This window comes from Pseudomonas sp. UV AK001, assembly GCF_046097675.1.
GTDB classification, from domain to species: Bacteria; Pseudomonadota; Gammaproteobacteria; order Pseudomonadales; family Pseudomonadaceae; genus Aquipseudomonas; species Aquipseudomonas kribbensis.
On sequence record NZ_JBJUVZ010000007.1, the window covers coordinates 57,546 to 112,912 of the forward strand.

Sequence of the window (55,367 nt, forward strand, 5' to 3'; positions counted from 1 at the left end):
ATTTCTGTGCCGGCGGTGACATCAAGGACATGGCCAACGCCCGCGCCCAGGGCAGCGATGCCTATCGTGAGTTGAACCGGGCTTTCGGGTCTCTGCTGGAAGAAGCACAGCACACGCCGCAAGTGTTGATCACCGTACTGCAGGGCGCGGTGCTCGGTGGCGGTTTCGGGCTGGCGTGCGTGAGCGATATCGCGATGGCCGATCATCAGGCGCAATTCGGTCTGCCGGAAACCAGCCTCGGTTTGTTGCCGGCGCAGATCGCGCCGTTTGTGGTGCAGCGCATCGGCCTCACAGAGGCCCGCCGCCTGGCGCTGACCGCCGCCCGTTTCGATGGACATCAGGCTCGACGGCTGGGGCTGGTGCACTTTGTCGAACAGGATCCGCAGTCACTCGCCGAACGCCTGGATGAAGTGCTCGACCATGTCTTGTGTTGCGCCCCCGAAGCGAATGCCGTGACGAAAAGACTGCTGCTGGCCAGTGCCGGCCAGCCATCGAGCGAACTGCTGGATGAAGCGGCGCAGTGGTTCAGCGAAGCGGTGACCGGTGCCGAGGGCATCGAAGGCACGATGGCGTTCGTGCAAAAGCGCAAACCCGGATGGAGCACCTGACCCTGTGGGAGCGGGCTTGCCCGCGATGAGGCCCTTCAATCTACCGCCAACATTCAGGAAAAATCACCATGCCCGCCATCCACAAAATCCTGATCGCCAACCGCGGTGAAATCGCCTGCCGCATCCAGCGCACCGCCCAGGCCCTCGGCTATCGCACGGTCGCGGTGTTCAGCGACGCCGACGCCGATGCGTTGCATGTCCAGATGGCGGATGAGGCGGTGAACATCGGCCCCGCATCGGTGCAGCAGTCCTACCTGAACATCCCGGCCATCCTCGACGCCGCACGGCGCAGCGGCGCCGACGCGATTCATCCCGGTTATGGCTTCCTCTCGGAAAACGCCGGGTTCGCCCGAGCCTGCGAACAGGCCGGCCTGACCTTCATCGGCCCCAGCGTCGAAGCCATCGAGCTGATGGGCAGCAAACGCCAGTCGAAAATCGCCATGCTCGCCGCCGGTGTGCCATGCATCGCCGGCTATCAAGGCGCCGAGCAGGACGACACGACTCTGACACGGGAAGCCGAGCGCATCGGTTATCCGTTGATGATCAAGGCCAGCGCCGGCGGTGGCGGACGCGGCATGCGGCTGGTGCATCACGCATCTGAATTGGCGGCGCAATTGCGCACGGCTCGCTCGGAAGCCTTGAATGGATTCGGCAGCGACGAACTGATCCTCGAACAGGCGCTGACTGAACCGCGCCATGTCGAGATTCAGCTGTTCGGCGACCGGCACGGCAACCTGATCTACCTCGGCGAGCGGGACTGTTCGATCCAGCGTCGCCACCAGAAGGTCATCGAGGAAGCGCCGTGCCCGGTGATGACCGAAGAGTTGCGTCAGGCAATGGGCGAAGCGGCGCTCAAGGCCGGGCGTGCGGTGAACTATGTGGGCGCTGGCACCGTGGAGTTTCTGCTCGATGCCCGAGGCCAGTTCTTCTTTCTGGAGATGAACACCCGGCTGCAGGTCGAACACCCAGTAACGGAGTTGATTACCGGACTGGACCTGGTGGCCTGGCAACTTTTGGTTGCCGAAGGCCAGCCGCTGCCGTTGACCCAGGCGCAGGTCAAACTCGATGGCCACGCCATGGAAGTGCGACTCTATGCCGAAGACCCGGCCCAGGGATTCCTGCCGCAGACCGGGTGTGTCGAAGTCTGGGCACCGGCACTGGATCGGGGAGCGCGGGTTGATCATGGGCTGATCGAAGGTCAGTCGATCTCACCGTTCTACGACCCGATGCTCGGCAAACTGATTGCCCACGGTGCGACACGTGAAGAGGCCCGGCGCAAACTGTTGTGCGCGGTGCAGGACAGCGTGTTGCTGGGTGTGCAGAGCAATCAGCGGCTGCTGGCCAGTCTGTTGCAGCATCCGCAGTTCATCAGCGGCGAATTCAGTACCGGGTTTATCCCGCAACACTTCACCGACCATCCATGTCTGCATTCCCATTCACCGAGTGCCGAAGAGCTCGCAATCGCGGCGTTGCTGTTCTATCAATCTGCCGCTGGTTCGCATCGCGCACCGTTGGCCGGTTGGCGCAACAATGCCGGCGCGCCGCTGCACTATCGCCTGGGTCTTGATGATCAGGAATGGAGCGTGCAATTGCTGGCCGCCCCGGATGGCATCATTCGGGTTCAGGTCGCTGAACGCGCCTTCGAACTGAAGCTCATCGAACACGGCGAACGCTCGATTTCCCTGGATATCGAAGGCCTGCGTCAGCGCCACGCCTATCGTCTGCACGACGACCAGCTCTGGCTGTTCACCCGCCCCGGCAGCGTGCGTCTGGTGGATCGAACTCATGCCGTGATCGACAGTCAGACCAGCGTCAGCACCGGCACCTTGAAAGCCCCGATGGATGGCGCAATCATCGACGTGCTTGTCAGCGAAGGCAGCCCGGTCAGTAAAGGCCAGCTGCTGGTGGTGCTGGAGGCGATGAAAATGGAGCACCCGCTCAAGGCCGGCATCGACGGCGTGCTCAAGCGGGTGCAGGTCAAGGTCGGCGATCAGGTAAAAAATCGTCAGGTTCTGTTGCAGGTCGAGTGAGTGGTCAAACGTATCCGCAAGGTTTGACTACGCTCTGACTATCAGGACGCGGAAATCAGGAACCCTGCGATGCCCCATTGGCTGGTCATTGATCTGGAAGCCACCACCGATGAGGGTGGCTGGCCGGTTACGGAAATGGAGATCATCGAGATTGGCGCCACCTTGGTGGATCGTGCCGGTCGCGAGCAGGATCACTTTCAACGTTTCGTCAAACCGACGCGTCGGCCACTGCTGACGCCGTTCTGTCGTGAGCTGACACACATCACCCAGGCCAACATCGACGCGGCGCAGCCGCTGAACGAGGTCTGGCCGGCGTTCGAGCGCTGGCTCGCTCAGCACCAGGCACGCCTTGAAGGCTGGGCCAGCTGGGGCGACTACGACCGCAAGCAATTGCTTCAGGAATGGCAACGCCTGCAACTCGACAGCGCGCTGAGCCGTGTGCCGCACATGAACCTCAAACAGCGCTTTGCCAAGGCCCGACGCCTCGAACGGCCCCTGGGACTCAACGGCGCCCTGCAACTGGCGGGCATGCAGTTCACCGGTCAGCAGCACCGGGCGCTGGAAGATGCGCGCAATACCGCCCGATTATTGCCGCTGGTGCTGCCGCTCTAGCGCAGGTGACGGCGCCCTGAGCCTTGTGCATACTGGCCGACCTTTTTGACCCTTTTTAAGCCCTTTTCGAGAGGAATCGCCCATGTTTAAAGTCAACGAGTACTTCGACGGCACCGTCAAGTCGATCGCTTTTGGCACTGCCGAAGGCCCTGCGACCATCGGCGTCATGGCCCCGGGCGAATACGAATTCGGCACCAGCCAGCGTGAAATCATGCACGTGGTGTCCGGCGCACTGACCGTCAAACTGCCGGACAGCAGCGACTGGGAAACCTTCGCCGCCGGCAGCCAGTTCAACGTGCCCGCCAACAGCAAGTTCCAGCTGAAAGTGGCCGTCGACACCGCTTACCTGTGCGAATACCGCGGCTGAAACCCCGGTTTCCTGCGGCAATAAAAAATGCCCGTGTCCAAGGACACGGGCATTTTTCGTTTCGGGACGGTTATTCGAGGATTTCCACCGGCATGCCGACTTCAAGTCGACCGTTGCTGTCGTTGACCAGGTTCTGACCGAACATTGCACCGTCGGCCTGGGCACGGGTCTTCTGTAGGGTCGCCAGTGGCTCGCGGTCGGCGCTGCGCTCACCGGTTTTCGGGTCGATGGTGGTGAGAATGCAGCGCGAGCACGACTTGACCACGCGGAATTCGACATCGCCAATGCGGATGCGCTTCCAGCCATCCTCGGCATAGGCCTCGCTGCCCTCGATCACCAGATTCGGCCGGAACCGCAGCATTTCCAGCGGACGCCCGACTTCCTGCGACAAGTGTTGCAGCGACGCCTCACCAATCAACAGCAGCGGGAAACCGTCGGCGAAGGCCACCTGGTCGTCATCGTTGCCGTACCCGGCCTGGGTCGTGCGGGCGCGGTCCAGTGGCACTTGCACCAGTCGGGTCGGCTTGCCGATGAATTCGCTGACCCAGCGGGCCGCCTCTTCACCGGCATCCGGTACGCGCAAGGTGTCGCGCCAGATTGTCACGCCACGCAGCTCGGCTTCGTTGCCGGGCAAAGCGATATCAATCGCCGAATGTCCCGGCGCATCGAGGGTCAGGCCACCGTCGGTATTCCACAGTGCGGACAACTGGCTCATTTTCGCTTCGGCACGCTGAGTCAGGAAGCGCCCGCTGGCCTCGTCCACCAGCATCCAGCGTCGGTCGCCCTCAAGCCCCAGTTTGTCCAGGCCGATCCCTTGCAGGACCTCGGCCTTTCCGGATTTCAGCGGGTAACGATAAAGCGCGCTCAGACGCAGCATGGCCAGCTCCCTGGTGGGTGAAAAACGCCACCCTATACGAGCTTTGTCGCCGAATCAAAGGCTGACGCCGGGGCAGCCTCGACAAGTTGATCAGGCCGGCACTTCGTCGAGCATCAGACGCTGGCGCACCACATCGACCAGCTTGTCCGGCTGGAACTTGGAGAGGAAGTTGTCGCAGCCGACCTTCTTCACCATGGAGTCGTTGAAGCTGCCGGACAGCGAGGTGTGCAGCACCACGTACAGGCCGCGCAGACGCGGGTCGTTGCGGATTTCGGTGGTCAGGCGATAGCCGTCCATTTCCGGCATTTCCGCGTCGGTGAAGATCATCAACAACTTGTCGGTCATGTTGACCCCGGTGTCAGCCCAGGCCTTGAGCATGTTCAGGGCTTTCAGACCGTCGCTGGCGATGTGCATCTTCACGCCCAACTGGCCGAGGGTGTCGCGCAATTGCGACAGGGCCACATTGGAGTCGTCCACCAACAGCACTTCACGGCCGCGGGCACGTTCCAGGACCGGATCTTCCAGTTTGTCGCGGGACACCTTGGCGTTGTACGGGACGATTTCGGCGAGGACTTTCTCGACGTCGATGATTTCCACCAGTTGATCGTCGACCTTGCTGATGGCGGTCAGGTAGTGCTGGCGGCCGGCACTGGTCGGTGGCGGCAGGATGGCTTCCCAGTTCATGTTGACGATGCGATCTACACCACCGACGAGGAAGGCCTGCACCGAACGGTTGTACTCGGTGACGATAATCGTGCTGTTGGGGCCCGGCACCAGCGGGCGCATGCCGATCGCCTGGGACAGGTCGATCACCGGCAGGGTCTGGCCGCGCAGGTTGACCACACCGCAGACAAACGGGTGACGCTGAGGCATCAGAGTCAGCTTTGGCAGCTGCAGGACTTCCTGAACCTTGAACACGTTGATCGCGAACAATTGGCGCCCGGCCAATCGAAACATGAGAATTTCCAGGCGATTCTCACCCACCAGTTGCGTGCGTTGGTCTACCGTATCGAGAATGCCGGCCATCAATGACTCCTGGGCTTGTTCTGGTGAATTCATTAAAGGGGGTTATCGGCGGATTCGAGCCAATCTTGATCCCCATACAAATCACCTACAAAATGCCATGAGAAGGCATTGATGTCACATTAACATCATGCTTTACTGGCCCCGTGATTTCATCTGCTACATTCTCTGCGGCGCGACCACGGTTTGCGCGGCAGGTTCCCGTGCCTAAGGGATTCCCCTAGTAACAATCAGGCCCAACCTGATGTTCGCAATATCCAATAGCCATTAATGTGACGCCATTCTCATTGCATGAACGGAGTCAGGCTTTTGTGTGCGATCGCAGGTCAGTGGAAACTCACCCTCTCGAAACCCCTGTCAAAAGCCTCGGCACCGCAGGGCGCGATCTCACGACGGTTCATGATCGTCGACACACACGACATTCGCTCATCAGACATGACGTTGTGGAGATAAGCATGCCGAACGACCGTAAAGAGTGGGCGCAGCGGTTCCCCGAATTTCTTGTCGAGGCTGAAACGCTCCTGGCCAAGTCCGAAGAGTGCCTGAGTCATTTGCAACTGATCAGCAATGACAAGGACGCAATCGATTGCATGCTCAGCACCCTGCTCAAACTGGCGAACAGGGCCGATGCCCTGGCACTGGTGGCAGTCTCCGAGTTCTGCCTGCACCTGCATGGTTTGCTCACTCAGACGCAAGATCATGTCGACCTGCATGCCCAGGCGCTCGATGCCCTTAAAGATTGCTTCACCCTGATGGCCTGGCAACTTGAACTGGTCGACCCGAGCACCGGACAGCTAAGCCTGGACGAAAGCGAGCAGACGTCCCTCATCGAAGCGTTCGCCTTCCAGGTTGGACAGAGCCAGTTTCAACCGCCACTCAGTGCCAAACCCTTGTCCCTCGTGTCTTACTCGGAGCGACAAGCGTAATCGAGTGCACCCCGGGCGCGTTGGAGCCTGTTAGTTCTAGCCATCGAATGTCGCAATTGAATAACTCATGCCTGCCAGCGACATCTCCAAATAAATAATTACGCTTCAACATGCAGACTGCCTACCGTTGAAGTCAGGGTTTACCTGTGTATAAAAATTGAAGACTTTCCGTGTAATCGATAATTATCGACTCCAATAAATCAACTTTTTCCATTATGGAACTCGCGTCCAACATGGCGTTTTTCCTGACTCTTTGGACATATAGGGCGAACGCGACCAACGGTATGTTAAGTGGTATTATGCCGCGCGTTAGTTGCTTTCACTTAATGGCACAGTGACTTCAATGATCGTTCTGCTCCGAAGTTGGCAGTCAATTATCGATCACTGAACCGTATTGAAACCAACAACCTGAACCACAGATTTTCAGACAGAGACCGCCAGCCACTCTGACCGGTCTGCCCGCAGCGAACATCCATTGGCTCCATCCGCTATGTACGCCAGCCTCAAGTCAATCGCCACATGGCCACCCTCCCGAGAAAACGCGCGCAGGTTCACGCTCACGCTTTGCATTGGCGCAGCTTTGGGCAGTCTGCTGACTTATTGCCTGTCCGCACCGTTGTCGTTTGGCCTGCTGCTGCTCAACGTGGCAGCCGCCGCTTGCGTCTTTACCCAGCATCGCCTGTCGCGCAAGTCGATCAAGTTCCAGCCCCAGGAGCTGGCCGATCGATTGCTCGAAGTCCAGGAAAACGAACGCCATCGCCTCAGCCGCGAACTGCACGACGATATCGGCCAGTTGCTGACCGCCGCCAAGTTGCAGAGCGAATGGCTCAAACGGCGTCTGCCCGAGGATCTTCAGGAACAATGTTCGGCACTCTGTGACACCCTTGAGGAAACCCTCAATAAAGTCCGCGACGTTTCGGCCATTCTCAACCCACGGCAACTGACCAGCCTCGGGCTGGAAGCCAGTCTGCGCGCGCATTTGCTCAAGACACTGGCCAATACATCGGTTCACTGGAGCCTGGACTGTCAGCAGCGTCTGAACGGCATCCCCGAAGAAATGGCTGTCGCCGCCTTCCGCATCACTCAGGAAGCCGTGACCAACATCCTGCGACATGCGCAGGCCAAGAATCTGCTGATCCGCGTACAACGCCTTCCCCAAGGCTTGACCCTGCTGATCAGTGATGACGGTCTGGGGTTTGCCCCGGCCGCCAATCCCGGTCGTGAAGGACAACGAGGCATGGCCGGGATGGCCGAACGGATCGAGCAACTGGGCGGCAGCCTGAGCGTGACGAGCGAACCGGGCAAAGGCACTCAAATCGAAGCACTATTCCCCTGGGCGCCCCGTGCACTCGAGCGGGCCAGTACGAATAAGGTTATGCGTTGACTTGTAACTTACTTCTGGTGGATGACCACTCGCTGATCAGAGCCGGCGTGCGCGCTCTGGTGCTGGATATTCCCGGTTACGCGGTAATCGGCGAGGCCAATGACGGCTCGCAATTGCTCGAGATGGTCGAGCAACTGAACCCCGATATCGTCTTGCTGGATATTTCCATGAGAGAAACCGGCGGCCTGGAGGCGTTGCAGCGGCTCAGACGGGTTCGACCGCACAGCAAGGTGCTGATTCTGTCGATGCACACCGATCCTGCGCTGATCATGCAGGCACTGGAATCCGGTGCCCATGGCTATCTGCTCAAGGACACCACGGCCACTGAGCTCGAACACGCACTGGAAGCCTTGCGCAACAACGAGCGCTACCTGAGCCCTGCCATCGCCCACACGGTGATCAACCAGGCATTGACCCGCAATCAGAAGCTGCAACCGGAAGTCGCCGATTCACATAACCTGACGGCTCGCCAGCTGGAAATCCTGCGCCTGATCGTACGCGGCAAGTCCACCCGCGAGATCGCCAATGGTTTGGGTCTGAGCATCAAGACTGTTGAAACCCACCGCTCGCAGATCATGAAACGCCTGCAGATCTACGATGTGGCGGGGCTGGTATTGTTTGCCGTACGGGAGCAGATCATCAGTCTGGACGACTGACCCGCCGCGTTCTTCCCAACAGCGGCGAGTTCTCCGGCAAATGAACACGCAACGCCGCCGGACGCGCCGCAAACCGCAGACTGTCTCCTTCCAACGGCTCGCCATCAAGATTGATGCAGAGCCCTTCGGCAACCTTGATTTCGACCCACGGCAGACGTGTGCGGACAAACATGTTGTCGAGACCAAATCCGTCGCTGAGCAGGTTTTTCAGCGTGCCGACCAGCTCCTGTGGTGCCGGCAGAATACTGATATCCAGCAGGCCGTCATCCGCCAGTGCCTCCGGGCACAACACATGCCCTCCACCTGCCTGGCGGCCATTACCGATACCCAGCGCGAGCAGTTCACCGCTCCAGTGAAAGTCGGGCCCCTGCAATTCGCCATAGGCGGCGTGCAACTCACTGAATCGCGACAGGCCCGTAAACAGATAGGCCGCGCCGCCCAGCACCTTTTTCAGATCCTCCGAGGTATTGGCGGTGACCTGACTGCCAAAACCGCCCGTGGCCATGTTCAGGAATATCTGCCCGCCCACCTCCCCCAGATCGATTTCACAGGCTGGCGCGTCAAGCAAATCGAGTGCCTCATCCGGTTCCAGAGGAACACCCGCCGCGCGAGAAAAATCGTTGGCGGTTCCCAACGGCAACAGCACCAGACTGGCCTCTCCCGGGTGAGCGGCCAGGGCCTCGGCGATGTCGCGCAAGGTGCCATCGCCACCGCCGGCAATGATTGTCCCGTATCCGGCAGCCAGCGCTTCTTCCACCAGACGCTGGGCATCACCGGCCTCCCAGGTCAGACGTACCGCCAACTCCCACCCCTGCCCGCGCTTGCGTCCAACAGCGGCGCGAACCGCTTCGTTGAGTGCCTGTTTGCCATGCAGAATCAACAATGCCCTGCGTTCACTCATTTTTTGTCACTCCCGGAATTGAATCAGTTCGGGACATCTTGACCCTGACGACACGCAAAAGAGCCACCGCAATCCCAAGTATTTCCGGCTCCCCTTCAACTCGTCCTACAAGGCGGTATTTTTTCGTACGCAATGTAAGGAATCGGCTCAATTGACCCATCGTGGCCATTGGTACACCTTGTGTCGGTGGCAACAATCTTCAACCCGATAACACAAGGATGTGCAGTTAATGAGTCAATACACCAACAGGACTATCGATCACTCGAGCAGCAGATTCTGCCGGCAGAAACGCATGGCAACAGGTGGGCACTTCAATGCACGGCCATGAAGCAAGAATGCCAGTGAGTCCGGTTGCCCCCCTCTGTGACAGTCGTGCCAGTCAAAAAGCCGAATTCAACAGCTTTACCAAAAACACTGGAGAAACCGTTATGGAACCTCGTGTCACCGAGCTGGAAACCCACATCAAATACATCCGCCGTGACATGGACGAAGTAAAAGGAGACATCAAAGCCATCAAACACCGTCTCGCCTACTCCGCAGGTGCCACAGCAGTGATCCTTGGATTGTTGGGCTGGGTAGCCAATAGTCGCTTCGACCAGCTCATTGCGCTGATCAGTCGCTGACGGACTGAAATGCAGGCCCTCACCAAGCCTGCATTTCAATGATCAGCCGAGAAGTTCACTCAGGGGAATGAAGGGCACCATGTCTCCCTGGGTCAGGGTGCGCCCCTCCTGCACCTCTACCAATCCATCAGCCCAGGCGGCGCTACGCAGAACACCTGAACTCTGGTTTCGGTAGATTGTTGCCTGCCCCTGCTCCAGACGCCCCCGCAGGAATTCACGCCGATTGCCCGCCTGGGGCCAGACGAATCCAGCCTGGACTGGAAACTTGAGAGGCTCTACATCTTGCACACCCTGACGACGCAGCAGGTAAGGTTTGGTCAGCAAGGCAAAAGTCACCAGGGTCGACGCGGGGTTGCCGGGCAGACCGATGACCGGAACACCCCGGAAATGACCAACAGTCAAAGGCTTCCCGGGCTTGATCGCCAGCTTCCACAGCGTCAGCTCACCTTCTTCCCTCAGCGCGACGCCGAGGAAGTCCGCTTCGCCAACCGATACGCCTCCGGTCGACAGTATCAAGTCGGCCTCTTTGAGCTCCCCAAGTCGTGCACGAGTGGTGGGCAAGTCGTCCGGAAGAATCCCGGCATCCAGCACTTCACAGCCCAGACGCTGCAGCCAGCTGCACAGCACCACCCGGTTGCTGTTGTAAATCTGTCCTGGACCCAGTGCCGTTCCCGGTTCGACCAGCTCATCGCCGGTGGACAGCACTGCCACACGGGGTTTGCGGATCACATCAAGGCTGGCGCAGCCCAAAGACGCAGCCAACCCCAGCTCGATCGGACCGAGCCGGGTTCCCGCGGACAGGATCAATTCGCCCACCGTGGTTTCCTGCCCCTGCGGGCGGATGTTCTGCCCGGACACCATGGGTTCAGTGAACCGAACTCGTTCGTCGGCCTCGATCACGGCGTTTTCCTGCATTTCGACGCAATCGGCGCCCGGCGGAACGGGTGCCCCCGTGAAGATACGCGCGCAGGTTCCCGGTTCCAGATGTTCAGGCGCCTGGCCGGCAAAAATCTTCTGACTGACCGGCATCGGCTCACCAGCCCAGTCGGCCAGGTTCAAGGCATACCCGTCCATGGCACTGTTGGGCCAGGGCGGCAGATCCAGTGTCGAGACCAGATCCCGCGCCGACACCCGCCCCTCGAGCTGCGCCAATGGCAGATACTCGGACTCGACAATACGCGTGGCATCAGCCATTTCCAGCAGACGCGCCAAGGCCACCTCGACCGGCATCAGGCTGCCGGTCTTGCCAGGCTTACCCGCGGGATTCACAGGGAGCCGCCTGTTTCAGATGAGGGACGAAATTGCACGGGCGATGCCGCGAATCCAGTTGCTCGGCCAGGATGCCATCCCAACCGGTGCGCACCGCGTTGGTCGAACCTGGCAGGCAGCAAACCAGCGTACCGTTGGCCAGTCCAGCCAGTGCACGGGATTGCACAGTGGAAGTACCGATATCGGCCACCGAAATCTGCCGGAACAGTTCACCAAAACCATCCACCTGCTTGTCGAGCAGGCACGCAACGGCTTCGGGTGTACTGTCACGACCGGTGAAGCCTGTGCCCCCGGTGATCAGCACCACTTGCACGATGTCTTCGGCAATCCAGTGGGCAACTTGCGCGCGGATTTTGTACAGGTCATCTTTGAGCAATACCCGCTCCGCCAGGTTATGACCGGCTGCGGTCAAACGGTCGACGAAGACCTGGCCGGAGGTATCGGTTTCCAGAGTGCGGGTGTCACTGACTGTGAGTACCGCGATATTGAGCGGTGCGAAAGGTACATCAGCCTTGGCTTTCATAGGCTCATCCAGTTGTAGGAGAAACAGCCCGGTGTTATATCACAGCGCCCCATTTTTTCGCCGAACCTGCGGAGAGCTGCCATGACTTCGAATACGCAACTGCCCTCCTGCTCCATCCTGTTACTGGCCGGTGGACGTGGTCAACGCATGGGTGGCCAGGACAAAGGGCTGATTGAATGGCACGGGGAACCGCTGATCGCTCATTTGCAGCGCAAGGTTCGCCCACTGACCGACGATCTGATCATTTCCTGCAACCGCAATCGCGAACGCTATGCGCCCTTCGCCGATCAATTGGTGACAGACGACGAAGAAGACTTTCCCGGGCCATTGGCCGGTATCCGTGCCGGTTTGCGAGCCGCTCGCCATTCCCATCTGCTGGTGTTGCCGTGCGACGTACCGCGAATCGATCTTCCCCTGTTGCAGAGCATGTACGAGACCGCCAGCCTGCACCCTGAAAACCCATTGATGCTGCGTCACGACGAGCACTGGGAACCGCTGCTGTGCGTGATTCCCGTGGCGCTTCTGCCCGCATTCGATGAGGCCTGGCACAAAGGGGAACGCAGTCCTGGCCGGCTCATGCGCAGCCTTGGCGCACAGGCCCTGATTTGCCCGGACAACGACCCACGGCTGGCCAATCTCAATACCCCGGAACTGTTAAGCTCTCATAACACTGTGTCAGACTGACCGCATTCAAGGAACTCTCACGCCTTGCATACGTCTACAGCTCAGTAACCAAAAGAATTCCCTTCGGAGACAAACACATGACTCAACGGACTCTCGCCACTTTCATGCTCGCACTGGGCCTGGCCACCCTCGCCGGTTGCGCTTCGCCAACGGTGATCACCTTGAATGACGGTCGCGAAATCCAGGCCGTCGACTCGCCTAAATACGACAAGGATTCGGGCTTCTACGAATTCGAACAACTGGACGGCAAGCAGACTCGCATCAACAAGGATCAGGTTCGCACCGTTAAAGAACTGTAAGCGACGCCAGATACAGAAAAGCCCGCATTTGCGGGCTTTTTCGTGAGCGTCAGAAAGATGGTTTGCACTATTACTCACCAGTCCAGCGTGATCCGGCTTTCAAAATCACGCACCTGCCCCGTAACCGGATCGATGAACCGCAAACCCTGCGCCAGAAGCTTGAGCGGATTGGCGTAATCATCCTCGACGTCCTTCAGCACCTCCGGATAGAACGGATCGTTGCAGATGCTCGCACCCAGCGCCGTCATATGCACCCGCAACTGGTGTTTCTTGCCGGTCACCGGATACAGGCCGTAACGCCAGAGGTCGCCGTTCCGTTCCCGCACTTCCACTGCCGTTTCGGTGTTGCTGACACCGGGACCTTCCTGCATGCGGAAAAAAGGCTCGCCATCGACCATACGGCTCTTGTGCACCAACGGAAAATCCAGCCCCGGCAATGCAGCGGCGATGGCTTCGTAGCGTTTTTCGATTTGCCGTGTCGGGAACAATGATTGATACGCCGAACGCGTTTGCGGATTGGCCGAAAAAATCACCAACCCGGCGGTGTGCCGGTCGATTCGGTGCAATGGCACCAGGTGCGGGTTGTCCAGACGACGAATCAGCCGGCGCAGCAGCGTCTGTTCCACGTATTCCCCTGCTGGCGTCACCGGCAGGAAATGGGGTTTGTCTGCGACGACCAGATGTTCGTCCGCGTAGAGAATCGACTCGACCACCGGAATCGGCTTTTCATCCGGCACTTCGCGAAAGTAATGGATGCGCAGGCCTTCCTTGTACGGCAGGTCCAGCGCAATCGGCTGGCCTTCGCCATCCAGTACCCGTCCTCGGGCAATCCGGTCCAGCCACTGATCGCGTCCGATGGCACTGAAGTGATCACACAGACAATCGAACACCGTCCGCCAGTCGCCCGGGGGCAGGTAAAGCGTGCTGGCCTGATTCTGTGCGGCGGAAAATGTTGGTGTGCTGGACATACGGAGAACTCGAACCCTCAAAGCAGAGCGCCATTATCCAACACCGGACGCAGCAGACCTAGCCCAGAATCAGGCGGGGATCGATTTGAGGGCTGCGGCCTCGGTGAACTCCTTCAGCCAGCGCAGTACATCGACAGCCTCCCAGCGACCCGGGTCGTACAAGGCGTACAACAACCCCTGATAACCCACCACATCCAGTTGCTTGTGATAGCCGGCGCGCTGGAACAACGCCTCGATCTCGGCAAAACAGGTATTGAAATGCAGCTTGTTGAAAGGCGTCTTGCCCTCCGTGACCAGACCGTCCAGACGCAATTCGCGGACGGCGTCGTGCACCACATCAACCGACATCCGGTTCACGCTGCTTTTCAACTGTTCGACATTGACCACGGTTCATCCCTCTGACGTCCTGGTCGCCGTGCTCAATGCCCAAAAAAAACGCAGCACGACGAACCCACTCAATTACTGTATGAATATACAGTAACCGAATAAACCCGCAAGTGCCAAGGATCGATGAGCGTCGCGATGAATGGCCACGCCGGAACAACGTCGAGGGAAAGGCTAACGCAGAAATGCCACAACCTGATCGGCACTGAACGGCCAGCCCAGCTCCGCTCCGGTATCGGTGCGACGCAGCACAGGGATCCGCAGGCTGTAGGCCTCGAACCAGGACTCGTCGTCGGCAATGTCCACCAGTTCCACCAGCAGGCCATGCTCGACGAACGGCATCAGCTCGGCTTCAGCGACTTCACACAGATGGCACCCCAGGGTGCCGAACAACTGGCATTCAGGAAGCATGCGCGTTCAATCCGAAAATTTGATTGGCCATTTTAGGCCTGACCTGTAAACCCGTCGACCCATCAGAGCCCTCGAGCCATCGAGCGGTTCTGTCCTTGCAAAACCCTGACTCAAATCAGCCCGCACAAAGGCGTTTTACGCCATGCTCCAGTGTTTTTTGCCTCTACGCTTGAAAAGCCTGCCCCTGCCGCCGGAGTGTTTTGTGTTTGCCAATCTGTTGATCATTCTTGCCTCGTCCCTGGTGATGATTGCCCTGTTTCGCCGCCTGCGCCTGCCACCGGTGCTGGGCTATCTGTGCGTGGGGCTGATGGTCGGACCGAAGGCGTTCGACTGGATCAACGAGAGCGAGCATCTGCCGGACCTTGCCGAACTGGGTGTAGTGTTTCTGTTGTTTTCCCTGGGACTGGAATTCTCCCTGTCGAAAATGATTGCCCTGCGCCAGGTGGTTTTTCGTCTGGGCAGCCAACAGGTACTGGTCAGCACAGCGCTGCTGGGAAGCGTGCTGATGCTGCTGGGCATGCCTCTTACCCCGGCGTTGCTGCTCGGCGCGGGTCTTTCGCTTTCATCCACGGCGATCGTCACCAAGGAACTGGGCAGCCTCGGCGAAATATTCAGCAGCCACGGTCAGAACGCGGTAGGGGTTCTGTTGTTTCAGGATGTGGTGGCCGTGTTGTTGCTGACGCTGGTGCCCGTCTTCGCCGGCAGCAGCGATCAAGCCTGGTATTGGGCATTGCCACTGACGCTGCTCAAGACTGTCGTGCTCTTTATCGGCTTGCTGCTGGCCAGTCGCTGGCTGTTGCCACGCCTGTTTCAGGAGGTGGCGGCATCGCGCTCGGCCGAGCTGTTCGTACTGTTGGCGCTGGTGATCGTGTTGCTCACGGCATGGCTGACTCACTTGCTCGGCCTGTCCCCCGCCCTCGGTGCGTTTCTGGCCGGCATGCTGCTGGGGGAGAGTCACTATCGGCACCAGATCGAAGCCGATATCCGGCCGTTCCGCGACATTCTGCTTGGCCTGTTCTTCGTCAGCATCGGCATGCTGATCGACCTGCAATTGTTTGCCAGCCACAGCCTGTTGATTCTCGCCATGACTCTGGGTCTGCTGGTGATCAAGGGTTCAGTGGTGGCGTTACTGGTGAAATGGCGTGGCAGCGACAATGAAACCGCCTGGCGCAGCGGCCTGGCCCTGGCTCAGGGTGGCGAATTCTGTTTCGCCCTGATGGCACAGATGCAGCAGAACCGTTTGATGCCTGCCGATCTCGGAGCCCTGCTCCTCGCTGCGACGTTCTGCTCGATGCTTCTAACACCGCTGATGTTGCGCGCTGCGCCTCGCATCGCCGCCGCCCTGCACCGCAAACCCAATCAGGAAGCACAGATCGAACAGATCAGCGCCCTCAATGCCGGCCTGGACCAGCATGTGGTGATCTGCGGCTACGGGCGTGTCGGTCAGTCGATCGGACGCTTCATGCGCAATGCCGGACAACCTTACATCGCCCTGGACAACGACCCCGTACGGATTCAGGAGGCAGCCACCGTCGAACGCGACGTGCATTACGGCGACTCTGCGCGTGGCGACCTTCTGACTGCGGTCGGTTTGCTGCGTGCAAGGCTGCTGGTGATTGCCGTGGATAAAAGCGATGTGGCGCTGCGGGTGCTCAAGGAAGCCCGGCGACTCAACCCGAAAGTGCCGATTCTGGTGCGCACCCGCGACGACAGCCAATGGGCCGAACTGAAAGCCGCCGGTGCCAGCGAAGTGGTGCCGGAGCTGTTGGAATCAAGCCTGATGCTCGCGTCCCACGCCTTGATTCTGCTCGGTCTGCCGGCACACCAGGTGCAGGAGAAAGTCGATCGGGTGCGCATCGACCGCTATCGCCTGCTGCATGGTTTCTACCCGGGTGCCGAAGATGAAGAGACCTAGTCCTGACTCACCGCGCCGATCTTGTGCAACGACAGGTCCGCACCGTAATACTCCTGTTCCTGACTCAGGCGCAGACCATGCAGGGCCTTGATCGAACCGTAGACGGCAAATCCGCCGGCCAGGGCCACCACAACGCCCAACGCCGTACCGATCAACTGGCTGATCAGGCTGACACCACCGAGCCCGCCCAGTACGGTCGAGCCGAAGATCCCGCAGGCGATGCCGCCCCATACGCCACACAAGCCGTGCAGCGGCCAGACACCGAGCACGTCATCGATGCGCCATTTGACCTGCGCCGCCGTGAAGCACCAGACAAACAGCGCGCCCGCAATCGCACCAGTCACCAGCGCGCCCACCGGGTGCATCAGGTCGGAGCCGGCACACACCGCCACCAGGCCGGCCAACGGGCCGTTGTGCAGAAAGCCCGGGTCATTGCGCCCGACGATCAACGCCGCCACGGTACCGCCCACCATCGCCATCAACGAATTGACCGCCACCAGCCCACTGACGCTCTGCAGGGTTTGCGCGCTCATCACGTTGAAGCCGAACCAGCCGACGATCAGGATCCACGATCCCAGTGCCAGAAACGGAATGCTCGACGGTGCGAATGCCACCAACCGACCATCGCGATAGCGGCCGTTGCGCGGGCCCAGCAACAGCACCGCCGCCAGCGCCAGCCAGCCACCCATGGCGTGAACCACCACGGAGCCGGCGAAATCATGGAACGGGGCGCCGAATCGCTCGGCCAGCCAGGCTTGCAGACCATAGTTGCCGTTCCAGATCATCCCCTCGAAAAACGGATAGATGAACGCCACGATCAGCGCCGTCGCACACAGCTGCGGAACGAACCGTGCCCGCTCGGCAATGCCGCCGGAAATGATCGCCGGGATCGCCGCCGCAAAGGTCAGCAGGAAGAAAAACTTCACCAGCCCGTAACCATGATCGGCGCTGAGCACCGCCGCCGGTTGCAGGAATGTCACCCCGTACGAAATCCAATAGCCTATAAAGAAATAAGCCAGCGTCGACACGGCGAAGTCGCTGAGAATCTTCGACAGCGCATTGACCTGATTCTTCTGGCGAACCGTTCCGACCTCCAGAAAGGCGAAACCGGCGTGCATGGCCAGCACCATGACCGCACCGATCAGAATGAACAACGTGTTGGAACTATGAACGAGCGTATCCACAGCGCTTTGCAGATTTTCCATGAAGAGGCAGACCCAAGGCTGAAAAAGGCACCAAAGCGGTTCATGCGGACATTTCATGCACCAAGTTGCGACCGCGCAGTCACAAGCCCGAGAGGCCGATGAACCGCTTTGGCGCACGAGGTCGATGTCCTGAGCTGAACCCGTGTCATCCGGGCTATGATTTCCCGGCTTCGCGCCCGGCAACAGCGCACTGCTGCCGGAGGACGCACCACGACACAGCAAAAGATGTACCAGTCATTTGTACTGAACCTTCACGCAAGGCTCATACTCGAAAGTTTCAGAAGCCGCTTCAGACCGCCACTTACGGAGATTCCCAATGGCCAGCACCAAGGCAAAGACTGCTCAAGAAATCCTGATGAACGACTTCCAGACCCTGGTCAGCGACACCGAACGGTTGCTGGAACACACCGCCACGCTGGCCGGTGATCAGGCTGATGAATTGCGCGAACAGATCCACGAAAGTCTGCTGCGCGCGCGGGAAACCCTGAAGCTGACCGAAGACACCCTGCGCCAGCGCGGCCAGGCTGCGGTCACCGCCACCGAAGATTATGTGTCGGCCAACCCGTGGCAATCGGTGGGTATCGCCGCCGGCGTGGGCTTTCTGATCGGCCTGCTGGCCACGCGGCGCTGATCATGTCGATCGGTGAATCCGGCCCGACTGCGGGCACCGCCTCTTCCACACGGCGCCTGGGTGCAGCCGTCCTCGGTCTTTTGCACAGTCACGTCGAGTTGTTCGGCATCGAATTGCAGGAGCAGAAAGCACGCACCGTCAGCCTGTTGCTGTTCGCAGGCCTCGCGCTGGTGTTTGCACTGCTGTTGCTGGTCGGCCTGTCGACCCTCGTTCTGATCGTGTTCTGGGACACGTATCGGCTCGCCGCCATCATCGGCCTGTGCGTGTTCTACACACTCGCTGCGATCTTCTGCGGGCTGCGCCTGAAGGCTGCGATCTTCGATGAATCCTCGCCCTTCCACGGCACCCTGGAAGAACTGGCCAACGACCGGGAGCGCCTGCTGCCATGAGCCTGCCTGAACTTCCGCACAACAGCTCGCGCCAGGAAATGCGCAAGGCCCTGATCCGCCTGCGCATGGAAATGCATCGTCAGGAAATCCGCCACGAAACCGGCCAGGTGCTGCAACCCTTGCAACGCATGCGCGGCATGACGCAGAACCTGCAGGACGGTTTCGGCATCAAGCATGCGCCGTTATGGGGCGTGGCCGCCGTGACACTGCTGGGGTTCCTGACCGGCAAAGGCGCGAAAAGCGGTGGCATCGGCGGCCTGAGCCGGTTGATCCGCCTCGGCACCAGCCTCGCGCCGCTGATCAAACTGGTCATGCAGAACTCGGGCAAACGCTGAGTTCCACATCTGGCTGCATTCTTGCACTGCTGGCGGGATTGAATCTCTTCACCCGGAGATTCAATCCCGCTTGCCTACCCGGCAGGCAGGACCCCACCAGAACAACAATGACCAAGGAGGCCCCGTGATCGACGGGCAACCGCTCGCCTGCTTTCAGCCTTTCATCGATACCGCTACCGGACGCATCGCAGGCGTCGAGGCTCTGGGTCGACTGCGCCAGGCGCAAGGGCAACTGACATCGGTCGGACCGCTGTTCGCCGACCCACGAACGCCCGCTACCGCCCTGCGCCGCCTCGACCGGCAGATTCGTGACAATGCGCTGAGCCGATTTCACGAAGCGCCTCCGGACTGGTTTCTCAGCCTGAACATGTCACCGCGCTGGATCAGCCGTTTGCGCGCCGACCAGGCGCTACCCAGCCTGAAACAACTCGCCCGGCATGGCGTCGACCCGCAGCGGATTGTCTTCGAGATCACCGAACTGGGCGGCAACAGTCAGCGTCTTTCCGAAGTGGTTGCACGCTATCGTGATGCCGGGGCACGGATCGCCATTGACGATTTCGGCGCCGGCTATTCACAGCTTGATCGCGTGCTGGCCTTGCAGCCGGACATCCTCAAGCTCGACATGCGCCTGTTTCAGGCCGCCGCGCTCGGCGGGCCCAGCAGCGATGTGGTCAAGGCACTGGCGCAGATGGCCGAGCGGACCGGTTGCTGGATTATCGCCGAAGGCGTGGAGACCGAAGCACAGCTGAATTTCGCGCTGGAATGTGGCTCACGTTACGTTCAGGGTTTTCTGTTCGCCCGAGCGCAGGAGGCATTCTTTGCAACGGACGCTTTCGTCCAGCGCTTCGCTGAACTGCGCCAGGCCTATGTGAAGCAGAAGCTCGCCGAACGCAGCAAATTGATGTCCATGCGCCAACAGCTAGGCGAGCTGATGACGATTCTGCAGAGCTGGGCTCAAACCCGCGCGCCGCTCAGTGCCTTGCCGCAACTGGACGCCTTTCCGTGGTTGCTGCGGTTTTATCAGTGCGACCGTCAGGGCACTCAACTGACGCCGAATCTGGAGTGGCGGCAAAGCGGCTGGGTCGCCGACAACCGTTATCTGGGTCACAACTGGTCGTGGCGTCCCTACTTCTACCATCTGCTGGCCGAAGGCTGGGAAGAGCGCCGCCTGACGCTTTCCAACACCTACCGCGATGCCACCAGCAACCAGTACTGCCTGACCGCCGGGCAGTTTTTCGACAATGGCGAACGCCTGCTGTTGATCGACATTGATGCCGCCGGGCTGTAGTTGCGCTTGCAGACACTCGCCCGAACCGGGAAGCTAGGGCACCAGTCACCCGACGGAGAGAATCAGCCTTGGATTGGCAAACCCTGCTCAACCGCGAACGTCTCGGCAAGCCGCTGCACAGCCCGCAGGAACTCGGCCGCAGCCCGTTTCACAAAGACCATGACCGCATCATTTTCTCTGGCGCCTTCCGCCGCCTGGGCCGCAAGACCCAGGTGCATCCCGTGTCGAGCAACGACCACATCCACACACGCCTGACCCACTCGCTGGAAGTCAGTTGCGTCGGCCGGTCGCTGGGCATGCGAGTGGGCGAGACCCTGCGCCGCGCCCTGCCCGAGTGGTGCGAGCCGAGCGATCTGGGCATGGTCGTGCAGTCCGCCTGCCTGGCCCATGACATCGGCAACCCGCCCTTCGGCCATTCCGGCGAAGACGCCATCCGCCATTGGTTCCAGCAGGCCGCCGGGCGCGGCTGGCTGGATGCGATGAGTGACGCCGAGCGTGGGGACTTCCTGAACTTCGAGGGCAACGCCCAAGGTTTCCGGGTGCTCACACAACTGGAATATCACCAGTTCGACGGCGGCACCCGGCTGACCTACGCGACCCTCGGTACGTACCTCAAATACCCGTGGACCGCCCGCCACGCCGACTCCCTGGGCTACAAGAAACACAAATTCGGTTGCTATCAGAGCGAGTTGCCTTTGCTGGAGCAGATCGCTCACAAGCTGGGCCTGCCGCAACTCGAAGAACAGCGCTGGGCGCGTCATCCGCTGGTTTACCTGATGGAGGCTGCGGATGACATCTGCTACGCGCTGATCGATCTGGAAGATGGTCTGGAGATGGATCTGCTGGACTATGCCGAGGTCGAGTCGCTGCTGCTGGGTCTGGTCGGCGACGACCTGCCGGAAACCTATCGCCAGCTCGGCCCTCAGGATTCGCGCCGACGCAAACTGGCAATCCTGCGGGGCAAGGCCATCGAACACCTGACCAACGCCGCCGCCCGGGCTTTCGTCGAGCAACAGGACGCACTGCTGGCCGGGACGCTGCACGGCGATCTGGTGGAGCACATGCATGGTCCGGCCAAACGTTGCGTGCTGAATGCCAAGGACATCGCACGCAAGAAAATCTTTCAGGACAAGCGCAAGACCCTGCATGAAATCGGCGCCTACACGACACTGGAGATTCTGCTCAACGCGTTCTGCGGTGCAGCCCTCGAACAGCACAACGGGCGTACGCCGTCATTCAAGAGCCGCAGAATCCTCGACTTGCTGGGCAACAATGCGCCGGATCCGCACGGCCCGCTGCACGCATCGTTCCTGCGCATGATCGACTTCATCGCGGGTATGACCGACAGCTATGCCAGCGACATGGCCCTGGAGATGACAGGGCGCTCCAGCCATTGATAACTCGTCGCCTCCCGGTCAGGCATTGACCGGGCGGGCACGCGACCTATCAAAAACAGGTTTCAGAACTCGCGACTGATAGATATTCCAACCCTTCCTTATATCCATGTTCAATTCTCGCGACGTATCATCGATAAATAACTGAAATTCATTGATAACTGACAAACATTAAACAAACAGGCTTTTCAGTCACGCCCGCCCCCTCCATCGAACAAGCTCAACCTGCAAAGACATCCACTACCTACGTCAAAAGTAGTTAACTCGTAGTCCCATTCTTCTTTATTTGTAGGACTAATCCTAGATTGCCACCAAGGTCCTGTCAGCTCATGCGACCGCTCTTTCATCTGAGCTAAGGTGCGCCCTTTATTAGTGTTCGCATGGGACTTTGTTATGAACTCCGTTTTTATTGTCGACGATCACCCGGTTATCCGTCTTGCCGTTCGAATGCTATTGGAACATGAAGGTTACAAGGTCGTCGGTGAAACCGATAACGGGGTCGATGCCATGCAAATGGTTCGAGAATGCGCGCCCGACCTGATCATTCTCGACATCAGCATTCCAAAGCTGGACGGCCTGGAAGTCCTTGCCCGTTTCAACGCCATGAGTTCCCCGTTCAAGACACTGGTCCTGACCGCACAATGCCCGACACTGTTCGGCATTCGCTGCATGCAGTCCGGCGCATCGGGTTATGTCTGCAAACAGGAAGACCTCAGCGAACTGGTCAGTGCCATCAAGGCGGTCCTTTCCGGATACAACTATTTCCCCAGCCAGGCCCTGAACCCCGTTCGCAATGACGATGTGCGCTATGCGGAACTGGAACTTTTCAAATCCGTCAATGACCGGGAATTGATGGTGCTGCAACTATTTGCCCAAGGCCGCACAAACAAGGAAATAGCCAAAGGCATGTTCCTCAGCAACAAGACCGTCAGTACTTATAAAAAACGTCTGATGCAGAAACTCAAAGCCAAATCCCTTGTAGAACTTATTGAAATGGCCAAACGCAACGCACTCGTGTGAGAGACGACATGCCCAGTCGCTTGAAGAACTGCCTGTTTGTATTGAGTGCATGCCTTGGATCAAGTGCTCATGTAACGGCCGACCCCGTCATCTCGCAAGACCTGGCTCTGCTCAGTCGCTCGACCGGCAAATTGCTTCCAGTCCTGCTTGAACATTCGCAACGGGACTGGTTGCACAATCGCAATGAGCTGGTTCTGGGCACATCAGCTCCCGACTATCCGCCATTTGACATGACGGCCAGCGGCCGCGATTACGAGGGCTTCACGGCCGATTACGCCGGACTGATCGGCCAGGCAACCCGCCTGCCGGTCAGGGTCAAGCGCTTTGCCACACGAGACGCCGCGATCCGGGCATTGGTCGACGGCAGCATCGACATGCTTGGCACCTCCAACGGGCTGGAGGCGGAAAACGCCAACATCGTACTGTCCAGCCCTTACGCCATCGATCAACCGGTACTGGTCACCCGTACGGGTGAAACCCGCTCTCTGAGCGAAGGCCTGGCCGGATTGCGGCTGAGCATGCTGTATCACTATCTGCCGCTGGACGAAGTCAAGACGCTCTATCCCAAAGCCCTCATAACCTCCTATCCGTCCTACCAGAACGCCATCAATGCAGTCGCCTTCGATCAGGCGGACGTGTTTCTGGGCGACACCATTTCCACCCATTACATGATCAGCAAGGGGTATCTGAACAACATCCGCATGGCCAATTTCGGCAAGCACGAAGCCCACGGTTTCAGCTTTGCCGTGCGTCGCGACAATCCTCAGCTACTGGGTATCATCGATAACGTACTCAAGGCTGTCCCGGGCAGCGAGCGGGAAACCATCGCCAAACGCTGGAGTGCCGGCAGCGACACCTTGCTGACCGACCAGAAACTGCAACTGACCCACCGCGAAGAACAGTGGCTGAAGAAACACCCGGTGGTGAGTGTGGTCGTCAACGAAGCCTTTGCTCCACTGAGCTTCTTTGATACCGATGGCAACTTTCGCGGCATCAGCGCCGACCTGCTGGAACTCATCCGCTTGCGCACCGGCCTGCGCTTCGAAATCCGCCGCAGTCGCAGCGACGCCGAGATGATCAAACAGGTCGAGATCCATCAGGCCGACCTGATCGCCGCCCTGCTGCCAACCGCACAACGCGAGATAACCCTGAAGTTCAGCCGCCCCTACCTTGAAAACTCCTATGTCCTGCTGACCCGCAAGGCTGCCGACAGTCCGACGCATCTGGGGCAGCTCAAGCGCAAGCGCCTGGCCATCGCCCAGGGCAACCCGATGATCGAGTACCTGCGAAACGAATTTCCACACATCCAGTTGATCGAGACCCCGGACACTTTCAGTGCCGTGGCACTGCTCGACGAGGGTCAGGTCGAAGGCGCAGTGAACTCGCTGGTGATCGCCAACTACTTCATCGCCTCGCACATCTTCGAACACCCCTTGCAGATCACGACCACCATCGGCACCCGCCAGGCAGCCTTTTCCCTGGCAACCGCCAGAGACAACACCGAGCTGGGCTCAATCATCGACAAGACACTGATGAGCATATCGCCCGAAGAACTGGGCATCATCAATGGTCGGTGGAGGGGCTATTCAAGCCTTTCACAAGGCACCTGGCATCAATACCGGCGCCTGTTCTATCAAGTGATCGGGGCGGCCGGCCTGCTGTTGCTGCTGTCGATGCTCTGGAATGCCTACATGCGTCGCCAGATCAAACAGCGCCAGGCCGCCGAACGCGCCTTGAACGATCAACTGGAATTCATGCGCTCACTGGTCAACGGCACGCCTCATCCGATCTATGTGCGCGATCGACAGGGGTTGCTGCAAAGCTGCAACGACAGTTACCTCGAAGCCTTCAAGGCCAGACGCGAAGACGTCATCGGCAAGAATGTGATGGAAGGTGCTCTGAACAACGCGTTCGAAGCCAGGGCCTTTCAGGCCGACTACCAGCGGGTCGTGAACGAGGGCAGACCGCTGGTGCTCGACCGGCCGTTGCAAATCGGCAACCGGCGCATGACGATCTATCACTGGATCCTGCCATACCGCGATTCCAGCGGTGATGTTCAAGGGATCATCGGCGGCTGGATCGACATCAGTGAACGCCATGAGCTGCTCGACGAGCTTCGTGCCGCCAAGGAACAGGCCGATGATGCCAACCGTGCCAAGAGTACTTTCCTGGCAACCATGAGCCACGAAATCCGTACGCCGATGAACGCGGTCATCGGCATGCTCGAACTGACACTCAAGCGCATGGACAAAGTGCATCCGGACCGCTCCAGCATCGAAACCGCCTACAGCTCGGCCAGGGATCTGCTGGGGCTGATCGGTGACATCCTGGATATTGCCCGGATCGAATCCGGGCGCCTGAGCCTGAGCCCCGAACGGGTCAATCTCATCGATACCATCTCGGCGGTGGTCCGGATCTTCGAAGGTCTGGCCCGGCAGAAACGGCTGGCACTGGTGGTGAACGTCTCTCCGCCCGACCTGAACATCGACGTGCATCTGGACCCCTTGCGTTTCAAGCAGGTGTTGTCGAACCTGATCAGCAATGCCATCAAATTCACCGAAAATGGCCAGATCAGGATCTCGCTGGAACTGCTGGCCAGCGATGTACCCGCTTGCTCGCAGGTGCAACTGACGGTTCAGGACAGCGGCATCGGTATTACTGCCGAAGATCAGCGGCGGCTGTTCGAACCTTTCACCCAGGCCAGCCATGGCAGGAACCGGGCAATCAGCGGCACCGGGCTGGGGCTGGTCATCAGCCGCAGTCTGTGCGAAATGATGGGAGGGCAACTGCAATTGAGCAGCCAACCCGGAATCGGCACCCAAGTGAGTGTGTCGCTGCCACTGGCAATCATGCCCGCTGAGGTGAAAAGCCGGAAACACGAACCACAGATCCAGACCGCCCTCATGCCCCTGAACGTTCTGGTGGTGGACGATCACCCGGCCAATCGCCTGCTGATGTGCCAGCAACTCGAGTTCCTGGGACACCGTTTCAGCATTGCCGAAGAAGGCCAGAGCGCGCTGGAGCAATGGAAAAACGGCGCGTTCGATCTGGTCATCGCCGACTGCAACATGCCCGTCATGAATGGCTATGAACTGACCCGCGCGATCCGGCGTCACGAAAGCCTCACGCAACGCCCGACCTGCACAGTCCTGGGGTTTACCGCCAATGCCCAACCGGAAGAGGTGCTTCGCTGCAAGCAGGCCGGCATGAACGAGTGCCTGTTCAAACCTCTGAGCCTGAGTGTCTTGAGCCAATGGATCGACAGTGTCCGACCAATCCTCGACACACCTGTGTTCCATACCTCTGCGTTCAACCTGCAGGGACTTTATGCGCTGACCGGTGGAAACCCCGCTCAGATCAGGCGACTGTTGACCGAACTTCTTAAAAGCAGTCGGATTGACCGCCAGGATCTACAAGCCTTGTTCCCCGGACGGGATCACGAGGCGCTGGCCGAGATTGCGCACAAGATCAAAGGCGCTGCTCGCATTGCTCAGGCATCACGCGTGATCGACAGTTGCGACGCCCTCGAACAGGCTTGTCTGCAAGCATTGCCGGAGGAGGAGATCGAACGCCGATGCAACGCGAGCAAACTCGCCATTCTTGAACTTGAGAAGGCATTGGAGCAGCAACTGACGTTGACCGACCACAGCAGAATGACCGGGCCTTAACTATGCTTGAGCGCTGAGCAGTGTGTTTATCAACACGGAGAGTCCGCAATGCCCAGCCCACTGCGCCCGGATCAACGCCGGTTCCCCTTGCACGTGCACATCAGCGTCATGTTCACCTTTCTGCTGTTGCTCACCGGGGTCGTGCTGGGGCTGTTCAACTACCGGCAGACCACACAGGTCATTCTGTCGAGCAGCGAAAAACTGTTCGAACGCATCGAGCAGGATGTGCGCGTCGATCTGCAATCGACCTATGCGCCGATCCGGCACTTGCTGGGCCTGCTCGCGGACAACCCCGGGACGCAGGCCTCCATCCTTGAACAACGCCTGACACTGCTCAAACCGTTTAGCCAGTCACTGTCGGACAATCCGGACCTGGCCTCGTTGTATCTGGGTTACGACAACGGTGATTTCTTCATGGTGCGGCCGTTACACACCGCTTCACTGAAAACCTTGCTCAAGGCGCCGGAGGCAGCGGCCTATCAGGTCTGGAGCATCGAACATGACGGCAATGGCAGCGTCAGATCACAATCGCTGTTCTTCGATCAGGCGTTGTCGGCGGTCGGTCGTCACGACAATCAGGACGATGCCTACGACCCGCGCAGCCGGGGCTGGTACATCGGCGCACAAAAACAGAACGAGCAGATCACCACCGAACCCTACGTGTTCTTTTCCACCCACAATGTCGGCACCACCCTCGCCCGGCGCAGCGGTGAGCACGCAGTGATCGCTGCCGACCTGACCCTCGACGCGCTGTCGGCAACTCTGACCAAGCATGTTGTAACGCCTGCGACAGAAATCGTCCTCTTCGACGCAGAAGGCAACGCCGTAGCGTACCCCGACAGCCGCCGGCTGATCGTCGATGACCGTACCGCGCGCCTGGCCAGGGCAGCCGACCTGAGCCCGAGCCTGCATGCCCTGCTGTCTGCCGATCATCAGGGCAAACACCTGAATGCTGACGGACGACGCTGGATCGTCGCCCGCAGCAGCCTGCAGGAGGGTGGTCCGAAAGGATTGCAGATGGCCTTGCTGGTGCCGGAGGACGAGTTGCTGGTCGATGCCTATCGCATGCGTTGGCAAGGTGCGCTCATCACCCTCGCCACCCTGCTGTTGTGCCTGCCGCTGGGCTGGTTGATCTCGCGGATTCTGGTTAAGCCGCTGCATGCACTGGTCAAGGAAGCCGACGCCATCCGCAGCTTCGATTTCAACTTTCCCGCAACCCGTCGCTCGCCGGTGCTGGAGGTCGACCAGTTGAGCCTGTCGATGGCGCGGATGAAGGACACTCTGGCCAGCTTCTTTCGCATCACCGACAGTCTGACCGCCGAAACCCGCTTCGCACCGCTGCTGCAACGGGTGTTGTTCGAAACGGTACAGATTGCCCAGGCCCAGGCGGGGCTGATCTACCTGCGGGAAAGTGATGGCAACCGCATGGAACCTTACGGGCTGGTGGTCGATGGCACCTCACAGACGCTGGCTGCCTTCGATATCCAGGGACACAACCTCGATGCCACCCAGGGCCCCAGCTGGTTCGAGCAACTGGCGAAGGCCGACAATTTAGTGAGCAACCTCGGCTTCGAACAGGCCGCCGACCTGCAAAAAGTACTGCTGGCCATGGACACGCCGCGCGTCCACCTGATCGGGATCCGCCTGCACAACCGGCACAACGAGACAATCGGTCTGCTGGTATTGCTGATCAGCGACAGCGGCACCCCGGCCGACCTTGAAAAGCTGCGCCCCGACCGCATCGCATTCCTGCAAGCGGTGTCCGGCGCGGCGGCGGTGAGCATCGAGAGCCAGCGCCTGCAAGCCCGACAGAAACAGCTGCTCGATGCGTTCATTCAACTGCTGGCCGGCGCCATCGATGCCAAGAGTCCTTACACCGGCGGCCATTGCCAGCGCGTGCCGGAACTGACCCTGATGCTTGCCCACGCTGCGGCCGCGAGCGAATCCCCGGCCTTCAGCGACTACCAGCCCAGTGAGGATGAATGGGAAGCCTTGCACATCGCTGCGTGGCTGCACGACTGCGGCAAGGTCACGACGCCGGAATACGTCGTCGACAAAGCCACCAAACTGGAAACCCTGAACGATCGCATCCATGAAATCCGCACCCGGTTCGAAGTGCTCAAGCGCGATGCCTGGATCAGTTACTGGCAAGCCCTGGCATCGGGTGGGGACGAACGACAACTGGCCAGCCTGCGCGACACGACGTTGGCGGCTCTGGATGATGATTTCAGTTTCGTCGCCCGCTGCAACCTGGGCAGTGAGGCCATGGCCGATGCCGATCTGCAGCGCCTTGAGGGTATCTCGCAACGCACCTGGACACGCACGCTGGATGATCGGCTGGGCGTGTCCTGGGAGGAAAACCGGCGGCAGGCACGCACATCGGCGCCCCTCTTGCCCGTCAGGGAAAAGTTACTGTCCGACAAGCCCGAACACCTGCTCGAGCGCGCCGACAGCGAGCTGATTCCGGAGGACAACCCATGGGGGTTCAAACTCGATGTCCCGCGCTACAAATACAACCGCGGCGAGTTGTACAACCTGAGCATTCCTCGCGGCACACTGACACGAGAGGAGCGTTACATCATCAATCACCATATGGTGCAGACGATCCTGATGCTCAGCCATCTGCCCTTCCCCGGGCATCTGAATAACGTGGCGGAAATTGCTGGCGGCCATCACGAAAAAATGGACGGCACCGGTTACCCGAAACGTTTGAAACGCGAAGAAATGAGCCTGCCGGCACGGATGATGGCGATTGCCGACATCTTCGAAGCGCTGACCGCAGCAGACCGCCCGTACAAAAAGGCCAAGACCCTCAGCGAAGCGCTGGGAATCATGGCCACCATGTGCCGCGAGGCGCATATCGATGCCGAGCTGTTCGGCCTGTTCATCCGCGAAGGCGTTTACCTGCAATACGCCAGCCGTTTCCTCGACCCACAGCAGGTCGATGCGGTGGATCCCGCCAGCGTGCTGCGCAAGGCGGGTCTTGCGGCGTGATCAGCAGTCGGTCAGGCGCAGGAAGATCGCCGCCAGCCGTTCGATACCGGCCTGATCTTCTGTGCCGAAGCGTGCAAGCTTCGGGCTGTCGAGGTCGAGCACACCGATCAGGCGACCGTCCTTGACCAGCGGCACTACCAGTTCACTGTTCGACGCGCTGTCACAGGCGATGTGGCCGGGGAATGCGTGAACGTCTTCGACCCGTTGTGTCTGCAGGCTGGCCGCCGCCGCGCCACACACACCGCGACCGAACGGAATGCGCACGCAGGCGATCTGGCCCTGGAACGGGCCGAGCACCAGCTCTTCGTTGCGATTGAGGTAGAAACCGGCCCAGTTCAGATCATCGAGCTGGTTGAACAGGAACGCCGAAAACTGCGCGGCATTGGCGATGAAATCGCGCTCGTCCGCCAGCAGCGACTCCAGTTGCGCGGCCAACATCCCATAGCCTTCGAGGCCCTGGCCGCTCTGTTGCAAATCAATCATGCCTTGTGCTCCAGCAATTTCAGTCCCACCCAGTAACGGGCGAATTGGTACGCGCAACGTCCGTTGCGGTTGCCACGGCCGGTCGCCCAGCGCACGGCGAGAATGTCCAGTTGTTCGTCGCGCTGCCAGGTCAGGCCAGCCTTGGCGGCCAGTTGCCCGATCCAGTGTTCGACGACATTGAGGAAATGTTCCTGGGTAAACGGATAGAACGACAGCCACAGGCCGAAGCGATCCGACAGGGCGATCTTGTCTTCCACCGCTTCGCTCGGATGCAGCTCGCCGTCGACGCGCTTCCAGTTTTCGTTGTCGCTTTCCTTTTCCGGCACCAGATGGCGACGGTTGGAGGTGGCGTACAGCAACACATTGTCCGGCGCCTGCTCCAGCGAGCCATCCAGCACGCTTTTCAGCACGCGGTAATCGCCTTCTCCGGATTCGAACGACAGGTCATCGCAGAACAGCACGAAACGCTGCGGCAACTTGGCGATCTGCTCCACCACACGTGGCAGGTCGGCCAGGTGATCGCGCTCGATCTCGATCAGGCGCAGGCCGGCCTTGGCGTGTTCGGCCAGCAACGCCCGCACCAGCGAGGATTTACCGGTACCGCGCGAGCCCCAGAGCAGCGCATGGTTGGCCGGCATGCCGTCGAGGAACTGTTGGGTATTTCGGCCCAGTTGCTCCAGTTGCCGATCGACCCCGATCAGGTCCGACAGACGCATGTCGAGGCTGACTTCCAGCGGCAGCAGATAGCCGCTGCGACCGTCACGCTGCCAGCGTGCAGCCAGGCAGGTGCCCCAGTCGATGACCGGGCGTGGCGCCGGCAGCAGCGGTTCGATCCGCGCCAGAACCGACTCGGCGCGCTCAAGAAAAGCATTCAATCGGGAATCCACGTCTTCTCCTCGGGCTGGTTCACAGTAATGATGGCGATACAGCGACGACCGATAGCGTTCGACACCCGGCCCGGCCCTTGTTACAAGGCGATGCGGGAACTCCGGTATCCATGCATGATCGACTATGCTTGAGCAGCGAAGGGAAACGTAAGTGGTTCAACACCCCATGGATATCAAATTCACCCACCGGCTGTCTTACAAGCAAGCCAGGCTTACCGTGCTGGTCGGGTTCATTCTGGGCACGCTGCTCAGTCTGCTGCAAATCGGCATCGATTATGCCAGTGAAGACGCCTCCATCAACCGTGAAATCCTGTCTTTGCTGGAAATCAGCCATAACCCGGCCTCGCGCATCGCCTACAACATCGATGCCGAGCTGGCCCAGGAACTCACGCTGGGCCTGCTGCGCTCGCCGGCCATCATTTCCGCGCAACTGACCGACAACAATCAGACGATATTGGCCAGCGTCAAACGCCCGGAACTGCAAAGCGGCTATCGGTTGATCAGCGACTTTCTGTTCGGCGCCAAACGCGAGTTCGAAGACCGGCTCTATCTCGACCACTTGCCCAATGAGTCCCTCGGTACGTTAAGCCTGGAAGTGGACACTTATGCCTTTGGCAGCCGCTTCCTGCGCCGGGCCGAAATCACGCTGCTCAACGGCTTTGCCCGCAGCCTGATCCTGACCGGCATACTGCTGGCGCTGTTCTACGTGATGCTGACCAAACCGCTGGTGCGGGTGATCCGTGAACTCAGCGGACGCGATCCGCGCAGCGCCGAACCGACTACTCTGGAATGCCCGGGCGGACACGCCAACGACGAGATCGGTGTGCTGGTGAAGGTCGCCAACCAGCAGTTCGAGAACATCGCCACGGAAATCCAGCAACGGCGCACCGCAGAAAACCGTCTCACCGACTACCTGGCTCAACTCGAAGACATCGTGTCGGCACGCACCGCCGAACTGAAGGCCATCAACGCCCGCCTCAGCCAGTCCAACGAGGAACTGGAGGTCGCCCGCAGCACCGCACTGGACATGGCCGAAGCGCGCTCGGCGTTCCTCGCCAACATGAGCCACGAGATCCGCACTCCGCTCAACGGCCTGCTGGGCATGATCGCGCTGTCCCTTGACGGTCCGCTCACTGGCGAACAACAGCAGCAACTGTCCATTGCCCACGACTCGGGCAAGGTGCTGGTGGAATTGCTCAACGATATTCTCGATCTGTCGAAATTCGATGCCGGACAACTGGAACTGGAGCACATTCCTTTCGACCTGGGCTCGCTGATCGAAGACACCGCCAACCTGCTGTCACAGAATGCGGCGCCAAGCGTCGAACTGACGTGTCTGATCGATCCGCACTTCCCGGCGCTGGTGCTCGGCGACCCGACCCGGGTCAGGCAGATTGTCAGCAACCTGCTGTCCAACGCCCTGAAGTTCACCCGCTTCGGACGGGTCGATGTGCGTTTGTCGACCTGGAAGGACAGCGTGCGCATCGAGGTCTGCGATACCGGCATCGGCATCGCCCAGGAAGCCCAGGTGAAAATTTTCCAGCCGTTCACTCAGGCCGGGGCCGGTATCACCCGCCAGTACGGCGGCACCGGACTGGGCCTGGCGCTGACCTACAACCTGTGCGAAGCCATGGAGGGACGCCTGACGATCAGCTCCGAAGTCGGTTTCGGCAGCCAGTTCTGTGCCGAACTGCCGCTGCCCTGCCACACCCGCGCGGTCATTCCGGCACAACTGCATGGCAGCGTGCTTGCCATCACCACAGCGGCCAGCGGACTGTCAGAACTGTTGAGCAGTCTGTTGCCGGTCTGGGGCCTGTCGTACGAACAGCGCACGATTGAAGCGTCACTGCTCGGCCCGTCACCGGACATCATCATCACGGATTGCCCCGAATGCCTGTTCGGCCTGCGGCCGACCATGACCGCACCGATTCTGCTGGTGACGGCCTACGGCAGTTTCCTGCCGGGCGAAGAGGCCGCCGCCCTCGCCCCGCTGCAACAGCAGGCTCGCCCTTTGGCACGCAACGCGCTGTATCAGAATCTGCGCCGAACCCTGCAACCGGACATCACCACCATCGACCGCGGGCGGCTTGAAAGCGTGCCTTCACAGCGTCGCGGCCGGGTGTTGCTGGTGGAAGACAACCCGGTCAACCAACTGGTGGCCAAGGGCATGCTCAGTAAACTTGGTTGCGAAGTGGTAGTGGCGGCCCATGGCGCAGAAGCACTGGATCAACTGGAACACCATGAGTTCGATCTGGTGCTGATGGACTGCAACATGCCAGTGATGGACGGTTACGAAGCCAGCCGGCAGATACGCCAGAGCGGTCGCTGGCCGCACTTGCCGATCGTGGCGTTGACGGCCAACGCCATGTCCGAGGAGCGTGAGCGCTGTCGGGCGGCGGGCATGAGCGATTACCTGGCCAAGCCTTTCCGCCGCGAAGAACTGGCCGCGCTGCTGGATCAGTGGATACCGACTACGACAGCGCTTTGATTTGCCCCAGCAGATGATCAAGCCCGGTGCGCAGCTCGTTGAGCCGATCCAGGTCCACGCCGCTGTCGCACAGCAACCTGTCCTTCAACGGCCCGACCTGCTCGCGCAGCGCCTGCCCCTGAGGCGTGAGGCTCAGGTGAACCTCACGCTCGTCCCGCGCCGAACGTTGACGCTGCACCAGTTGCAGTTGCTCCAGACGCTTGAGCAACGGCGTCAACGTGCCGGAATCCAGCGCCAGACGCTCGCCCAGCGCCTTGACCGTCGGTTGCTCCGGCGCCGCTTCCTGCCATTCCCACAACACCAGCATCGCCAGATATTGCGGGTAGGTCAGGCCGAGCTGATCGAGCATCGGCTTGTAGGCACGAATCACCGCCCGGGACGCGGCGTACAGCTTGAAGCACAACTGACTGTCGAGCTTCAGCGCATCGGCTGACAGATCGTTCATTTGAGCAGGGCTTCGATCTCGCGACTCAGATCCTGCGGCTTGGTGGCCGGGGCGAAGCGCTTGACCAACTGGCCGTCCTTGCCGATCAGGAATTTGGTGAAATTCCACTTGATGCCCTGGGAACCCAGTACGCCCGGTGCGCGCTTCTTCAATTGCACGAACAGCGGATGTGCACCGGTGCCGTTGACTTCGATCTTCTTGAACAGCGGGAAGCTGACGCCGTAATTGAGCTCGCAGAACTCGCTGATCGCCCCCTCGCTGCCGGGTTCCTGCTTGCCGAACTGGTTGCACGGAAAGCCCAGCACCACCAGCCCTTGATCCTTGTAGGTCTGCCAGAGCTCTTCAAGGCCCTTGTATTGCGGGGTGAAGCCGCACTTGCTGGCAGTGTTGACCACCAGCACCGCCTTGCCGGCGTAATCGGCCAGGGTCTTTTGCTCACCCTTGATGGTGGTGCACGGGATGGTCAGCAGGTTATTGCTCATGGTGCGCACTCCGGGAAGTTGAGAAGCTGCAAAAATAGCGAGCAATTGAATTGTGTGCAATTTAATTATCCGAAAGGCGATCCGAAGATCGCCCGCATCGGTTATTCGCGCGGCACCAGGTCCAGGCACACCGAGTTGATGCAGTAACGCAGACCGGTCGGCGGCGGGCCGTCGGGGAATACGTGGCCGAGGTGCGCGTCGCAGCGGGCGCATTTCACTTCGGTGCGGATCATGCCGTGGCTGGTATCACGGATTTCGGTCATCGCGCTCTCGCCAATCGGCGCGTAGAAGCTTGGCCAGCCGCAACCGGAGTCGAATTTGGTCCTGGAATCGAACAGCGGCTCGTTGCAGCAGACGCAGTGATAGACGCCGTCGGTCTTGGTGGCGTTGTATTTGCCCGAGAACGGTCGCTCGGTAGCACTGAGACGACACACGTTGTACTGCTCCGGGTCGAGCATCGCGCGCCATTCTTCCAGAGTCTTTTCTATCTTTTCCATCATCACACCTCAGCGGCTGAAAAAGCCCGATCTGTACCTTTTCCACGGATCGGGCGGCACGTATGATTGCGCCTCGTCACACGCCAGTCTGGCAGCGGGATCCTGCGCATTCAAACGGATTGTTGGAAACCGCCGCTCAAGACGCCTGCCTGTGTGAAGACGCAGGATTCCCAGCACGGTTGTCCATTCGCCGCCTGGATCGTTCATTTTCGGGATCACATCGCCATGCAGTTCAGCAAATCGAACAAGCTCGCCAACGTCTGCTACGACATTCGCGGCCCGGTGCTCAAGCACGCCAAACGCCTGGAAGAGGAAGGCCATCGCATCCTCAAGCTGAATATCGGCAACCCGGCGCCCTTTGGTTTCGAAGCGCCGGACGAAATCCTCCAGGATGTGATCCGCAATCTGCCGACCGCCCAGGGCTACAGCGACTCCAAAGGCCTGTTCAGCGCGCGCAAGGCCGTGATGCAGTACTACCAGCAGAAGCAGGTCGAAGGTGTCGGCATCGAAGACATCTACCTGGGCAACGGCGTGTCCGAGCTGATCGTGATGTCGTTGCAGGCCCTGCTCAACAACGGCGACGAAGTGCTGGTCCCGGCACCTGACTATCCGCTGTGGACCGCCGCCGTGAGCCTGGCCGGCGGCAACGCGGTGCACTACCTGTGCGACGAAGGCGCCGACTGGTTCCCGGACCTGGCCGACATGAAGGCCAAGATCACCCCGAACACCAAGGCCATGGTGATCATCAACCCGAACAACCCGACCGGCGCGGTGTATTCGAAGGAAGTGTTGCTGGGCATGCTGGAACTGGCCCGCCAGCACAACCTGGTGGTGTTCTCCGACGAAATCTACGACAAGATCCTTTACGACGACGCCGTGCACATCTGCACCGCTTCGCTGGCCCCGGACCTGCTGTGCCTGACCTTCAACGGCCTGTCGAAGTCGTACCGTGTAGCGGGTTTCCGTTCCGGCTGGATCGCCATTTCCGGGCCGAAGCACAACGCTCACAGCTACATCGAAGGCATCGACATGCTGGCCAACATGCGCCTGTGTGCCAACGTGCCGAGCCAGCACGCGATCCAGACCGCCCTCGGCGGCTATCAGAGCATCAACGACCTGGTGCTGCCGCAAGGCCGCCTGCTGGAACAGCGCAACCGCACCTGGGAGTTGCTCAACGACATTCCCGGCGTGAGTTGCGTGAAGCCGATGGGTGCCCTGTATGCATTCCCGAAGATCGACCCGAAGATCTGCCCGATCCACAACGACGAGAAATTTGTCCTCGACCTGCTACTGTCCGAAAAACTGCTGGTGGTTCAGGGGACGGCGTTCAACTGGCCGTGGCCGGATCACTTCCGCGTCGTGACCCTGCCCCGTGTCGATGACCTGGACATGGCCATCGGACGCATCGGCAACTTCCTCAAGTCCTACCGCCAGTAACCGGCCATCCGTGCGCAACGAGCCTTTCGTTGCGCACTGTCTGATTCAGCAACACTTCTGCTCCGCCCTCTTCCGTACGCCTTCTACACTGTCGATTCGTACCGGTTTCGCACGCCTGACGCAATGGTGGTGGGTGGCGGGAGGCTGTCGTCCATGTCTTCTCCGGAAGTGGGAATTGTCCCGCCCAACAGAGAATCCGATGTAGGACACAGTTTGAAATAGTCACTCGGTTGAATCGCCCGGTGCCGCGCCTTATATACCCCGCAGTACGCTTCATCTTTAGCTTGAGGAGATTTCTACAACCATGATGCGCATCCTGCTGTTTTTGGCCACTAACCTGGCGGTCGTGCTGATAGCCAGCATCACCCTGAGCCTGTTCGGCTTCAACGGGTTCATGGCGGCCAACGGGGTTGACCTCAACCTCAGTCAGCTGCTGGTCTTCTGTGCAGTCTTTGGTTTCGCCGGTTCGCTGTTCTCGCTGTTCATCTCCAAGTGGATGGCGAAGATGAGCACCAGCACCCAGATCATTACCCAGCCGCGCACCCGCCACGAACAATGGCTGCTGCAAACCGTTGAGCAACTGTCCCGCGAAGCCGGGATCAAGATGCCCGAAGTCGGGATTTTCCCGGCCTACGAGGCGAACGCCTTCGCCACCGGCTGGAACAAGAACGACGCGCTGGTCGCGGTGAGCCAGGGCTTGCTCGAGCGTTTCAAGGAAGACGAAGTGAGGGCTGTGCTGGCCCACGAGATCGGCCACGTGGCCAACGGCGACATGGTCACTCTGGCACTGGTCCAGGGCGTGGTGAACACCTTCGTGATGTTCTTCGCGCGAATCATCGGCAACTTCGTTGACAAGGTGATCTTCAAGAACGAGGAAGGCCAGGGTATCGCCTACTACATCGCGACCATCTTCGCCGAACTGGTTCTGGGCATCCTGGCCAGCGCAATCGTGATGTGGTTCTCGCGCAAGCGGGAGTTCCGTGCCGACGAAGCCGGCGCCCGTCTGGCTGGCACCAGCGCGATGATCAACGCACTGCAGCGCCTGCGCGCGGAACAAGGTCTGCCGGTGCACATGCCTGACACCCTGAACGCCTTCGGCATCAACGGTGGCATCAAACAGGGGTTCGCCCGCATGTTCATGAGCCACCCGCCGCTGGAAGAGCGTATCGACGCCCTGCGTCGTCGCGGCTGATCAGCCCGGCCAAAAAACGAAAGGCCCGCAGTGATGCGGGCTTTTTTTGTGCCTGTTACTGGCCAGTCAGCCGGTACACCCGCTCTTCCAGACGCGTCACTCCCGCCTGCAGGAACTTCCCGCTTTCGCTCAACACGTCCTGTTCCTCCAGTGCCTGCACCTGCCAGTTGCCACCAAACAGGCGCTGCACCTCGGCATCCTCCACCGCAAACGGTGGCCCAGGCATCTGCTGCTGATCGTAATCCAGCGTAATCAGCAAACCGCGTACGCCCACCGGCAGGATATTCAGCAAATGCGCCGCATAGCGATCACGCATCGGCACCGGCAAGGCAATCAGCGCCGCACGGTCATACAGCGCCGTGCAATCGGCCACATCGCTCGCGGACAAAGCGAAGAAATCTCCGCACCACAACTCGATCGCCCCGGCCCGATAAGCCTTGAAGCCGCCCACTTCGCTGATCTGCGGCTGCAATTGCTGCTCACGGAAGTAGTCCTCGACAGCCCTTTGCGACAGCTCGACGCCGAGAACCCGGTGCCCCTGACCGGCCAACCACTGCAGATCCAGGCTTTTCCCGCACAACGGCACCAGCACCCGCGCCTGAGCCGGGATAGCCAGACCAGGCCAGTATCGCTGCAAATACGGGTTCACCTCGGGCTGATGAAAGCCGATCTGGTTCGATTCCCACTTCTTGTGCCAAAACTCCGGCTGCATGCTTCCTCCCAAGAATTCGATCAAAAAGCGCTAAAACTTATATTGGAATTAGATCAATGAACTGACTGAAGATGAACCATCTTAACGCTCAGGAACCCTTCCATGTTTCCCAGCCTGTTCATTTCCCACGGCTCGCCGATGTTGGCGCTCGAACCCGGCGCCAGCGGCCCGGCACTGGCGCGTCTGGCCGCCGAACTGCCACGCCCGAAAGCCATTGTCATCGTTTCCGCCCATTGGGAAAGCCATGAGCTGCTGGTCAGCAGCCATGCGCAACCGGAAACCTGGCACGACTTCGGCGGTTTCCCGCGCGCGCTGTTTGAAGTGCAGTATCCGGCACCGGGCAATCCGCAACTGGCCCGCGAGGTCGCCGACTTGCTGACCGCCAACAACCTGCCAGCACGCCTCGACCCGCAACTCCCCTTCGACCATGGCGTATGGGTGCCACTGTCGCTGATGTATCCGCAGGCCGACATTCCGGTGGTTCAGGTGTCCCTGCCCAGCCGTGGCGGCCCGGCGTTGCAGACCCGCGTGGGCCAGGCGCTGGCCAGCTTGCGCGAACAAGGCATTTTGCTGATCGGCTCCGGCAGCATCACCCACAACCTGCGCGAACTGGACTGGCACGCCGGCCCGGAAAGCGTCGAGCCGTGGGCCCGGGATTTCCGCGACTGGATAGTCGACAAGCTCGCTGCCAACGACGAAAACGCCCTGCACGCTTACCGCCAGCAGGCACCGAACGCCGTGCGCAGCCATCCGAGTGATGAACACCTGTTGCCGCTTTACTTCGCCCGCGGCGCCGGCGGAGATTTCAGCATCGCCCATCAAGGTTTCACCATGGGCGCGCTGGGCATGGACATCTACCGCTTCGGCTGACGAGTTCGTTCCCACCTCAAATCGCAGGCAAAAAAAATCCCCGAACCAGTCGGGGATTTTTTATGTTCGATCAATCAGCCCAAGGGCGGATCAATCTTCGCGGTAGCGACGCAGCTTCAACTGCTTGCCGGCAACGCGAGTGTCCTTCAGCTTGGTCAGGAGTTTGTCCAGACCATCTTCCGGCAGCTCGACGAGGCTGAAGCTGTCACGCACCTGGATGCGACCGATGGCTTCACGTGCCAGACCACCTTCGTTGAGGATGGCGCCCAGCAGGTTTTTCGCCGCGATACCGTCACGCGCGCCCAGCGCGGTACGGCAACGGGCACGGCCTTCGCCCAGCGGCATCGGCGCACGACGCTCGCGGTCACCACGGTCCGGACGATCACCGGAACGCTCAGGACGGTCGCCACGTGGAGCGCTGTTCGGCACCAGTGGACGTTCCTTCTCGATCGCGGCCAGGTTCAGCGCCTGACCATTGGTGGCCTTGCGCAGCAGAGCGGCAGCCAGAGCACGCGGGGTGCAACCGATGTCGGCGGTCAGGCGATCCAGCAGATCACCGTGAGTCGATTCGGCGTCAGCCACCAGCGGCGACAGGCTGTTGGTCAGTTTCTTGATGCGAGCATCGAGAACGGCCTGGGCGTCCGGCAGACGCACTTCGGCAACTTTCTGACCGGTTACACGCTCGATTACCTGCAGCATGCGGCGCTCACGCGGAGTCACCAGCAGCAGCGCGCGGCCTTCGCGACCGGCACGGCCGGTACGGCCGATACGGTGCACGTAGGATTCCGGATCGTACGGCATGTCCACGTTGAATACGTGAGTGATGCGCGGTACGTCCAGACCACGGGCGGCAACGTCGGTCGCCACAACGATGTCCAGACGGCCATCCTTGAGCGAGTCGATGACGCGCTCACGCTGGTTCTGGGCAATGTCGCCGTTCAACGCTGCGGCTTTGTAGCCTTTGGCGTCGAGGGCGCTGGCCAGATCCAGGGTCGCTTGCTTGGTGCGCACGAACATGATCAGAGCGTCGAAATCTTCCACTTCCAGCAGGCTGAGAACGGCAGAAGTCTTCTGGTCAGCGTGAACCAACAGGTGAGCCTGTTCGATCGCGGTAACGGTCTGAGTCTTGCTCTGGATCTTCACGTGCTTTGGATCGCGCAGGTGACGCTCGGCGATGGCACGGATCGATTGCGGCAGGGTCGCCGAGAACAATACGGTCTGACGGGTTTCCGGCATGGCCTTGAAGATGACTTCGAGGTCGTCCATGAAGCCCAGTTTGAGCATTTCGTCTGCTTCGTCGAGAACCAGGTGGTTCACGGTCTGCAGCACTTTTTCGTCGCGACGCAGGTGGTCGCACAGACGGCCCGGAGTGGCGACAACGATCTGTGCACCATTACGGATTGCTTTCAATTGTGGGCCCATCGGCGCGCCGCCGTAGACAGCCACAACAGTTACGCCCGGCATTTGCTTGGCGTAGGTTTCGAAAGCGGTTGCAACTTGTAGCGCCAACTCACGAGTTGGGGCCAGGATCAGAGCTTGCGGCTCGCGCTTGGACGGATCAATGCGGTGCAGGATAGGCAGGGCAAAGGCAGCGGTTTTACCGGTACCGGTTTGCGCCTGACCAATCATATCGTGACCGGCGAGGATGATCGGGATCGACTGCTGCTGAATGGCCGAAGGCTCTTCATAGCCGGTAGCGACTACTGCAGCGACAATATTGGGATGAAGTTCAAGAGCGGCGAAGCCGCCGATTTCCTGGGTCATGGGTCTGCCTCTAAGTGCATCCGCAAAGACCCATGCTCCAAAGCTGCACATGCCGTGTTGAGACTCAAGAGTCGCCCTGGCAGCTTTGTCGGCGGGGATTTGCGAAAACGAATGAATGAAAAAGAATCGTCAAGGGAGAGCCCGCAGTGCGGACGTGCAGCCGAAGCTGACTTCGGGGAATTGCGCTACCTAAACGCGGCCCGGTTAAAGGCCGGCGCGCACTATACCGGAATTTGCCCAAAAAGGGAGCTTTTTTTATCGGTGAAATACAGTTGTCACCGCTGTGTAACGGGGTTTTGCGGATAATCGGGCAAAGGTCTATTTTTCAAAGACCCCGGCCCTGCGGGCGATGGCGCTTAAACGATTCACCGACGTGCGGCATCTGGTCGCTGCACCCTTTCTTCCCGTCCGAGGAAACACCCATGAATCAGCCCTGCCCCGGCCGCGTCAGTCGTGCGCGCCACGGCCACGTCCATTTGATTGGTCTGGACCGTGCAGCCAAGCGCAATGCCTTCGACCTCGATCTGCTCAACGACCTGGCCCTGGCCTACGGCGAATTCGAGGCCGACAGCGACGCGCGAGTGGCCGTGGTGTTCGGGCATGGCGAGCATTTCACCGCCGGACTCGATCTGGTCAACGCCAGTTCCGCCCTCGCCCAGGGCTGGCAGGTGCCGACCGGCGGCTGCGATCCCTGGGGCGTCTTCGTCGGACCGCGAGTCAGTAAACCGGTGATTGTCGCCGCGCAGGGTTATTGCCTGACCATCGGCATCGAGCTGATGCTCGCCGCCGACATCAACCTGTGCGCCAGCAATACCCGGTTCGCCCAGATGGAAGTGCAGCGCGGAATCTTTCCGTTCGGCGGTGCAACGTTGCGCTTTCATCAGGTCGCCGGCTGGGGCAATGCCATGCGCTGGCTGCTGACCGGCGACGAGTTCGATGCCCATGATGCGTTGCGCCTGGGGCTGGTGCAGGAGGTCATGGCCAGCGAAGACTTGCTGCCCCGCGCCATCGAACTGGCGGAACGGATTGCCCGACAGGCGCCATTGGGTGTGCAGGCGACGCTGATGTCGGCGCGTCAGGCGCGCTATGAAGGCGAGACTGCAGCGGCGCAGGGTTTGCCGCCGCTGGTGAAGAAGTTGCTGGCAACCGAGGATGCCAAGGAAGGTGTGCGTTCGCTGGTGGAGCGCAGACCTGGCGACTTCAAAGGCGTTTAAGAATCAAGTCGCCGGACGGATGCAATTGATCAACGACTGCAACGAGTATCCCAGCTTCGGTGCCAGCGCTTCAGCTCGCGCAGTCAGCGCCTGCATGTCCAGCACCTGATCGAGATCCGCCGGCACGATCAGAATCACGTTGCCCTCCTTCACCGGCAGCTCCCAGTAATGCCGGTGATAGAGCCCGCGCAACAGCGCCGCCCCCAACGGCTTGCCGTCATCGGTGGCCCACTGGTTGATCACCAGCCAGCCACCGGGATTCAGACGTTTCTGACAGTCGCCGAGAAAATTCCACGCAAGGTGCGCGGCACCCGGGCCGACATCGGTGTAGAGGTCGACGAAGATCAGATCCGCCGGTTCGGCCGTCGGCAGCAGCTCGATTGCATCGCCAACGCGGATGTACAGACGCGGATCGTCATCCAGCCCGAGATATTCAATGGCCAGACGCGGCACATCGGGGCGCAGCTCGATGGCTTCGACATCTTCCAGCGGCAGGAACTTGAGACAGGCCTGGGTCAGCGTGCCGGCGCCAAGGCCGAGAAACAACGCGCTCTCCGGTTGCTCATGGCACAGCGCGCCAATCAGCATCGCCCGGGTGTAGTCGTACTCCAGCCAGCTCGGGTCGGCGGTAAACACACAGCTTTGCTCGATGGCATCGCCGAACTCCAGAAAGCGGTAGTCGGCCACTTCCAGCACGCGAATCACGCCGAACTCATCCTGTACCTCGGCGAGCAACAGCTCGACGCGCTCCTCAGTCATTTCGTCTCCAGATCATTACCGCAACGGCACTGTGGCAAAGCGGCGATTGTCGGCGAAGCGGCGGGAGCAGGTCACGCACTAATTGCTGCTAACATGGCCGTCCGTGCGTAGAACCTTAGAGACCGTGATGAGCCAACCCTGGAGCCCTGACAGCTGGCGCGCCCTGCCGATCCAGCAACAACCCCGATACCCCGACGCCGCGCATCTGCGCCAGGTCGAGCAGACGCTGGCCAGCTACCCGCCGCTGGTGTTTGCCGGCGAAGCGCGGGAGCTGCGCCGTCAGTTTGCCGAAGTCACCCAGGGCCGGGCGTTCCTGCTGCAGGGCGGCGACTGCGCGGAAAGCTTCGCCGAGTTCTCCGCCGCGAAAATCCGCGACACCTTTAAAGTGTTGCTGCAAATGGCGATCGTCATGACCTTCGCCGCCGGCTGCCCGGTGGTCAAAGTCGGGCGCATGGCCGGCCAGTTCGCCAAGCCGCGCTCGGCCAACGACGAGACCATCGACGGCGTGACCCTGCCGGCCTATCGGGGCGACATCGTCAACGGTATCGGCTTCGATTCCGCCAGCCGCGTACCGGATCCGGAGCGTCTGCTGCAGTCCTATCACCAGTCCACCGCCACCCTCAACCTGCTGCGCGCGTTTGCCCAGGGCGGTTTTGCCGACCTGCATCAGGTACATAAGTGGAACCTCGATTTCATCGCCAACTCAGCGCTGGCCGAGAAGTACAGCCACCTCGCCGACCGTATCGATGAAACCCTGGCCTTCATGCGCGCCTGCGGCATGGACAGCTCGCCGCAACTGCGCGAAACCAGCTTCTTCACCGCCCACGAAGCGCTGCTGCTGAACTACGAAGAAGCCTTTGTGCGCCGCGACAGCCTGACCAACGATTACTACGATTGCTCGGCGCACATGCTGTGGATCGGCGACCGCACCCGTCAGCTCGACGGCGCCCACGTCGAATTCCTGCGCGGGGTGAACAACCCGATCGGGGTGAAAGTCGGCCCGAGCATGAACCCCGACGACCTGATCCGCCTGATCGACGTGCTCAACCCGGACAACGATCCGGGCCGTCTGAACCTGATCGCGCGGATGGGTGCGAACAAGGTTGGCGATCACCTGCCGGCGCTGATCCGCGCGGTGCAGCGTGAAGGCAAGCAGGTGCTGTGGAGTTCCGACCCGATGCACGGCAACACCATCAAGGCCAGCAGCGGCTACAAGACCCGCGACTTCGCGCAGATCCTTGGCGAAGTGAAACAGTTCTTCCAGGTCCACGAAGCCGAAGGCAGCTACGCCGGCGGCATCCATATCGAGATGACCGGGCAGAACGTCACCGAGTGCATCGGTGGCGCGCGGCCGATCACTGAAGATGGCTTGTCGGATCGCTATCACACCCACTGCGACCCACGGATGAACGCCGATCAGTCGCTGGAACTGGCGTTCCTGATTGCCGAGACGCTGAAACAGGTCAAACGCTAAATCGCGATGACGTTGGCTCGGTCGTTTTCGACTTGAGCCAACGTCACCCGCAACCGGTCAGCACTTTCGCGCTGGCAATTGAGTTGCACCTGCCCAAGCCCCAACCAGTCCGCCATGCGCCACAGGTTCAGCGCCAAGGCCAGCATCCCCGCCTCGTCCAGTCCCGTTTCCTCCTCATGCACGGCATGCACCGCCAACCGCCCCGCCGCCCGTTCGGCGCGCAGATCGACCCGTGCAGCAATTCGTTCGTTGTGCAGGAACGGCAGCACGTAATAGCCATAAACGCGCTTGTCCTGCGGCGTGTAAATCTCCAGCCGATAGCGGAAATCGAACAGCCGCTCAGTGCGACTGCGCTCCCAGATCAGCGAATCGAACGGCGACAGCAATGCGCTGGCCTCGACTTTGCGCGGGACTTTCGGCTCGGGCAGGCAGTAAGCGATCTGGCGCCAACCGGCGACTTCACAGGTCAGCAGTTGTCCGTCCTCGACCAGTTCGGCCAGACGCGGGCGGGCATCGGAAGGGTTCAGCCGGAAGTAATCGCGCAGATCTTTTTCCGTGCCGACACCCAGCGCCTGCGCTGCATGCAACAGCAAACCGCGCTGTGCCTCGGCTTCATCGGGCAATGGTTGTTGCAGCACGGAAGCCGGGATCACTCGCTCCGGCAGGTCATAAAGCCTTTCAAAGCCGCGCCGCCCGGCGACGGTCACTTCGCCAGCGGCAAACAACCATTCCAGCGCATGTTTTTCCGCGCTCCAGTCCCACCAGGGGCCGGCCTTTTCCTCGCGGGTCGACAGACTGCCGGCGCCCAGTGCGCCCTGCTCCTCGACCGACGCCAGTACCCGGCGAATGGTGTCCTGTTGCTCGCGACCGAAACGTGCCAGTTGCTGATAGATATCCTCACCGCGCCTGGCCCGCTGCATCCGCCAGCCCATCAACGGGTACATCGACAACGGCAGCAACGACGCTTCATGGCCCCAGTATTCGAACAGCGAACGGCGTCGCCCCGAACTCCAGGCAGCCTGGTCGAGCAAGTCAGCAGAATAGGAACCGAGACGGGAAAACAGCGGCAGGTAGTGCGAGCGCACCACGGCGTTGACGGAGTCGATCTGCAACAGGCCGAGGCGTTCGATCAGCCGGTTGACGTGCAGGGCTTTGACAGCCGGCGGCTGGCGCCCGTGAAACCCTTGGGCAGCCAGTGCCAGACGTCGAGCCTGTTTAAGGGAAAAGGACAATGTCGCGGGCATGTGTACCTCCATGTCTGCTCGCAACCTACCTCACCAGTAAGTGGTTTGTGTAGCGATGGCCTCATCATTTATGCATCGGATCGTCCCAGAACGGCCGGATCGCTTCATGTTCGACATCGGCACGGCTGACCCCGATGTCCTTCAACGCTTCGTCGCTCAGACTGGCGAGCAGTTCGCGTTCACGGTGAAGTTCGTACCAGCGGCTAAACTTGTGCAACAGATCGGAAACGATATGGCCGGAAAATTTTTCTTCGCCTGCATACTCTCTTTGACCTTTCATCGTGTTGCCTCCTTTTTGGGATGGCTCAAGTCTCGCGCCGGGGCTACGATCAATCCAACGAATGTTTCTGATGGCAAGCATCACGGAGATTCATCAATTGTCGGCGTACCCCAGTATCGATACCGATGTTCTGCGCACCTTTGTCGCGATTGCCGATCAGGGCGGTTTCACCCGCGCCGGCGAAATGGTCAACCGCACCCAATCGGCGGTGAGCATGCAGATGAAGCGTCTGGAAGAGGACGTGTTGCAGCGCCAATTGTTCGAGCGCGACGGGCGTCAGGTTCGCCTGACCGCTGAAGGCCAGGTGTTGCTCGGCTATGCGCGGCGCATCCTGAAACTGCACAGTGAAGTGTTCAACACCCTGCGTGAACCGCACATGGTGGGCACGGTGCGGATCGGCACGCCGGACGATTACGTGATGCGCTTTCTGCCGGGGATCCTGTCGCGCTTCGCCCAGTTCTATCCGCTGATCCAGATCGAAGTGCATTGCGAGTCGACCAAGCAATTGCTGCAGCGCACGGATCTGGATCTGTCGATCGTCACCCGCGAGCCGGGCAACGAGATTGGCCAGTTGCTGCGCAAGGAGCGTTTTGTCTGGGCCGAGGCGCAGAATTTCAGCGCCCACGAGCAGACGCCGTTGCCGCTGGCGATGTTCAACAGTGATTGTTTCTGCCGCCTGTGGGCCTGTAATGCGCTGGACGCCATGGGCCGCGAATACCGGATTGCCTACAACAGCACCAGCCTTTCGGCATTGATGGCAGTGGTGAGCGCGGGTCTGGCGATCACCGCGCAACTGGAAAGCCTGATAACACCGGACCTGCGGATTCTCGGGGCCGCCGAAGATCTGCCGCTGTTGCCCGAGGCCAGCATCATGCTGATCCGCAACCTGAACAATCCGTCGCCGATCACCGAATGCCTGGCCGAGCACATCGTCGAAGGCTTCAAACTTTAAAGGCGAGCATCACCGCGCACAGCACCAGAAACCCGCAGAACAGCCCCCGCAGGAGTTTTTCCGGCATGGCGTGGGCAACCTTCACCCCCCAACTGATGCTGGCCAGACCGCCGATGGCCAGCGGCAGACCGATCATCCAGTCCACTTCGTGATGCACCGCGTACGTCACCAGCGTGACACCGGTGCTCGGCAATGCCAGCGCCAGCGACAGGCCTTGAGCGACTACCTGAGTGGTGCCGAACAGGCTGGTCAGCACCGGCGTCGCCACCACTGCCCCGCCGACCCCGAACAAACCGCCCATAGTGCCCGACGCTGCGCCGAGCACGCCCAGCCACGGCCATGAATAACGCATCTCTGACGTCGCTGCCGGACGCGCGCCGAACATCCGTACCAGGTTGTAGGCCGACAACGCCACAAGGAATGCGACAAAACCGATGCGCATGGTTTGCGCGTCGATGCCCACGGCCCAGATCGAGCCGATCCACGCGAAACAGAATCCCATCACCGCCAGCGGCAACGCGTGCCGGAGTTCGATGCGGTTGCGCTGGTGATACCGCCACAGCGCCAGCATCACGTTCGGCGCCACCATCACCAGCGCCGTGCCTTGGGCGATCTGCTGATCGAGGCCGAACCACACACCCAACAGCGGAATGGCGATCAGGCCGCCACCGATGCCGAATATCCCGCCCAGAGTACCGAGGGCGGCGCCAAACAACAGGTACAGCAAAAACTCGATCACAGCAGAATTCCTCATACGTCAGGCGACCCATCCTACGCAGTCGGCGCTGGCACGGAAACGCACAGCAACGCACAATGGCTGTGCCAAATTCGCATAGGCACTGAGCCAATTCATGAACCCCAATCTATTGACCGAACAACTCGGACTGTTTCTCGATGTGCTGGAGAGTGGCAGCTTCTCTGCTGCCTCGCGCCGACACCCACTGACGCCATCGGCCGTTGCCCGGCGCATCAACAGTCTGGAAAGCGCTGTCGGCAGCCAGTTGTTCATCCGCAGCACTCATGCGGTGCGTGCCACGCCGGCCGGCCTGGCGTTTGCCGAACGGGCGCGGCGAATCGTTGCCGAGCTGCAGTTGGCCCGCGCCGAAGCAGTGTCACTGAGCAGCGCGCCGGAAGGCTTGATTCGGGTGGATGCGCCGGCAGCGTTCGGACGGCGGCACCTGGCGCCGGTGATTGCCGACTTTCTGGTGCTGTATCCGGGGCTCGACGTGCAGCTGCATCTGATCGACAGCTTTGTCGACATGGACGGATCGAACCTGGGCAAGGTCGATCTGGTCTTGCGCGCCGGACAAATGGCCGACACCCGACTGGTCGCTACGCCGCTGGCGAGCATGGTGCGCATTGCCTGTGCCAGTCCCGACTATCTCAAACGCCGGGGCGTACCGAGCGAGCCCGCGCAATTGGGTGAACATGACGGCCTCGATTGGGATGGCCTCGCCCCGCCCTTCGCCTGGCGATTCGAACAGGACGGGCAAATGCAGTTGCACCGTCCGGCACGAATCCGCATGAGCGCCAACAACGCCGAGGCGCTGGTCTGCGGTGCGCTTGCGGGACTCGGGATCGCGCATCTGCCGACCTGGCTGGCCAGCGAATACCTGCTGCGTGGCGAGTTGCTGCCGCTGTTTTGTGAAAACGGCTTGCCGAAACCGGAGAGCACCGGCATCTACGCGCTGCGGCTGGAGCAACAGGCCAGCTCCCGCAGCCGTCTGCTGCTGGAATACCTCAAGACTCGTTTCAGCCCCGTGCCACCGTGGGATCTGGCGCTGCAACGGGAGCTGGGCCGGCACTGACCGATTCCCCACCGGGCACAATTGTCTGGCGCATTAAACAATCGAGCGCTAGATTCATAGGCATTACCGTTCAAGGCACCGACATGACCACCACCCGCGACACCACTGACCACTGCGAAGAACTGCTGCTCGACAATCAGGCCTGCTTTGCCCTGCATTCCACTTCGCTGATGATGACCAAGGTCTACAAGCCCTTGCTGCAAGCACTTGGCCTGACCTATCCGCAGTATCTGGCGATGATGGTGCTGTGGGAGAAGGATGGTCTGACCGTCGGAGAAATCAGCACGCGCCTGCTGACCGATCCGGGCTCCCTGACCCCGCTGCTCAAGCGTCTGGAAGGTGAAGGGCTCTTGAGCCGGACCCGCAGCCGCGAGGATGAACGGGTGGTGATCGTTGAACTGACTGCACAGGGACGCGCGCTGAAAGACAAGGCGCGAACCGTTCCGCCATGCATTCTGGGCGCCAGTGGCTTCACGCTGGAACGCCTGCAAAACCTGCAAGCCGAGTTGCAGGCCTTGCGTGGTCATTTACAGGACAGCCTGATTTAAGCGTCCCCTTCCCTGCAGGAGTAGCCTCGCACCTGCAGAGAAACTGCGTTCCTCTCTGCCTTACCCCTCTCCCGAAAAATTTTTTTCTCGTTTTTCTATCAAAAAAACCTTTCATATCAAAAACTTGAGATCTCATCCCTAGCTGATCCACGTCTCGCTTCCGTGCTTTTGCAAAAATTTATCTTGCGCACTAAATATTAGCGAAGTACATTTACTTCGCACCTAGTTAGCGCGCAAACAATTAGCGCAACAAACCACACATTCGACGAGGCTCACACCATGCAAACTCTCTACACCGCAATCGCAACCTCCACCGGCGGCCGTGACGGTCGTGCGATCTCCAGCGACAACATCCTCGACGTCAAACTGGCCACTCCGAAAGAACTCGGTGGTGCCGGGGGCGCGGCCACCAACCCTGAGCAATTGTTCGCTGCCGGCTACTCGGCCTGCTTCATCGGCGCCCTGAAATTCGTCGCCAGCCAGACCAAACGCAAAATCCCGGACGACGCGTCGATCACCGCTCACGTCGGCATCGGTCAGATTCCTGGTGGTTTCGGTCTGGACATCGACCTGCACATCGCCCTGCCGGGACTGGAACAGGCTGACGCGCAAAGCCTGGTCGACGCGGCCCACCAGGTCTGCCCGTACTCCAACGCCACTCGTGGCAATGTCGATGTACGCCTGCACGTGACCGTGTAACTGCCCGGCAGCAAAAATCGCAGGCACAAAAAAGCCCGACTCAATGGTCGGGCTTTTTCTTTCCGCAAAAAGCAGTGCTTATTTCGCACGGCCTTTGTAGGAACCGCCTTCGCGGGTATCGATCTCGATCATGTCGCCGATTTCGATGAAGTCAGCAACCGACAGCTCGGTACCGTTCTTCAGTTTGGCAGGCTTCATCACCTTGCCGGAAGTGTCACCGCGAGCGGAACCTTCGGTGTAGTCAACCTGACGCACGATAGTGGTCGGCAGCTCTACGGAAACCAGACGCTCTTCGAAGAACACGGCTTCGCAAACGTCGGTCATGCCTTCTTCAACGAAAGGCAGAACGCTTTCGATGTCTTCGGCGTTCAGTTCGTACATGGTGTAGTCGGTGGTGTCCATGAACGTGTAGGTGTCGCCGCTGATGAAGGACAGGGTCGCTTCTTTGCGGTCGAGGATCACGTCGTCCAGCTTGTCGTCCGCACCGTAAACGGTTTCGGTCTTGTAACCGGTCAGCAGGTTCTTCAGCTTGGTCTTCATGATCGCGCTGTTACGGCCCGATTTGGTGAATTCAGCTTTCTGAACCAGCCAAGGATCGTTGTCGATACGGATCACGGTACCGGGTTTGAGTTCTTTACCAGTTTTCATTGCGAATATCCGAATTTGGATGGGATTTACAAAAATCTAGGCCGCGTATCATATCCAATTTCGGTAAAACTGTACCAGCGCCGTCGCAAGATCGGCCTGCAAGGCCTGTTCCAGACACCATGCTTCGGCATTTTCCTGCAGTTCGGGCCAGTATTTACGGGCCTCAAGCCAGTGCTGGCCGATAGGCTGCCCGGCACTCCAGGCCCGCCAGAGACCGTTCATCGCCTCGGCTGCTTCAGTCGAAAGGCCTTTTCCATAGAGCGCGAGGAAGGCATCGAGCTTGTCCAGATGGATATCTTCGTCCTGCTGATAGATGTGCCACAGCATCGGCCGACCGGCCCATTGCGCACGGACAAACGAGTCTTCGCCGCGCACCGCGTTGAAATCGCAGCACCACAGCAATTGATCGTATTGATCCTGCCGGACGAACGGCAGCACCTGTACGGTGAGCGCCTGACGCACATTGAAGTCACCCACCGCCAGCGACTCGACTCCGAGCCAGCGCGCGACATCACCGAGAATCCGCCCTTCCGGCACCAGCAGATGAGTCGGTGTCGAATCAGCGGCGAGCACATCCAGCCAGCTGGGGAGCCCGGCATTCTCGTAGGCGAACAGCGAAATCAGTTGCGCGTCGGATGCAGGAGCGACCCCCAAGGCTTGCAGGAATTGTCGCTGCGACTCGGGATCCTGCTGAAACCGCCGACGCCGATCCAGCAATCCGCTTTCACGCAACAATCCGCCAGTGCCGGTCTGGAAGCCCGGGAAGAAAAAGATCTTCTGCACGGACTTGTACTTCACCGAAGGCAGACCGTGGCAGCCAACCACCCAGTCTTCAGCGCTGAGATAGTCAAGGTTCATCCACAATGGCGGCTTTTCCCGCTCGGCCATGGCGTCCATGTAGGCGCTCGGCAACTGGCAGGCGAACGCGGCAATGACCACGTCGGCTGCGTCGGTTACTGGCCATTCTGCCGGCCAGTGCCGGACGTCAACGCCCTGCTGCCATTGCGCATCGAGATGGATATCGAGTTCCGGGCAAATACGCTCGAATGCACGCAGATCATCGACCCACAGCCGCACCGCCAGCGCATGCTCGGCCGCCAGTTGCCGGGCCAGACGCCAAGTCACGCCGATGTCGCCATAGTTGTCGACCACGGTGCAAAAGATGTCCCAGCGGGTTTTCGGTTGCGGCATTCAAGACTCCCGTTGGCAAAAACGACGATTGTCCGCATAAATGTCCGCGTGCAGAAGAGCCGACGACGATTAATCTTCGTGCGACAATCGCCACTTGCCCGCAATCATCCGCCAGGAGGCAGCCATGCCCTATCGTCCCAACCCGCGTCGTCCCTTGCCTGTCCAGCTTAGCGCGCTGCAATTGACCGGCAGCATTGCCCTGGGCTTGTGGCTGGGCTTCCTGGCCATTGCGCTGACTTGCTGGCTCGCCTCGTTGCTGTTCAGCCGTCAATTGCAACCGGTGGCGGATGCAGTGCAACAGCTGAGCAAGCCTGCGGTAGTCGCCCAGCCGCAGCCAGAGACGGAGCCGCAAAACCGCCTGTTCGAGCAGTACGAAGAAAACCTGCGCAAGAACGAACAGCAGAATCGCCTGGATCAGGCCCGCAGCAGCACGCGCAACCAGTCGAATCCTAAATGCCAGTTCTGGCTCCAGCAGGATCAGACGGCCCCAAGCGAAAAGAGCCGCGCCAACGTCCTGCAATTCTGCGATTGATCATGAACAAGCATGCCGTACATCAACTGATTCTCGACAAACTGCGCGTCGACCTCGATATCGCCGAACGCGCCGCGCAAACCGCTTACGAAACCGCGACCCACGAAGAGAACATTGCCGAAAACAAGTACGACACCCTGGGGCTTGAGGCGTCGTACCTGGCGGCCGGGCAAGCGAAACGAGTCGAGGAGATTCGCCAGTCACTGGCGGTCTGCCAGAACCTGACGCTTCGGGCCTATGACGATCAACGCGGGATTGAAATCGGTGCCCTGCTCGGTCTGGAAGACGAAAAGGGTCGCGAGCAATGGCTGTTTCTGGCGCCGGATGCGGCGGGCCTGAAAGTCGATGTGGTCGGTCAGCCGGTCACCGTCATCACACCTCGGTCGCCGCTGGGCAAAAGCCTGTTGGGCAAGTTCGAGGGTGACGAGGTGGAGATTCTGGTGGCGGGCACCCGGCAACAGTTCGCTGTCACCGAGGTGCTGTAGACAGGAGCTTAGTGAACCGGCAGTTCTACGCCTTCGAACAGCTCTTCCAGTTCCTGCTTGTTGTGGCACTGAATGGCCTTGGCCATGACTTCGCGGGTCAGGTGCGGCGCGAACTTCTCGATGAAGTCGCACATGAAACCACGCAGGAAAGTGCCGCGACGGAAACCGATCTTGGTCACGCTGGACTCGAACAGTTCGCTGGCATCGAGCACCACCAGATCGTTATCCAGTTTGGTGTCGACCGCCATTTTCGCCACGATGCCAACGCCCAGGCCCAGGCGAACGTAGGTTTTGATCACGTCGGCGTCGGCGGCGGTGAACACCACTTTCGGCGTCAGGCCGCGATGGCTGAAAGCTTCGTCGAGTTTCGAACGTCCGGTGAAACCGAACACGTAGGTCACGATCGGGTATTCGGCCAGCGCTTCGAGGGTCAGCTTCGGCAGCTTGGTCAGCGGGTGGCCCTGAGGCACGACCACGCAGCGATTCCAGCGGTAGCACGGCATCATCACCAGATCGCCGAACAGCTCCAGCGCTTCGGTGGCGATGGCGAAATCGACGGTGCCGTCTGCGGCCATCTCGGCGATCTGCATCGGCGAACCCTGGTGCATGTGCAGCGCCACGTCCGGGTATTGCTTGATGAAATTGCTGATCACCGGCGGCAGTGCGTAACGTGCCTGGGTGTGAGTGGTGGCGATCGACAGGGTGCCTTTTTTCTCGTTGGAGAATTCCTGGGCGATCTGCTTGATGCTCTCGACCTTGCGCAGAATCTCACCGGCGGTGGTGATGATGCGCTCGCCGGCCGGCGTGACGCGGGTCAGGTGCTTGCCACTGCGGGCGAACACTTCGACGCCCAGTTCGTCTTCCAGCAGACGGATTTGCTTACTGATGCCCGGTTGCGAGGTGTAGAGACTTTGGGCTGTAGCGGAAACGTTGAGGTCGTGGTGCGCCACTTCCCAGATGTAGCGCAATTGTTGAAGCTTCATATGAATCCCTCAAAGCAGGTAGACGCCACGGGCATCAGCGACGGTATATAACTATATTAATGGTTTGAAGAATAAATCTAGAACTTTTTTATCAAAACGCCATTATTACCGTCTCAGCGATCCTCCCGACGCCGACGCTCCACCAGCGGCACCATGTAAACCGGCACCTTGGACAATTGCAGCAATCGCGTCGCCGTGCGCCCCAACGGTGTTTCCGCCCCGACCCCATGGCTGTGACTTCCTACGATCAGCAAATCGACGGAGAGTTTCTGGACCTGGTCGAGAATCACCTGCGACGGATCGCCCTGCAGCACCCGCACCGCGCGAATCCGCAGCAGATCCTGCTCGCCCTCGTCCCCCAGCTCTTCGCGAAAACTGTCGAGCACCCGTTGCTCGATATTGGCGATGACGGTTTTCAGACCCTGACTGTGAAATTCGTTCAACGCCTGTTCGTCGAGATAGCTCTGCAACACCGACTCGGCAAACAGCCCCATGGGTTCCACCGCGTGCACCACATACAAGTCGGCATTGAATGTTCGGGCCATTGCCAGGGCATGCTGCATCACTAACGGTGCGTACAGACCGAGGTCAGTGGCATACAGCATCGAACGAATCATATGACCTCCTCGCAAGCCAACATGGCGGAGATTTGATTCAGCTTAGCAGTGCCTTGGCGAGTACGACGTGCGACGCAACGTCTTGAACCACGAGGGCTTTAGACCGCCGGTTCGTTGCTGATGCCGTGGGGGACATGGCCGGTGGCAACCACCTCGCGGGCCAGCTCGCAATGCCCGGCCTGATCGTCGAAAAACACGTCGGCGGCAAAGGCTTCGAGGAACGCCGATTTGGTCAGGCCGCCCAGAAACAGCGACTCGTCCAGGCGAATGTCCCACTCACGCAAGGTGCGGATCACTCGTTCGTGAGCCGGCGCCGAACGCGCGGTGACCAGTGCGGTGCGGATCGGGCAGTTATCGTCCGAGAACTCACGCTGCAACAGATTGAGCGCTGCCAGGAAACCCTTGAATGGCCCGCCACGCAACGGCTCGCGAGCGGATTCACGCTCCTTGGCCTGAAAGGCTTCAAGGCCTCCGGACTGATAAACCCGCTCCGACTCGTCGGAAAACAGCACCGCATCGCCGTCGAAGGCGATGCGCAATTCATCGCTGGCCGCACGGCTGGCACCACCGGAAAGAATCGTCGCCGCCGCAAAGCCGTTGTCCAGCGCCGAGCGCACGTCCTCAGCATGAGTGGAAAGAAACAGGTCGCAGCCGAACGCCTTGAGATAAGGATAAGGACTGCGCCCGCCGACAAACGCTGCGCGGGAAATCGCCAGGCCGTAGTGATCGATCGAGTTGAACACCCGCAGGCCGGTGTCGGCACTGTTGCGCGACACCAGAATCACCTCGACCCGGGCACGGCCGAGGCGACTGTTGAGGTTGAGCAGTTTTTCCACCAGCGGAAAGGCATCGCCCGGCGCGAGGATTTCGTCTTCGTGCTCGATCTGATATTGCCGATAGGCTTCAACGCCACTCGACAGGTAGACCTTGTGACTCTCGCTCAGATCGAACAGGGCACGGGACGAAATCGCCAGCACCAGTTTGTCATCGATGTTCTTGGCCATGCCCTTCCCCCAGATCCCCTCAAAAACCGACTCAGGTATTACGCCGGTCGATGAAACGCAAATGGCGATACAGCGCCTCGATTCGCGGCAGTTCGCAACCTGCCGCTTTTGCCGCCGCCAAAGGTCGAGCGTAGATGGCGTCCAGCTCCAGCGGTCGCTTGTGCAGAAAATCGTGGTACATGCTCGGCCAGTAGTCGGGCATTTTCTCGGTCATCATGAACAGGTACCCGGCGTAACCGGGCGGCATGTCATGGCCACAGGCCTTGGCGCCCTGCACCACTTCGGCCA

57 protein-coding genes (2 of these 57 cut by a window edge) are annotated in these 55,367 nt (G+C 60.2%); 31 read left to right on the forward strand and 26 right to left on the reverse strand.

Annotation, left to right across the window (positions count from 1 at the left end; translation table 11 throughout):
- From ACKLNA_RS19230 to ACKLNA_RS19245, 4 genes are all read left to right on the forward strand, one after another.
- Positions 1–608 carry the 3' portion of an enoyl-CoA hydratase/isomerase family protein gene (locus ACKLNA_RS19230; protein WP_408986766.1) on the forward strand. It extends 190 nt beyond the left edge of the window, so the window shows 608 of its 798 coding nt (coding positions 191–798); its start codon lies off the left edge, out of view; its stop codon occupies positions 606–608.
- 68 nt (positions 609–676) lie between these two features.
- The gene (locus ACKLNA_RS19235; RefSeq protein ID WP_408986767.1) at positions 677–2,638 is read left to right on the forward strand and encodes an acetyl/propionyl/methylcrotonyl-CoA carboxylase subunit alpha; all 1,962 of its coding nucleotides are present in this window, start codon (positions 677–679) and stop codon (positions 2,636–2,638) included.
- A 69-nt stretch (positions 2,639–2,707) separates the two neighbouring features.
- The gene (locus tag ACKLNA_RS19240; RefSeq protein WP_408986768.1) at positions 2,708–3,250 is read left to right on the forward strand and encodes an exonuclease domain-containing protein; all 543 of its coding nucleotides are present in this window, start codon (positions 2,708–2,710) and stop codon (positions 3,248–3,250) included.
- Positions 3,251–3,332: 82 nt separating this feature from the next.
- Positions 3,333–3,617, forward strand: a complete 285-nt coding sequence (locus ACKLNA_RS19245) for a pyrimidine/purine nucleoside phosphorylase (RefSeq protein WP_007940055.1) — start codon at positions 3,333–3,335, stop codon at positions 3,615–3,617.
- A gap of 70 nt (positions 3,618–3,687) precedes the next feature.
- On the opposite strand, the gene ACKLNA_RS19250 is transcribed toward ACKLNA_RS19245, so the two are convergent.
- Together ACKLNA_RS19250 and ACKLNA_RS19255 are read right to left on the reverse strand one after the other, a co-directional pair.
- Positions 3,688–4,494, reverse strand: a complete 807-nt coding sequence (locus tag ACKLNA_RS19250) for an MOSC domain-containing protein (RefSeq protein WP_408986769.1) — start codon at positions 4,492–4,494, stop codon at positions 3,688–3,690.
- Positions 4,495–4,584: 90 nt separating this feature from the next.
- Positions 4,585–5,520 (reverse strand): chemotaxis protein CheV, encoded by a 936-nt coding sequence (locus ACKLNA_RS19255; RefSeq protein WP_085710725.1) that lies wholly within the window; start codon positions 5,518–5,520, stop codon positions 4,585–4,587.
- Positions 5,521–5,972: 452 nt separating this feature from the next.
- Here ACKLNA_RS19255 and ACKLNA_RS19260 point away from each other — a divergent pair, with 452 nt between their 5' ends.
- The 3 genes from ACKLNA_RS19260 to ACKLNA_RS19270 all read left to right on the forward strand — a co-directional run bounded on the left by ACKLNA_RS19260 (position 5,973) and on the right by ACKLNA_RS19270 (position 8,483).
- Positions 5,973–6,443 carry a hypothetical protein gene (locus ACKLNA_RS19260; protein WP_408986770.1) on the forward strand — a complete coding sequence of 157 codons (471 nt, stop codon included), beginning with the start codon at positions 5,973–5,975 and terminating at the stop codon, positions 6,441–6,443.
- 490 nt (positions 6,444–6,933) lie between these two features.
- Positions 6,934–7,827, forward strand: a complete 894-nt coding sequence (locus ACKLNA_RS19265) for a sensor histidine kinase (RefSeq protein WP_408986933.1) — start codon at positions 6,934–6,936, stop codon at positions 7,825–7,827.
- Complete coding sequence (locus tag ACKLNA_RS19270) at positions 7,824–8,483, forward strand: response regulator transcription factor (protein ID WP_085710728.1); 660 nt, start codon at positions 7,824–7,826, stop codon at positions 8,481–8,483. The genes ACKLNA_RS19265 and ACKLNA_RS19270 overlap by 4 nt, the downstream gene beginning before the upstream one ends.
- On the opposite strand, the gene yegS is transcribed toward ACKLNA_RS19270, so the two are convergent.
- A complete protein-coding gene (gene yegS / locus ACKLNA_RS19275; protein WP_408986771.1) occupies positions 8,467–9,384 on the reverse strand; it encodes a lipid kinase YegS in 918 nt (305 codons plus the stop codon). The genes ACKLNA_RS19270 and yegS overlap by 17 nt on opposite strands.
- Before the next feature lie 314 nt (positions 9,385–9,698).
- Between yegS and ACKLNA_RS19280 the strand changes: the two genes are divergently transcribed.
- On the forward strand, positions 9,699–10,007 hold the full coding sequence (locus tag ACKLNA_RS19280; RefSeq protein WP_408986772.1) for a hypothetical protein: 309 nt from the start codon (positions 9,699–9,701) through the stop codon (positions 10,005–10,007).
- Between the two features lie 42 nt (positions 10,008–10,049).
- On the opposite strand, the gene glp is transcribed toward ACKLNA_RS19280, so the two are convergent.
- Both glp and moaB read right to left on the reverse strand, forming a co-directional pair.
- A complete protein-coding gene (gene glp / locus ACKLNA_RS19285) occupies positions 10,050–11,276 on the reverse strand; it encodes a gephyrin-like molybdotransferase Glp (protein ID WP_408986773.1) in 1,227 nt (408 codons plus the stop codon).
- Positions 11,260–11,799, reverse strand: a complete 540-nt coding sequence (gene moaB, locus ACKLNA_RS19290) for a molybdenum cofactor biosynthesis protein B (RefSeq protein ID WP_248743800.1) — start codon at positions 11,797–11,799, stop codon at positions 11,260–11,262. The genes glp and moaB overlap by 17 nt, the downstream gene beginning before the upstream one ends.
- Before the next feature lie 81 nt (positions 11,800–11,880).
- Between moaB and mobA the strand changes: the two genes are divergently transcribed.
- Positions 11,881–12,483 carry a molybdenum cofactor guanylyltransferase MobA gene (gene mobA, locus ACKLNA_RS19295; protein WP_408986774.1) on the forward strand — a complete coding sequence of 201 codons (603 nt, stop codon included), beginning with the start codon at positions 11,881–11,883 and terminating at the stop codon, positions 12,481–12,483.
- 77 nt (positions 12,484–12,560) lie between these two features.
- Positions 12,561–12,782, forward strand: a complete 222-nt coding sequence (locus ACKLNA_RS19300; RefSeq protein ID WP_085710733.1) for a YgdI/YgdR family lipoprotein — start codon at positions 12,561–12,563, stop codon at positions 12,780–12,782.
- A 74-nt stretch (positions 12,783–12,856) separates the two neighbouring features.
- Here the strand turns inward: ACKLNA_RS19300 and ACKLNA_RS19305 are convergent, their stop codons facing one another.
- The 3 genes from ACKLNA_RS19305 to ACKLNA_RS19315 all read right to left on the reverse strand — a co-directional run bounded on the left by ACKLNA_RS19305 (position 12,857) and on the right by ACKLNA_RS19315 (position 14,545).
- The gene (locus tag ACKLNA_RS19305; protein WP_408986775.1) at positions 12,857–13,750 is read right to left on the reverse strand and encodes a pseudouridine synthase; all 894 of its coding nucleotides are present in this window, start codon (positions 13,748–13,750) and stop codon (positions 12,857–12,859) included.
- A gap of 69 nt (positions 13,751–13,819) precedes the next feature.
- Positions 13,820–14,137: a transcriptional regulator gene (locus ACKLNA_RS19310; protein ID WP_085710735.1), complete on the reverse strand. Its 318-nt coding sequence runs from the start codon at positions 14,135–14,137 to the stop codon at positions 13,820–13,822.
- A 171-nt stretch (positions 14,138–14,308) separates the two neighbouring features.
- On the reverse strand, positions 14,309–14,545 hold the full coding sequence (locus tag ACKLNA_RS19315; RefSeq protein ID WP_114884529.1) for a glutaredoxin family protein: 237 nt from the start codon (positions 14,543–14,545) through the stop codon (positions 14,309–14,311).
- 202 nt (positions 14,546–14,747) lie between these two features.
- Here ACKLNA_RS19315 and ACKLNA_RS19320 point away from each other — a divergent pair, with 202 nt between their 5' ends.
- Positions 14,748–16,460: a cation:proton antiporter gene (locus ACKLNA_RS19320; protein ID WP_408986776.1), complete on the forward strand. Its 1,713-nt coding sequence runs from the start codon at positions 14,748–14,750 to the stop codon at positions 16,458–16,460.
- On the opposite strand, the gene ACKLNA_RS19325 is transcribed toward ACKLNA_RS19320, so the two are convergent.
- Positions 16,457–17,665 carry an ammonium transporter gene (locus ACKLNA_RS19325; RefSeq protein WP_408986777.1) on the reverse strand — a complete coding sequence of 403 codons (1,209 nt, stop codon included), beginning with the start codon at positions 17,663–17,665 and terminating at the stop codon, positions 16,457–16,459. The two genes, ACKLNA_RS19320 and ACKLNA_RS19325, sit on opposite strands and share 4 nt — an antisense overlap.
- A gap of 316 nt (positions 17,666–17,981) precedes the next feature.
- Here ACKLNA_RS19325 and ACKLNA_RS19330 point away from each other — a divergent pair, with 316 nt between their 5' ends.
- The 8 genes from ACKLNA_RS19330 (at position 17,982) to ACKLNA_RS19365 (ending at position 29,384) form a co-directional block, all read left to right on the forward strand.
- A complete protein-coding gene (locus tag ACKLNA_RS19330; protein WP_134827653.1) occupies positions 17,982–18,296 on the forward strand; it encodes a YqjD family protein in 315 nt (104 codons plus the stop codon).
- Between the two features lie 2 nt (positions 18,297–18,298).
- The gene (locus tag ACKLNA_RS19335; RefSeq protein WP_065257074.1) at positions 18,299–18,685 is read left to right on the forward strand and encodes a phage holin family protein; all 387 of its coding nucleotides are present in this window, start codon (positions 18,299–18,301) and stop codon (positions 18,683–18,685) included.
- Positions 18,682–19,020, forward strand: coding sequence for a hypothetical protein (locus tag ACKLNA_RS19340; protein WP_119429616.1), 339 nt, complete (start codon positions 18,682–18,684; stop codon positions 19,018–19,020). Before ACKLNA_RS19335 ends, ACKLNA_RS19340 begins: the two co-directional genes overlap by 4 nt.
- A gap of 124 nt (positions 19,021–19,144) precedes the next feature.
- Positions 19,145–20,308, forward strand: a complete 1,164-nt coding sequence (locus tag ACKLNA_RS19345; protein ID WP_408986778.1) for an EAL domain-containing protein — start codon at positions 19,145–19,147, stop codon at positions 20,306–20,308.
- A 68-nt stretch (positions 20,309–20,376) separates the two neighbouring features.
- The gene (locus tag ACKLNA_RS19350; RefSeq protein ID WP_085710742.1) at positions 20,377–21,705 is read left to right on the forward strand and encodes a deoxyguanosinetriphosphate triphosphohydrolase; all 1,329 of its coding nucleotides are present in this window, start codon (positions 20,377–20,379) and stop codon (positions 21,703–21,705) included.
- Positions 21,706–22,095: 390 nt separating this feature from the next.
- The gene (locus ACKLNA_RS19355; RefSeq protein WP_114884537.1) at positions 22,096–22,722 is read left to right on the forward strand and encodes a response regulator transcription factor; all 627 of its coding nucleotides are present in this window, start codon (positions 22,096–22,098) and stop codon (positions 22,720–22,722) included.
- A gap of 8 nt (positions 22,723–22,730) precedes the next feature.
- Positions 22,731–26,390, forward strand: a complete 3,660-nt coding sequence (locus ACKLNA_RS19360) for a transporter substrate-binding domain-containing protein (RefSeq protein ID WP_408986779.1) — start codon at positions 22,731–22,733, stop codon at positions 26,388–26,390.
- A 48-nt stretch (positions 26,391–26,438) separates the two neighbouring features.
- Positions 26,439–29,384 carry an HD domain-containing phosphohydrolase gene (locus ACKLNA_RS19365; RefSeq protein WP_408986780.1) on the forward strand — a complete coding sequence of 982 codons (2,946 nt, stop codon included), beginning with the start codon at positions 26,439–26,441 and terminating at the stop codon, positions 29,382–29,384.
- On the opposite strand, the gene ACKLNA_RS19370 is transcribed toward ACKLNA_RS19365, so the two are convergent.
- Positions 29,385–29,867 carry a GAF domain-containing protein gene (locus ACKLNA_RS19370; protein WP_408986781.1) on the reverse strand — a complete coding sequence of 161 codons (483 nt, stop codon included), beginning with the start codon at positions 29,865–29,867 and terminating at the stop codon, positions 29,385–29,387.
- Positions 29,864–30,754 carry an ATP-binding protein gene (locus ACKLNA_RS19375; RefSeq protein WP_085710747.1) on the reverse strand — a complete coding sequence of 297 codons (891 nt, stop codon included), beginning with the start codon at positions 30,752–30,754 and terminating at the stop codon, positions 29,864–29,866. The genes ACKLNA_RS19370 and ACKLNA_RS19375 overlap by 4 nt, the downstream gene beginning before the upstream one ends.
- Positions 30,755–30,920: 166 nt before the next feature.
- Between ACKLNA_RS19375 and ACKLNA_RS19380 the strand changes: the two genes are divergently transcribed.
- Positions 30,921–33,242 carry a response regulator gene (locus ACKLNA_RS19380; protein ID WP_408986782.1) on the forward strand — a complete coding sequence of 774 codons (2,322 nt, stop codon included), beginning with the start codon at positions 30,921–30,923 and terminating at the stop codon, positions 33,240–33,242.
- Here ACKLNA_RS19380 and ACKLNA_RS19385 read toward each other — a convergent pair.
- The 3 genes from ACKLNA_RS19385 to msrB form a co-directional block, all read right to left on the reverse strand.
- A complete protein-coding gene (locus ACKLNA_RS19385; protein ID WP_408986783.1) occupies positions 33,226–33,687 on the reverse strand; it encodes a MarR family winged helix-turn-helix transcriptional regulator in 462 nt (153 codons plus the stop codon). The two genes, ACKLNA_RS19380 and ACKLNA_RS19385, sit on opposite strands and share 17 nt — an antisense overlap.
- A complete protein-coding gene (locus tag ACKLNA_RS19390; RefSeq protein ID WP_408986784.1) occupies positions 33,684–34,169 on the reverse strand; it encodes a glutathione peroxidase in 486 nt (161 codons plus the stop codon). The genes ACKLNA_RS19385 and ACKLNA_RS19390 overlap by 4 nt, the downstream gene beginning before the upstream one ends.
- Before the next feature lie 101 nt (positions 34,170–34,270).
- A complete protein-coding gene (gene msrB, locus ACKLNA_RS19395; RefSeq protein WP_119429624.1) occupies positions 34,271–34,666 on the reverse strand; it encodes a peptide-methionine (R)-S-oxide reductase MsrB in 396 nt (131 codons plus the stop codon).
- 225 nt (positions 34,667–34,891) lie between these two features.
- Between msrB and ACKLNA_RS19400 the strand changes: the two genes are divergently transcribed.
- Together ACKLNA_RS19400 and htpX are read left to right on the forward strand one after the other, a co-directional pair.
- A complete protein-coding gene (locus tag ACKLNA_RS19400; RefSeq protein WP_085710751.1) occupies positions 34,892–36,103 on the forward strand; it encodes a pyridoxal phosphate-dependent aminotransferase in 1,212 nt (403 codons plus the stop codon).
- Between the two features lie 304 nt (positions 36,104–36,407).
- Positions 36,408–37,295: a protease HtpX gene (gene htpX, locus ACKLNA_RS19405; protein ID WP_408986785.1), complete on the forward strand. Its 888-nt coding sequence runs from the start codon at positions 36,408–36,410 to the stop codon at positions 37,293–37,295.
- Positions 37,296–37,350: 55 nt separating this feature from the next.
- Here htpX and ACKLNA_RS19410 read toward each other — a convergent pair whose 3' ends face one another.
- Entirely contained in the window at positions 37,351–38,007 is a 657-nt protein-coding gene (locus ACKLNA_RS19410) for a thiopurine S-methyltransferase (RefSeq protein ID WP_408986786.1), read from the reverse strand.
- Between the two features lie 102 nt (positions 38,008–38,109).
- Between ACKLNA_RS19410 and ACKLNA_RS19415 the strand changes: the two genes are divergently transcribed.
- Positions 38,110–38,877 carry a DODA-type extradiol aromatic ring-opening family dioxygenase gene (locus tag ACKLNA_RS19415; protein WP_408986787.1) on the forward strand — a complete coding sequence of 256 codons (768 nt, stop codon included), beginning with the start codon at positions 38,110–38,112 and terminating at the stop codon, positions 38,875–38,877.
- Between the two features lie 90 nt (positions 38,878–38,967).
- On the opposite strand, the gene ACKLNA_RS19420 is transcribed toward ACKLNA_RS19415, so the two are convergent.
- Complete coding sequence (locus ACKLNA_RS19420) at positions 38,968–40,641, reverse strand: DEAD/DEAH box helicase (RefSeq protein WP_007955707.1); 1,674 nt, start codon at positions 40,639–40,641, stop codon at positions 38,968–38,970.
- A 422-nt stretch (positions 40,642–41,063) separates the two neighbouring features.
- Between ACKLNA_RS19420 and ACKLNA_RS19425 the strand changes: the two genes are divergently transcribed.
- Positions 41,064–41,855, forward strand: a complete 792-nt coding sequence (locus ACKLNA_RS19425) for a crotonase/enoyl-CoA hydratase family protein (RefSeq protein WP_408986788.1) — start codon at positions 41,064–41,066, stop codon at positions 41,853–41,855.
- A gap of 3 nt (positions 41,856–41,858) precedes the next feature.
- Here ACKLNA_RS19425 and ACKLNA_RS19430 read toward each other — a convergent pair whose 3' ends face one another.
- Positions 41,859–42,614: a spermidine synthase gene (locus tag ACKLNA_RS19430; protein WP_085710756.1), complete on the reverse strand. Its 756-nt coding sequence runs from the start codon at positions 42,612–42,614 to the stop codon at positions 41,859–41,861.
- Between the two features lie 127 nt (positions 42,615–42,741).
- Here ACKLNA_RS19430 and ACKLNA_RS19435 point away from each other — a divergent pair, with 127 nt between their 5' ends.
- The gene (locus ACKLNA_RS19435; protein ID WP_085710757.1) at positions 42,742–44,088 is read left to right on the forward strand and encodes a class II 3-deoxy-7-phosphoheptulonate synthase; all 1,347 of its coding nucleotides are present in this window, start codon (positions 42,742–42,744) and stop codon (positions 44,086–44,088) included.
- Here ACKLNA_RS19435 and ACKLNA_RS19440 read toward each other — a convergent pair.
- Together ACKLNA_RS19440 and ACKLNA_RS19445 are read right to left on the reverse strand one after the other, a co-directional pair.
- On the reverse strand, positions 44,085–45,332 hold the full coding sequence (locus tag ACKLNA_RS19440; protein ID WP_408986789.1) for a winged helix-turn-helix domain-containing protein: 1,248 nt from the start codon (positions 45,330–45,332) through the stop codon (positions 44,085–44,087). The genes ACKLNA_RS19435 and ACKLNA_RS19440 overlap by 4 nt on opposite strands.
- 64 nt (positions 45,333–45,396) lie before the next feature.
- A complete protein-coding gene (locus tag ACKLNA_RS19445; protein ID WP_114884556.1) occupies positions 45,397–45,612 on the reverse strand; it encodes a DUF1127 domain-containing protein in 216 nt (71 codons plus the stop codon).
- 97 nt (positions 45,613–45,709) lie between these two features.
- Here ACKLNA_RS19445 and ACKLNA_RS19450 point away from each other — a divergent pair, with 97 nt between their 5' ends.
- The gene (locus tag ACKLNA_RS19450; protein ID WP_007955701.1) at positions 45,710–46,564 is read left to right on the forward strand and encodes a LysR substrate-binding domain-containing protein; all 855 of its coding nucleotides are present in this window, start codon (positions 45,710–45,712) and stop codon (positions 46,562–46,564) included.
- Here ACKLNA_RS19450 and ACKLNA_RS19455 read toward each other — a convergent pair.
- Positions 46,554–47,303: a sulfite exporter TauE/SafE family protein gene (locus ACKLNA_RS19455; RefSeq protein ID WP_408986790.1), complete on the reverse strand. Its 750-nt coding sequence runs from the start codon at positions 47,301–47,303 to the stop codon at positions 46,554–46,556. The genes ACKLNA_RS19450 and ACKLNA_RS19455 overlap by 11 nt on opposite strands.
- 112 nt (positions 47,304–47,415) lie before the next feature.
- Here ACKLNA_RS19455 and ACKLNA_RS19460 point away from each other — a divergent pair, with 112 nt between their 5' ends.
- The 3 genes from ACKLNA_RS19460 (at position 47,416) to ACKLNA_RS19470 (ending at position 49,619) form a co-directional block, all read left to right on the forward strand.
- On the forward strand, positions 47,416–48,372 hold the full coding sequence (locus ACKLNA_RS19460; protein ID WP_408986791.1) for a LysR family transcriptional regulator: 957 nt from the start codon (positions 47,416–47,418) through the stop codon (positions 48,370–48,372).
- 83 nt (positions 48,373–48,455) lie between these two features.
- Complete coding sequence (locus tag ACKLNA_RS19465) at positions 48,456–48,920, forward strand: MarR family winged helix-turn-helix transcriptional regulator (protein ID WP_305835894.1); 465 nt, start codon at positions 48,456–48,458, stop codon at positions 48,918–48,920.
- 279 nt (positions 48,921–49,199) lie between these two features.
- Complete coding sequence (locus tag ACKLNA_RS19470; protein ID WP_085710763.1) at positions 49,200–49,619, forward strand: organic hydroperoxide resistance protein; 420 nt, start codon at positions 49,200–49,202, stop codon at positions 49,617–49,619.
- A gap of 78 nt (positions 49,620–49,697) precedes the next feature.
- Here ACKLNA_RS19470 and ACKLNA_RS19475 read toward each other — a convergent pair whose 3' ends face one another.
- Together ACKLNA_RS19475 and earP are read right to left on the reverse strand one after the other, a co-directional pair.
- Positions 49,698–50,267 carry an elongation factor P gene (locus ACKLNA_RS19475; protein ID WP_003226785.1) on the reverse strand — a complete coding sequence of 190 codons (570 nt, stop codon included), beginning with the start codon at positions 50,265–50,267 and terminating at the stop codon, positions 49,698–49,700.
- Positions 50,268–50,315: 48 nt separating this feature from the next.
- A complete protein-coding gene (gene earP, locus ACKLNA_RS19480) occupies positions 50,316–51,458 on the reverse strand; it encodes an elongation factor P maturation arginine rhamnosyltransferase EarP (RefSeq protein WP_408986792.1) in 1,143 nt (380 codons plus the stop codon).
- Between the two features lie 124 nt (positions 51,459–51,582).
- On the opposite strand from earP, the gene ACKLNA_RS19485 reads away from it, so the two are divergent.
- Together ACKLNA_RS19485 and ACKLNA_RS19490 are read left to right on the forward strand one after the other, a co-directional pair.
- The gene (locus ACKLNA_RS19485; protein ID WP_408986793.1) at positions 51,583–51,990 is read left to right on the forward strand and encodes a hypothetical protein; all 408 of its coding nucleotides are present in this window, start codon (positions 51,583–51,585) and stop codon (positions 51,988–51,990) included.
- A 2-nt stretch (positions 51,991–51,992) separates the two neighbouring features.
- The gene (locus tag ACKLNA_RS19490) at positions 51,993–52,475 is read left to right on the forward strand and encodes a GreA/GreB family elongation factor (protein WP_114884570.1); all 483 of its coding nucleotides are present in this window, start codon (positions 51,993–51,995) and stop codon (positions 52,473–52,475) included.
- A gap of 8 nt (positions 52,476–52,483) precedes the next feature.
- On the opposite strand, the gene cysB is transcribed toward ACKLNA_RS19490, so the two are convergent.
- The 4 genes from cysB to ACKLNA_RS19510 all read right to left on the reverse strand — a co-directional run.
- Positions 52,484–53,458 carry an HTH-type transcriptional regulator CysB gene (cysB, locus tag ACKLNA_RS19495; RefSeq protein WP_007955684.1) on the reverse strand — a complete coding sequence of 325 codons (975 nt, stop codon included), beginning with the start codon at positions 53,456–53,458 and terminating at the stop codon, positions 52,484–52,486.
- A gap of 113 nt (positions 53,459–53,571) precedes the next feature.
- On the reverse strand, positions 53,572–54,075 hold the full coding sequence (locus ACKLNA_RS19500) for a universal stress protein (RefSeq protein ID WP_085710767.1): 504 nt from the start codon (positions 54,073–54,075) through the stop codon (positions 53,572–53,574).
- 98 nt (positions 54,076–54,173) lie between these two features.
- Complete coding sequence (locus tag ACKLNA_RS19505) at positions 54,174–55,079, reverse strand: 5'-nucleotidase (protein WP_408986794.1); 906 nt, start codon at positions 55,077–55,079, stop codon at positions 54,174–54,176.
- 31 nt (positions 55,080–55,110) lie between these two features.
- On the reverse strand, positions 55,111–55,367 hold the 3' end of the coding sequence (locus ACKLNA_RS19510; RefSeq protein ID WP_408986795.1) for a putative 2-dehydropantoate 2-reductase. 700 nt of this gene lie beyond the right edge of the window; only the last 257 of its 957 coding nucleotides appear in the window; its start codon lies beyond the right edge, outside the window; the stop codon is at positions 55,111–55,113.

What these genes read in the sequence shown, in the direction of transcription:
- msrB (WP_119429624.1), bottom strand. Translation starts at nt 34,666, where the DNA reads ATGGAAAAGATAGAAAAGACTCTGGAAGAATGGCGCGCGATGCTCGAC.
- ACKLNA_RS19330 (WP_134827653.1), top strand. Translation starts at nt 17,982, where the DNA reads ATGGCCAGCACCAAGGCAAAGACTGCTCAAGAAATCCTGATGAACGAC.
- ACKLNA_RS19370 (WP_408986781.1), bottom strand. Translation starts at nt 29,867, where the DNA reads ATGATTGATTTGCAACAGAGCGGCCAGGGCCTCGAAGGCTATGGGATG.
- ACKLNA_RS19460 (WP_408986791.1), top strand. Translation starts at nt 47,416, where the DNA reads ATGAACCCCAATCTATTGACCGAACAACTCGGACTGTTTCTCGATGTG.
- ACKLNA_RS19355 (WP_114884537.1), top strand. Translation starts at nt 22,096, where the DNA reads ATGAACTCCGTTTTTATTGTCGACGATCACCCGGTTATCCGTCTTGCC.
- ACKLNA_RS19490 (WP_114884570.1), top strand. Translation starts at nt 51,993, where the DNA reads ATGAACAAGCATGCCGTACATCAACTGATTCTCGACAAACTGCGCGTC.
- ACKLNA_RS19420 (WP_007955707.1), bottom strand. Translation starts at nt 40,641, where the DNA reads ATGACCCAGGAAATCGGCGGCTTCGCCGCTCTTGAACTTCATCCCAAT.
- ACKLNA_RS19360 (WP_408986779.1), top strand. Translation starts at nt 22,731, where the DNA reads ATGCCCAGTCGCTTGAAGAACTGCCTGTTTGTATTGAGTGCATGCCTT.
- ACKLNA_RS19365 (WP_408986780.1), top strand. Translation starts at nt 26,439, where the DNA reads ATGCCCAGCCCACTGCGCCCGGATCAACGCCGGTTCCCCTTGCACGTG.
- yegS (WP_408986771.1), bottom strand. Translation starts at nt 9,384, where the DNA reads ATGAGTGAACGCAGGGCATTGTTGATTCTGCATGGCAAACAGGCACTC.
- ACKLNA_RS19485 (WP_408986793.1), top strand. Translation starts at nt 51,583, where the DNA reads ATGCCCTATCGTCCCAACCCGCGTCGTCCCTTGCCTGTCCAGCTTAGC.
- ACKLNA_RS19440 (WP_408986789.1), bottom strand. Translation starts at nt 45,332, where the DNA reads ATGCCCGCGACATTGTCCTTTTCCCTTAAACAGGCTCGACGTCTGGCA.
- ACKLNA_RS19430 (WP_085710756.1), bottom strand. Translation starts at nt 42,614, where the DNA reads ATGACTGAGGAGCGCGTCGAGCTGTTGCTCGCCGAGGTACAGGATGAG.
- ACKLNA_RS19315 (WP_114884529.1), bottom strand. Translation starts at nt 14,545, where the DNA reads ATGCTTCCTGAATGCCAGTTGTTCGGCACCCTGGGGTGCCATCTGTGT.
- earP (WP_408986792.1), bottom strand. Translation starts at nt 51,458, where the DNA reads ATGCCGCAACCGAAAACCCGCTGGGACATCTTTTGCACCGTGGTCGAC.
- htpX (WP_408986785.1), top strand. Translation starts at nt 36,408, where the DNA reads ATGATGCGCATCCTGCTGTTTTTGGCCACTAACCTGGCGGTCGTGCTG.
- ACKLNA_RS19245 (WP_007940055.1), top strand. Translation starts at nt 3,333, where the DNA reads ATGTTTAAAGTCAACGAGTACTTCGACGGCACCGTCAAGTCGATCGCT.
- ACKLNA_RS19335 (WP_065257074.1), top strand. Translation starts at nt 18,299, where the DNA reads ATGTCGATCGGTGAATCCGGCCCGACTGCGGGCACCGCCTCTTCCACA.
- ACKLNA_RS19300 (WP_085710733.1), top strand. Translation starts at nt 12,561, where the DNA reads ATGACTCAACGGACTCTCGCCACTTTCATGCTCGCACTGGGCCTGGCC.
- ACKLNA_RS19255 (WP_085710725.1), bottom strand. Translation starts at nt 5,520, where the DNA reads ATGGCCGGCATTCTCGATACGGTAGACCAACGCACGCAACTGGTGGGT.
- ACKLNA_RS19260 (WP_408986770.1), top strand. Translation starts at nt 5,973, where the DNA reads ATGCCGAACGACCGTAAAGAGTGGGCGCAGCGGTTCCCCGAATTTCTT.
- ACKLNA_RS19410 (WP_408986786.1), bottom strand. Translation starts at nt 38,007, where the DNA reads ATGCAGCCGGAGTTTTGGCACAAGAAGTGGGAATCGAACCAGATCGGC.
- ACKLNA_RS19500 (WP_085710767.1), bottom strand. Translation starts at nt 54,075, where the DNA reads ATGATTCGTTCGATGCTGTATGCCACTGACCTCGGTCTGTACGCACCG.
- ACKLNA_RS19385 (WP_408986783.1), bottom strand. Translation starts at nt 33,687, where the DNA reads ATGAACGATCTGTCAGCCGATGCGCTGAAGCTCGACAGTCAGTTGTGC.
- ACKLNA_RS19325 (WP_408986777.1), bottom strand. Translation starts at nt 17,665, where the DNA reads ATGGAAAATCTGCAAAGCGCTGTGGATACGCTCGTTCATAGTTCCAAC.
- ACKLNA_RS19265 (WP_408986933.1), top strand. Translation starts at nt 6,934, where the DNA reads ATGTACGCCAGCCTCAAGTCAATCGCCACATGGCCACCCTCCCGAGAA.
- ACKLNA_RS19250 (WP_408986769.1), bottom strand. Translation starts at nt 4,494, where the DNA reads ATGCTGCGTCTGAGCGCGCTTTATCGTTACCCGCTGAAATCCGGAAAG.
- ACKLNA_RS19470 (WP_085710763.1), top strand. Translation starts at nt 49,200, where the DNA reads ATGCAAACTCTCTACACCGCAATCGCAACCTCCACCGGCGGCCGTGAC.
- ACKLNA_RS19340 (WP_119429616.1), top strand. Translation starts at nt 18,682, where the DNA reads ATGAGCCTGCCTGAACTTCCGCACAACAGCTCGCGCCAGGAAATGCGC.
- ACKLNA_RS19415 (WP_408986787.1), top strand. Translation starts at nt 38,110, where the DNA reads ATGTTTCCCAGCCTGTTCATTTCCCACGGCTCGCCGATGTTGGCGCTC.
- ACKLNA_RS19235 (WP_408986767.1), top strand. Translation starts at nt 677, where the DNA reads ATGCCCGCCATCCACAAAATCCTGATCGCCAACCGCGGTGAAATCGCC.
- ACKLNA_RS19465 (WP_305835894.1), top strand. Translation starts at nt 48,456, where the DNA reads ATGACCACCACCCGCGACACCACTGACCACTGCGAAGAACTGCTGCTC.
- ACKLNA_RS19400 (WP_085710751.1), top strand. Translation starts at nt 34,892, where the DNA reads ATGCAGTTCAGCAAATCGAACAAGCTCGCCAACGTCTGCTACGACATT.
- moaB (WP_248743800.1), bottom strand. Translation starts at nt 11,799, where the DNA reads ATGAAAGCCAAGGCTGATGTACCTTTCGCACCGCTCAATATCGCGGTA.
- ACKLNA_RS19390 (WP_408986784.1), bottom strand. Translation starts at nt 34,169, where the DNA reads ATGAGCAATAACCTGCTGACCATCCCGTGCACCACCATCAAGGGTGAG.
- cysB (WP_007955684.1), bottom strand. Translation starts at nt 53,458, where the DNA reads ATGAAGCTTCAACAATTGCGCTACATCTGGGAAGTGGCGCACCACGAC.
- ACKLNA_RS19305 (WP_408986775.1), bottom strand. Translation starts at nt 13,750, where the DNA reads ATGTCCAGCACACCAACATTTTCCGCCGCACAGAATCAGGCCAGCACG.
- ACKLNA_RS19435 (WP_085710757.1), top strand. Translation starts at nt 42,742, where the DNA reads ATGAGCCAACCCTGGAGCCCTGACAGCTGGCGCGCCCTGCCGATCCAG.
- ACKLNA_RS19505 (WP_408986794.1), bottom strand. Translation starts at nt 55,079, where the DNA reads ATGGCCAAGAACATCGATGACAAACTGGTGCTGGCGATTTCGTCCCGT.
- ACKLNA_RS19240 (WP_408986768.1), top strand. Translation starts at nt 2,708, where the DNA reads ATGCCCCATTGGCTGGTCATTGATCTGGAAGCCACCACCGATGAGGGT.
- ACKLNA_RS19445 (WP_114884556.1), bottom strand. Translation starts at nt 45,612, where the DNA reads ATGAAAGGTCAAAGAGAGTATGCAGGCGAAGAAAAATTTTCCGGCCAT.
- ACKLNA_RS19380 (WP_408986782.1), top strand. Translation starts at nt 30,921, where the DNA reads ATGGATATCAAATTCACCCACCGGCTGTCTTACAAGCAAGCCAGGCTT.
- ACKLNA_RS19280 (WP_408986772.1), top strand. Translation starts at nt 9,699, where the DNA reads ATGCACGGCCATGAAGCAAGAATGCCAGTGAGTCCGGTTGCCCCCCTC.
- ACKLNA_RS19425 (WP_408986788.1), top strand. Translation starts at nt 41,064, where the DNA reads ATGAATCAGCCCTGCCCCGGCCGCGTCAGTCGTGCGCGCCACGGCCAC.
- ACKLNA_RS19475 (WP_003226785.1), bottom strand. Translation starts at nt 50,267, where the DNA reads ATGAAAACTGGTAAAGAACTCAAACCCGGTACCGTGATCCGTATCGAC.
- mobA (WP_408986774.1), top strand. Translation starts at nt 11,881, where the DNA reads ATGACTTCGAATACGCAACTGCCCTCCTGCTCCATCCTGTTACTGGCC.